At 60.4% G+C, this 56827-nt stretch carries 59 protein-coding genes (2 of these 59 cut by a window edge); 7 read left to right on the forward strand and 52 right to left on the reverse strand.

What is annotated here, in order from left to right; translation table 11 throughout:
- The 5 genes from AC1RR7_RS25790 to AC1RR7_RS25810 all read right to left on the reverse strand — a co-directional run.
- On the reverse strand, positions 1 to 660 hold the 5' portion of the coding sequence (locus tag AC1RR7_RS25790; RefSeq protein ID WP_249482814.1) for an OmpA family protein. 153 nt of this gene lie to the left of the window's left edge; the window shows 660 of its 813 coding nt (coding positions 1-660); it begins with the start codon at positions 658 to 660; the stop codon falls past the left edge of the window.
- Positions 657 to 1013, reverse strand: coding sequence for a DUF4398 domain-containing protein (locus AC1RR7_RS25795; protein WP_096820990.1), 357 nt, complete (start codon positions 1011 to 1013; stop codon positions 657 to 659). Before AC1RR7_RS25795 ends, AC1RR7_RS25790 begins: the two co-directional genes overlap by 4 nt.
- Before the next feature lie 9 nt (positions 1014 to 1022).
- Positions 1023 to 1859, reverse strand: a complete 837-nt coding sequence (locus AC1RR7_RS25800; protein ID WP_192558681.1) for a substrate-binding periplasmic protein — start codon at positions 1857 to 1859, stop codon at positions 1023 to 1025.
- Between the two features lie 80 nt (positions 1860 to 1939).
- The gene (locus AC1RR7_RS25805; protein ID WP_085710904.1) at positions 1940 to 2869 is read right to left on the reverse strand and encodes an electron transfer flavoprotein subunit alpha/FixB family protein; all 930 of its coding nucleotides are present in this window, start codon (positions 2867 to 2869) and stop codon (positions 1940 to 1942) included.
- Positions 2870 to 3619: an electron transfer flavoprotein subunit beta/FixA family protein gene (locus tag AC1RR7_RS25810; RefSeq protein WP_003226982.1), complete on the reverse strand. Its 750-nt coding sequence runs from the start codon at positions 3617 to 3619 to the stop codon at positions 2870 to 2872.
- Between the two features lie 525 nt (positions 3620 to 4144).
- Here AC1RR7_RS25810 and AC1RR7_RS25815 point away from each other — a divergent pair.
- Entirely contained in the window at positions 4145 to 5809 is a 1665-nt protein-coding gene (locus AC1RR7_RS25815) for an electron transfer flavoprotein-ubiquinone oxidoreductase (RefSeq protein WP_096820988.1), read from the forward strand.
- A gap of 66 nt (positions 5810 to 5875) precedes the next feature.
- Here the strand turns inward: AC1RR7_RS25815 and AC1RR7_RS25820 are convergent, their stop codons facing one another.
- Positions 5876 to 6766, reverse strand: coding sequence for an AraC family transcriptional regulator (locus AC1RR7_RS25820; protein WP_102620507.1), 891 nt, complete (start codon positions 6764 to 6766; stop codon positions 5876 to 5878).
- 191 nt (positions 6767 to 6957) lie between these two features.
- Between AC1RR7_RS25820 and AC1RR7_RS25825 the strand changes: the two genes are divergently transcribed.
- Positions 6958 to 8010: an NAD(P)-dependent alcohol dehydrogenase gene (locus tag AC1RR7_RS25825; protein WP_493066365.1), complete on the forward strand. Its 1053-nt coding sequence runs from the start codon at positions 6958 to 6960 to the stop codon at positions 8008 to 8010.
- Positions 8011 to 8014: 4 nt separating this feature from the next.
- Here AC1RR7_RS25825 and AC1RR7_RS25830 read toward each other — a convergent pair whose 3' ends face one another.
- From AC1RR7_RS25830 to AC1RR7_RS25875, 10 genes are all read right to left on the reverse strand, one after another.
- Positions 8015 to 8818 (reverse strand): IclR family transcriptional regulator, encoded by an 804-nt coding sequence (locus AC1RR7_RS25830; protein ID WP_493158692.1) that lies wholly within the window; start codon positions 8816 to 8818, stop codon positions 8015 to 8017.
- 60 nt (positions 8819 to 8878) lie between these two features.
- On the reverse strand, positions 8879 to 10189 hold the full coding sequence (locus tag AC1RR7_RS25835; protein WP_096820984.1) for an MFS transporter: 1311 nt from the start codon (positions 10187 to 10189) through the stop codon (positions 8879 to 8881).
- A gap of 97 nt (positions 10190 to 10286) precedes the next feature.
- Positions 10287 to 11435: a galactonate dehydratase gene (gene dgoD, locus AC1RR7_RS25840; protein WP_007950849.1), complete on the reverse strand. Its 1149-nt coding sequence runs from the start codon at positions 11433 to 11435 to the stop codon at positions 10287 to 10289.
- 46 nt (positions 11436 to 11481) lie between these two features.
- Positions 11482 to 12102 (reverse strand): 2-dehydro-3-deoxy-6-phosphogalactonate aldolase, encoded by a 621-nt coding sequence (locus tag AC1RR7_RS25845; protein ID WP_102620509.1) that lies wholly within the window; start codon positions 12100 to 12102, stop codon positions 11482 to 11484.
- A 19-nt stretch (positions 12103 to 12121) separates the two neighbouring features.
- The gene (locus tag AC1RR7_RS25850; protein WP_493158693.1) at positions 12122 to 13111 is read right to left on the reverse strand and encodes a 2-dehydro-3-deoxygalactonokinase; all 990 of its coding nucleotides are present in this window, start codon (positions 13109 to 13111) and stop codon (positions 12122 to 12124) included.
- Between the two features lie 77 nt (positions 13112 to 13188).
- Positions 13189 to 14127: a hypothetical protein gene (locus AC1RR7_RS25855; protein ID WP_493158694.1), complete on the reverse strand. Its 939-nt coding sequence runs from the start codon at positions 14125 to 14127 to the stop codon at positions 13189 to 13191.
- Entirely contained in the window at positions 14124 to 14654 is a 531-nt protein-coding gene (locus AC1RR7_RS25860; RefSeq protein WP_493158695.1) for a hypothetical protein, read from the reverse strand. The genes AC1RR7_RS25855 and AC1RR7_RS25860 overlap by 4 nt, the downstream gene beginning before the upstream one ends.
- 22 nt (positions 14655 to 14676) lie before the next feature.
- Positions 14677 to 15171, reverse strand: a complete 495-nt coding sequence (locus tag AC1RR7_RS25865) for a hypothetical protein (RefSeq protein ID WP_493158696.1) — start codon at positions 15169 to 15171, stop codon at positions 14677 to 14679.
- Positions 15172 to 15310: 139 nt separating this feature from the next.
- Positions 15311 to 15925: a hypothetical protein gene (locus AC1RR7_RS25870; RefSeq protein WP_493158697.1), complete on the reverse strand. Its 615-nt coding sequence runs from the start codon at positions 15923 to 15925 to the stop codon at positions 15311 to 15313.
- A gap of 313 nt (positions 15926 to 16238) precedes the next feature.
- Positions 16239 to 16718, reverse strand: a complete 480-nt coding sequence (locus tag AC1RR7_RS25875) for a GNAT family N-acetyltransferase (protein ID WP_085607298.1) — start codon at positions 16716 to 16718, stop codon at positions 16239 to 16241.
- A gap of 111 nt (positions 16719 to 16829) precedes the next feature.
- Between AC1RR7_RS25875 and AC1RR7_RS25880 the strand changes: the two genes are divergently transcribed.
- The 3 genes from AC1RR7_RS25880 (at position 16830) to AC1RR7_RS25890 (ending at position 19203) form a co-directional block, all read left to right on the forward strand.
- The gene (locus AC1RR7_RS25880) at positions 16830 to 17483 is read left to right on the forward strand and encodes an HD domain-containing protein (RefSeq protein ID WP_493158698.1); all 654 of its coding nucleotides are present in this window, start codon (positions 16830 to 16832) and stop codon (positions 17481 to 17483) included.
- A gap of 111 nt (positions 17484 to 17594) precedes the next feature.
- Positions 17595 to 18791, forward strand: a complete 1197-nt coding sequence (locus AC1RR7_RS25885; RefSeq protein ID WP_493158699.1) for an MFS transporter — start codon at positions 17595 to 17597, stop codon at positions 18789 to 18791.
- A gap of 82 nt (positions 18792 to 18873) precedes the next feature.
- The gene (locus AC1RR7_RS25890; RefSeq protein WP_096820975.1) at positions 18874 to 19203 is read left to right on the forward strand and encodes a hypothetical protein; all 330 of its coding nucleotides are present in this window, start codon (positions 18874 to 18876) and stop codon (positions 19201 to 19203) included.
- Here the strand turns inward: AC1RR7_RS25890 and AC1RR7_RS25895 are convergent.
- From AC1RR7_RS25895 to AC1RR7_RS26025, 27 genes are all read right to left on the reverse strand, one after another.
- Complete coding sequence (locus AC1RR7_RS25895) at positions 19197 to 20126, reverse strand: PfkB family carbohydrate kinase (protein ID WP_493073068.1); 930 nt, start codon at positions 20124 to 20126, stop codon at positions 19197 to 19199. The two genes, AC1RR7_RS25890 and AC1RR7_RS25895, sit on opposite strands and share 7 nt — an antisense overlap.
- Positions 20119 to 21585, reverse strand: coding sequence for a purine-cytosine permease family protein (locus AC1RR7_RS25900; protein ID WP_096820973.1), 1467 nt, complete (start codon positions 21583 to 21585; stop codon positions 20119 to 20121). The genes AC1RR7_RS25895 and AC1RR7_RS25900 overlap by 8 nt, the downstream gene beginning before the upstream one ends.
- A gap of 70 nt (positions 21586 to 21655) precedes the next feature.
- Entirely contained in the window at positions 21656 to 22654 is a 999-nt protein-coding gene (locus AC1RR7_RS25905) for an ADP-ribosylglycohydrolase family protein (protein ID WP_493073066.1), read from the reverse strand.
- On the reverse strand, positions 22651 to 23364 hold the full coding sequence (locus AC1RR7_RS25910; RefSeq protein WP_096820971.1) for a GntR family transcriptional regulator: 714 nt from the start codon (positions 23362 to 23364) through the stop codon (positions 22651 to 22653). The genes AC1RR7_RS25905 and AC1RR7_RS25910 overlap by 4 nt, the downstream gene beginning before the upstream one ends.
- 284 nt (positions 23365 to 23648) lie before the next feature.
- Positions 23649 to 24617, reverse strand: coding sequence for an L-arabinose ABC transporter permease AraH (gene araH, locus AC1RR7_RS25915; protein WP_085697229.1), 969 nt, complete (start codon positions 24615 to 24617; stop codon positions 23649 to 23651).
- A 12-nt stretch (positions 24618 to 24629) separates the two neighbouring features.
- On the reverse strand, positions 24630 to 26171 hold the full coding sequence (gene araG / locus AC1RR7_RS25920; RefSeq protein WP_493158700.1) for an L-arabinose ABC transporter ATP-binding protein AraG: 1542 nt from the start codon (positions 26169 to 26171) through the stop codon (positions 24630 to 24632).
- 54 nt (positions 26172 to 26225) lie between these two features.
- Complete coding sequence (locus tag AC1RR7_RS25925; protein ID WP_493158701.1) at positions 26226 to 27230, reverse strand: substrate-binding domain-containing protein; 1005 nt, start codon at positions 27228 to 27230, stop codon at positions 26226 to 26228.
- Positions 27231 to 27374: 144 nt separating this feature from the next.
- Positions 27375 to 28193: an SDR family oxidoreductase gene (locus AC1RR7_RS25930; RefSeq protein ID WP_102622546.1), complete on the reverse strand. Its 819-nt coding sequence runs from the start codon at positions 28191 to 28193 to the stop codon at positions 27375 to 27377.
- A gap of 270 nt (positions 28194 to 28463) precedes the next feature.
- The gene (locus tag AC1RR7_RS25935; protein ID WP_493158702.1) at positions 28464 to 29339 is read right to left on the reverse strand and encodes an SMP-30/gluconolactonase/LRE family protein; all 876 of its coding nucleotides are present in this window, start codon (positions 29337 to 29339) and stop codon (positions 28464 to 28466) included.
- 25 nt (positions 29340 to 29364) lie between these two features.
- Positions 29365 to 30081, reverse strand: a complete 717-nt coding sequence (locus AC1RR7_RS25940; RefSeq protein ID WP_102622544.1) for a FadR/GntR family transcriptional regulator — start codon at positions 30079 to 30081, stop codon at positions 29365 to 29367.
- A 101-nt stretch (positions 30082 to 30182) separates the two neighbouring features.
- Entirely contained in the window at positions 30183 to 30743 is a 561-nt protein-coding gene (locus tag AC1RR7_RS25945) for a DUF1285 domain-containing protein (RefSeq protein ID WP_096820965.1), read from the reverse strand.
- 15 nt (positions 30744 to 30758) lie between these two features.
- Positions 30759 to 31364, reverse strand: a complete 606-nt coding sequence (locus AC1RR7_RS25950; RefSeq protein WP_007950810.1) for a DUF4823 domain-containing protein — start codon at positions 31362 to 31364, stop codon at positions 30759 to 30761.
- A gap of 120 nt (positions 31365 to 31484) precedes the next feature.
- On the reverse strand, positions 31485 to 32453 hold the full coding sequence (locus AC1RR7_RS25955; RefSeq protein WP_096820964.1) for a GTP 3',8-cyclase MoaA: 969 nt from the start codon (positions 32451 to 32453) through the stop codon (positions 31485 to 31487).
- Between the two features lie 138 nt (positions 32454 to 32591).
- On the reverse strand, positions 32592 to 33230 hold the full coding sequence (locus AC1RR7_RS25960; RefSeq protein ID WP_007950805.1) for a TetR/AcrR family transcriptional regulator: 639 nt from the start codon (positions 33228 to 33230) through the stop codon (positions 32592 to 32594).
- A 341-nt stretch (positions 33231 to 33571) separates the two neighbouring features.
- Positions 33572 to 34357, reverse strand: a complete 786-nt coding sequence (locus AC1RR7_RS25965) for a TatD family hydrolase (protein ID WP_085730469.1) — start codon at positions 34355 to 34357, stop codon at positions 33572 to 33574.
- A gap of 15 nt (positions 34358 to 34372) precedes the next feature.
- Positions 34373 to 34729 (reverse strand): PilZ domain-containing protein, encoded by a 357-nt coding sequence (locus AC1RR7_RS25970; RefSeq protein WP_085704734.1) that lies wholly within the window; start codon positions 34727 to 34729, stop codon positions 34373 to 34375.
- A 42-nt stretch (positions 34730 to 34771) separates the two neighbouring features.
- Positions 34772 to 35755 carry a DNA polymerase III subunit delta' gene (locus AC1RR7_RS25975; protein ID WP_096820963.1) on the reverse strand — a complete coding sequence of 328 codons (984 nt, stop codon included), beginning with the start codon at positions 35753 to 35755 and terminating at the stop codon, positions 34772 to 34774.
- The gene (gene tmk / locus AC1RR7_RS25980; protein ID WP_493158703.1) at positions 35748 to 36380 is read right to left on the reverse strand and encodes a dTMP kinase; all 633 of its coding nucleotides are present in this window, start codon (positions 36378 to 36380) and stop codon (positions 35748 to 35750) included. Before tmk ends, AC1RR7_RS25975 begins: the two co-directional genes overlap by 8 nt.
- A gap of 19 nt (positions 36381 to 36399) precedes the next feature.
- Complete coding sequence (gene mltG, locus AC1RR7_RS25985) at positions 36400 to 37581, reverse strand: endolytic transglycosylase MltG (RefSeq protein WP_493158704.1); 1182 nt, start codon at positions 37579 to 37581, stop codon at positions 36400 to 36402.
- Between the two features lie 3 nt (positions 37582 to 37584).
- Positions 37585 to 38400: an aminodeoxychorismate lyase gene (gene pabC / locus AC1RR7_RS25990; RefSeq protein WP_493158705.1), complete on the reverse strand. Its 816-nt coding sequence runs from the start codon at positions 38398 to 38400 to the stop codon at positions 37585 to 37587.
- The gene (fabF, locus tag AC1RR7_RS25995; protein WP_007908259.1) at positions 38400 to 39644 is read right to left on the reverse strand and encodes a beta-ketoacyl-ACP synthase II; all 1245 of its coding nucleotides are present in this window, start codon (positions 39642 to 39644) and stop codon (positions 38400 to 38402) included. Before fabF ends, pabC begins: the two co-directional genes overlap by 1 nt.
- Positions 39645 to 39752: 108 nt before the next feature.
- The gene (gene acpP / locus AC1RR7_RS26000; protein WP_003175607.1) at positions 39753 to 39989 is read right to left on the reverse strand and encodes an acyl carrier protein; all 237 of its coding nucleotides are present in this window, start codon (positions 39987 to 39989) and stop codon (positions 39753 to 39755) included.
- Between the two features lie 196 nt (positions 39990 to 40185).
- On the reverse strand, positions 40186 to 40929 hold the full coding sequence (gene fabG / locus AC1RR7_RS26005) for a 3-oxoacyl-ACP reductase FabG (RefSeq protein ID WP_007950790.1): 744 nt from the start codon (positions 40927 to 40929) through the stop codon (positions 40186 to 40188).
- Positions 40930 to 40945: 16 nt separating this feature from the next.
- The gene (gene fabD / locus AC1RR7_RS26010) at positions 40946 to 41884 is read right to left on the reverse strand and encodes an ACP S-malonyltransferase (RefSeq protein ID WP_096820958.1); all 939 of its coding nucleotides are present in this window, start codon (positions 41882 to 41884) and stop codon (positions 40946 to 40948) included.
- A 125-nt stretch (positions 41885 to 42009) separates the two neighbouring features.
- On the reverse strand, positions 42010 to 43020 hold the full coding sequence (gene plsX, locus AC1RR7_RS26015; RefSeq protein ID WP_074688106.1) for a phosphate acyltransferase PlsX: 1011 nt from the start codon (positions 43018 to 43020) through the stop codon (positions 42010 to 42012).
- A 4-nt stretch (positions 43021 to 43024) separates the two neighbouring features.
- Positions 43025 to 43207 carry a 50S ribosomal protein L32 gene (rpmF, locus tag AC1RR7_RS26020; RefSeq protein WP_003179396.1) on the reverse strand — a complete coding sequence of 61 codons (183 nt, stop codon included), beginning with the start codon at positions 43205 to 43207 and terminating at the stop codon, positions 43025 to 43027.
- Positions 43208 to 43220: 13 nt separating this feature from the next.
- Positions 43221 to 43748, reverse strand: coding sequence for a YceD family protein (locus AC1RR7_RS26025; protein WP_003204262.1), 528 nt, complete (start codon positions 43746 to 43748; stop codon positions 43221 to 43223).
- Positions 43749 to 43854: 106 nt separating this feature from the next.
- Here AC1RR7_RS26025 and AC1RR7_RS26030 point away from each other — a divergent pair, with 106 nt between their 5' ends.
- Positions 43855 to 44433, forward strand: coding sequence for a Maf family protein (locus AC1RR7_RS26030; RefSeq protein WP_493073062.1), 579 nt, complete (start codon positions 43855 to 43857; stop codon positions 44431 to 44433).
- 49 nt (positions 44434 to 44482) lie between these two features.
- Here the strand turns inward: AC1RR7_RS26030 and sppA are convergent, their stop codons facing one another.
- From sppA to rluC, 3 genes are read right to left on the reverse strand one after another with little or no spacing between them, the layout of a single operon-like run.
- Positions 44483 to 45472 carry a signal peptide peptidase SppA gene (gene sppA / locus AC1RR7_RS26035; RefSeq protein WP_102622535.1) on the reverse strand — a complete coding sequence of 330 codons (990 nt, stop codon included), beginning with the start codon at positions 45470 to 45472 and terminating at the stop codon, positions 44483 to 44485.
- Between the two features lie 24 nt (positions 45473 to 45496).
- Positions 45497 to 46159: an HAD-IA family hydrolase gene (locus AC1RR7_RS26040; RefSeq protein ID WP_273541418.1), complete on the reverse strand. Its 663-nt coding sequence runs from the start codon at positions 46157 to 46159 to the stop codon at positions 45497 to 45499.
- On the reverse strand, positions 46146 to 47108 hold the full coding sequence (gene rluC / locus AC1RR7_RS26045; protein ID WP_025113008.1) for a 23S rRNA pseudouridine(955/2504/2580) synthase RluC: 963 nt from the start codon (positions 47106 to 47108) through the stop codon (positions 46146 to 46148). Before rluC ends, AC1RR7_RS26040 begins: the two co-directional genes overlap by 14 nt.
- 697 nt (positions 47109 to 47805) lie before the next feature.
- On the opposite strand from rluC, the gene rne reads away from it, so the two are divergent.
- Complete coding sequence (gene rne, locus AC1RR7_RS26050) at positions 47806 to 51045, forward strand: ribonuclease E (RefSeq protein WP_493158706.1); 3240 nt, start codon at positions 47806 to 47808, stop codon at positions 51043 to 51045.
- Positions 51046 to 51113: 68 nt separating this feature from the next.
- Here the strand turns inward: rne and AC1RR7_RS26055 are convergent, their stop codons facing one another.
- The 6 genes from AC1RR7_RS26055 to AC1RR7_RS26080 form a co-directional block, all read right to left on the reverse strand.
- Positions 51114 to 51710: a nucleotidyltransferase family protein gene (locus AC1RR7_RS26055; protein ID WP_096820952.1), complete on the reverse strand. Its 597-nt coding sequence runs from the start codon at positions 51708 to 51710 to the stop codon at positions 51114 to 51116.
- Positions 51707 to 52684, reverse strand: a complete 978-nt coding sequence (locus AC1RR7_RS26060) for an XdhC family protein (protein WP_493158707.1) — start codon at positions 52682 to 52684, stop codon at positions 51707 to 51709. The genes AC1RR7_RS26055 and AC1RR7_RS26060 overlap by 4 nt, the downstream gene beginning before the upstream one ends.
- Positions 52684 to 55005: a xanthine dehydrogenase family protein molybdopterin-binding subunit gene (locus AC1RR7_RS26065; protein WP_493158708.1), complete on the reverse strand. Its 2322-nt coding sequence runs from the start codon at positions 55003 to 55005 to the stop codon at positions 52684 to 52686. The genes AC1RR7_RS26060 and AC1RR7_RS26065 overlap by 1 nt, the downstream gene beginning before the upstream one ends.
- Complete coding sequence (locus tag AC1RR7_RS26070; protein WP_493158709.1) at positions 55002 to 55472, reverse strand: (2Fe-2S)-binding protein; 471 nt, start codon at positions 55470 to 55472, stop codon at positions 55002 to 55004. The genes AC1RR7_RS26065 and AC1RR7_RS26070 overlap by 4 nt, the downstream gene beginning before the upstream one ends.
- Positions 55473 to 55718: 246 nt before the next feature.
- Positions 55719 to 56738 (reverse strand): UDP-N-acetylmuramate dehydrogenase, encoded by a 1020-nt coding sequence (murB, locus tag AC1RR7_RS26075; protein ID WP_493158710.1) that lies wholly within the window; start codon positions 56736 to 56738, stop codon positions 55719 to 55721.
- A protein-coding gene (locus tag AC1RR7_RS26080) for a low molecular weight protein-tyrosine-phosphatase (protein WP_102622528.1) crosses the window boundary here: on the reverse strand, positions 56735 to 56827 show its final stretch. The gene runs 372 nt beyond the window's last position; the window shows 93 of its 465 coding nt (coding positions 373-465); its start codon lies beyond the right edge, outside the window; its stop codon occupies positions 56735 to 56737. The genes murB and AC1RR7_RS26080 overlap by 4 nt, the downstream gene beginning before the upstream one ends.

Below are 56827 nucleotides of genomic sequence, written 5' to 3' on the forward strand. Positions count from 1 at the left end.
CGTCAGCACATCGGCAACCGACTGTGCGCGGTCGCGGGACAGTTTGAGGTTCTCTTGTTTGCCGCCAGTGCTGTCGGTGTAACCCTCGATACGCACCACGCGTTTCGGATTGAGTTGCAGGAACTGCACGATCTTCAAGACCACGCGATTCGCCGAATTCTTCAGCTCGGCTTCGCCGGTGTCGAACAGCACGTCACCCAGGGTCATCACCAGACCACGGTCGGTCTGGGTGGTGGCGAGAGCAACGATCTGCTCTTCCAGCCATTTGCCCTGCTGCTGCACGCTCAACAGTTTGGACTCGCGCAGTGCCAGTTGCAGGCGTTGGCGCTCCAGCTCCAGCTTCGCCGCGCGCTCTTCGTTGAGCACCAGATTGGTGTGCTCGCGGGCGATCTGGCTGTAACGCTGACTCAGATAGGAGTAATGCGCCACGTCCGAGCCACTTCCCCAGTAAGTGGAGAGACGATCGGCGCGGGCCAGGGATTCACCGGCACGAATCACGTCTTTCGGCGCGATACGCAGCACATTGGAATCTTCCTTGACCTTCTGGAAGTCAGCGCTGGCTTCCTGCAAGGCGGTTTCGCTGTGTTGGCCGGCGCAGCCATAAAGGCTGGCGCAACCCACGAGGATCAGAGTGCCGAAGGCTTTTGAAGTCAGGCTCATTGGGCATCCCCCAGTTGCTTGCGCAGACGGACAATGCGGGTATTGAGCACGTTCAGTTGCTCTTCGCTCTTCTGGGTCAGCACCTTGGCTTCGGCCAGGCGTGCATCCAGTTCGGCCTGTTCGGCGCGCATCCGCGCGTTCTTGAAGGATTCGCCGGCCATGCTGCCTTTAGCCCGGTTGAACTTGTCTTCCGCCAGTTTCATTTCCGGCACTTCGTCGGCGGTGGCGCCGACGGCCTTGGCCTGCTCCAGCGCCTGTTCGGTCAGGCGCATTTGTTCATTGGGTGCCGGATCGCTGGCGCAACCGGCCAGGGCCAGAACGGCCAGGGCCGTGAAAAGAACTCGATTACTCACTAAGAATCCCTACTGTTTTGGGGCGCTGACAGGTGGTTGCGGCGGCTGTTGCTGCTGCGCCTTCCAGCGCTCGATGTTGCGTTGCAGCGCGGCTTCCGTCAGGCCGGACGCGGGCAATTCTGTCATCTTTTTGGCCAGCTGTCCGCGCAACCACGGATCGTTGCAAGCCGAGTTGTGGGAAAGCGCAAGGAACAGACCGGGCCGGTCAATCGGTTGCTCGAAAGCCAACAGATCATTGGCCATGCCCAGGGCCTGCGCGGCGGCCATCCCCGAGTAGCGGCCGGCGAGTACATATTCCACTTCGCCCAGCAGCAGTTTCTGCAGGGCCTGAGTGAGGTTTGCCGTACGGGTCAGGGTCAAATGCTGCTCGGCAAAAGTGCCAAATGCCTGGGTCATTCGAGACTTTTCCGACAATCCTCCTTGATGACCCTGGAGATCCTTCGCTTCGCTGTAGACCAGGGTCGAGCCTTTGCGGGTCCACACCAGATAGTCGTTTTCCAGCAGAGGGGGATGGATGTAGTCGAGGTTTTCCAGCTCGTTGAAGGTCATGGGCGCGTCGGCCAGCATGTCCATGCGCCCGCTGCGCACTTCGTCGAGGGCCTGTGAGCGTTTACCGGCATAAAGCAATTCGACCTTGATGCCCAGATCCTTCGCCACTTGCTGCAACAGGTCGGCACTGGCACCGATCAACTGTTTGGGATTCTGCGGATCCTGCCAGAGATACGGCGGTGCATCCGGGCTGCCGGTGACGACCAGTCGCTCGCATTTGCCCGCCGCCATGGACAACCCCGGCAACAGGCTGGAACACAGCAATAACGAGAAACCCAACCGGCGATGCAGATCCATGGCGAAACGCTCCCACTCAAATCCGAGACAAAAAAAAGCCCGACCAACAGGCCGGGCTCTTTATAAGTGAAGCCGCCGGATTAGACCAGCTTCTCCAGCTCAGGTACGGCTTCGAACAGATCCGCCACCAGGCCGTAATCGGCCACCTGGAAGATCGGCGCTTCTTCGTCCTTGTTGATCGCAACGATCACTTTGGAGTCTTTCATGCCGGCCAGGTGCTGGATCGCGCCGGAGATACCGACGGCGATGTACAGCTGAGGCGCAACGATCTTGCCGGTCTGACCGACCTGCATGTCGTTCGGTACGAAACCTGCGTCGACTGCGGCGCGGGAAGCACCAACAGCGGCGCCCAGCTTGTCGGCCAGCGCGTACAGGTGTTTGAAGTTGTCGCCGTTCTGCATGCCGCGGCCGCCGGAAACGACGATCTTGGCAGCGGTCAGCTCAGGACGATCAGATTTCGCAAGCTCTTCGCTGACGAAGCTGGAAGTACCGGCGTTGTGAGCAGCGGCAACCGCTTCAACGGCAGCCGAACCACCTTCAGCAGCAACCGGGTCGAAACCGGTGGCACGCACGGTGATCACTTTGATCGCAGCGGTCGATTGCACGGTAGCGATGGCGTTACCGGCGTAGATCGGACGCTTGAAGGTGTCAGCGCTTTCTACCGAGATGATCTCGGAGATCTGGTCAACGTCCAGCTGGGCGGCAACGCGCGGCAGGATGTTTTTACCGTTGGAGGTGGCGGCAGCCAGGATGTGGCTGTAGCCCTTGCCCAGTTCGGCGACCAGCGGAGCAACGTTTTCCGGCAGCTGATGCGCGTAGGCAGCATTGTCAGCGTTCAGGACTTTGCTCACGCCTGCGATTTTCGCGGCGGCTTCAGCCACGGCGCCAGCGCCCTGGCCTGCGACCAAAACGTGGATGTCGCCACCGATTTTGGCAGCGGCAGCAACGGTGTTCAGTGTGGCCGGGGCCAGCACTTTGTTGTCGTGTTCAGCAATAACCAAGATAGTCATTTAGATTACCTTCGCTTCGTTTTTCAGTTTCTCGACCAGTTCAGCCACCGACTTGACCTTGATGCCAGCGCTGCGTGCAGCCGGCGCTTCGACTTTCAGGGTCTTGTTGGTGGAGGCGGTGGAAACGCCCAAAGCGTCCGGAGTCAGCACTTCGAGAGGCTTCTTCTTGGCTTTCATGATGTTTGGCAGGGACGCGTAGCGCGGCTCGTTCAAACGCAGGTCGGTGGTGACGATCGCTGGCAGTTTCAGGGAAACGGTCTGCGCGCCGCCGTCGATTTCGCGGGTCACGGCAACGCTGTCGCCGGAAACTTCGACTTTCGAGGCAAAAGTGCCCTGACCGTAGCCGCTCAGTGCTGCGAGCATCTGGCCGGTCTGGTTGTTGTCGCTGTCGATGGCCTGTTTGCCCAGGATCACCAGCTGAGGCTGTTCCTTGTCGACCACGGCCTTGAGCAGCTTGGCCACGGCCAGGGAAGTCAGGTCTTCAGCGGATTCGACGAGGATGGCGCGGTCGGCACCCAGAGCCAGTGCGGTACGCAGCTGTTCCTGAGCGGTGGACGGGCCGATGGAGACGACGACGATTTCAGTCGCAACGCCTTTCTCTTTCAGGCGTACGGCTTCTTCCACTGCGATTTCGCAGAATGGGTTCATCGACATCTTGACGTTGGCGAGGTCTACGCCGGAATTGTCCGCCTTGACGCGAACCTTGACGTTGTAATCCACAACGCGTTTGACAGCTACAAGAACCTTCATGGATTCCTCGTTACTCTCCGGTGAAAAGAAAGTCGCCTAGGCGAACCTGGCGGTTGATGCTCATCGGGCACAAGGGCACCTCTAAAAACGCCGGCTGAGCGGGATGACCGTTCGTCAGTCGTGACCGACGAGTCATGCCGCTTCGCGGTGTGTAAACTGCGCGCCGAACCTGCGCTGCGCATCACCGGTTACCGCCTACGCCCTGTCTTTAGAGGTGCTCTTGAAACCACCATTCAGCCTACGGCGAGCGCAAAACCGCCCGTATCTTGACCGGAACGCCCATTCTGGTCAATACGCCAAAATGCCCTGTCATAAGCCGCGCTTCTTTGATTTCTCTGGGCTGGAGCCGATTCAAACAAACGTTTGTATTGGACGCTAAGAGTGGTGTAGATATAATGCGCCGCCTAGAGAGAAAGGTGGTTTGCCCATTATTAGCCTTGACGTTAACGTAAAGGCAATAACGGATACGACACCGAACCTCCAAATTAGAAAAAAAACTGTTGAGCCTTGAGTAGGAGATAGCCTGTGGAACGCGAATACATGGAATTCGACGTGGTCATCGTCGGTGCCGGCCCCGCTGGCCTGTCCGCCGCCTGCCGTCTGAAGCAGAAGGCCGCCGAAGCCGGTAAGGAAATCAGCGTCTGCGTGGTCGAAAAAGGCTCCGAAGTCGGCGCACACATCCTTTCCGGTGCCGTATTCGAACCACGGGCCCTGAACGAACTGTTCCCGGACTGGAAAGAGCTCGGCGCCCCGCTGAACACGCCAGTCACCCGCGATGACATTTTCGTGCTGAAAAACGCCGAAAGCGCGCAGAAAATCCCTGACTTCTTTGTGCCCAAGACCATGCACAACGAAGGCAACTACATTATTTCCCTCGGCAATCTGTGCCGCTGGCTCGCTCAGCAGGCCGAGAACCTGGGCGTGGAAATCTACCCGGGCTTCGCCGCTCAGGAAGCACTGATCGATGAAAACGGCATCGTGCGCGGGATCATCACCGGTGACCTCGGCGTCGACCGCGAAGGCCATCCGAAAGAAGGCCTGTACACCCCGGGCATGGAACTGCGTGGCAAATACACGCTGTTCGCCGAAGGCTGCCGTGGCCACATCGGCAAGCAACTGATCAAGCGTTACAACCTCGACAGCGATGCCGATGCCCAGCACTACGGCATCGGCTTGAAGGAAATCTGGGAAATCGACCCGGCCAAACACCAGCCAGGCCTGGTGGTGCACACCGCCGGTTGGCCGATGGACATCATGGGCACCGAGAACACCGGCGGCTCCTTCCTCTATCACCTGGAAAACAACCAGGTGGTGGTCGGCCTGATCGTCGATCTGTCCTACAGCAACACCTACCTGTCGCCGTTCGACGAATTCCAGCGCCTCAAGCATCACCCGGTGCTCAAGCAGTACCTGGAAGGCGGCAAGCGCATCAGCTACGGCGCCCGCGCCATCTGCAAGGGCGGCCTGAACTCGCTGCCGAAAATGGTCTTCAAGGGCGGCGCGCTGATCGGTTGCGACCTCGGCACCCTGAACTTCGCCAAGATCAAGGGCAGCCACACCGCGATGAAGTCCGGCATGCTCGCCGCTGAATCCGTGGCCGACGCACTGTTCGCTGACAAGGACGGCACCGAAGAGCTGACCACCTACGTCGACGCCTTCAAGAAGAGCTGGCTCTACGAAGAACTGTTCGCCAGCCGCAACTTCGGCCCGGCGATCCACAAGTTCGGCGCCATCGTCGGCGGTGGTTTCAACTGGCTGGACCAGAACATCTTCGGCGGCAAACTGCCGTTCACCCTGCACGACACCAAGCCGGACTACGCCTGCCTCAAGCTCGCGGCCGACTGCAAGAAGATCGACTACCCGAAACCCGACGGCAAGATCAGCTTCGACAAGCTGAGCTCGGTGTTCATCTCCGGTACCAACCATGAAGAAGAACAGCCGTGCCACCTTAAACTGACCGACCCGACCATCCCGTTGAGCCGCAACCTGCCGATGTACGACGAACCGGCGCAGCGTTACTGCCCGGCCGGCGTGTATGAAGTGATCACCAAGGAAGACGGCGAGAAGCGCTTCCAGATCAACGCCCAGAACTGCGTGCACTGCAAGACCTGTGACATCAAGGACCCTTCGCAGAACATCACCTGGGTGACGCCGGAAGGCGCTGGCGGCCCGACTTACCCGAACATGTAAGTCGATCTGCAGAACATCAAGGCTCCCTATATGGGGGCCTTTTTGTTGCCTGCGATTTGTAAAAGATCAAGCCGCGCGCTCATCCCCCGGGCTGCGTTCGAAATAGCGTTTGTACTCGCGACTGAACTGCGACGTGCTCTGATACCCCACCCGATGCGCCACCTGCGCGACACCCAGCCCCTCGGCGATCAACAACGTCTGCGCCTTCAACAAACGCAAACGCTTCAGATACTGCACCGGTGACAGCAACGTGCTGCGTTTGAAGTGTTCGTGAAAGGTCGAAACGCTCATGTTCGCGCAACTGGCCAATGTCTCGACGTTCAACGGTTCGGTGTAGTGCGAATGCAAATGGCTGATCGAAGCCGCCACCCGGGCAAACTGCCCCTGCTGCTCCACCAGCGCCCGCAATACATCAGCCTGTGGACCGCGCAACGCGACGAACAACAACTCCCGCACCCGCGCAGGCCCGAGAATCTGGCACTCCAGCGGATCGTGCAGACAGCGCAGCAAGCGTTCGACGCAACCGCGCATGTCATCGTCGAGCACCACCGAGGTCATCGACTCCGGTGTCTGCGCCGGAATATGCCGCCCCGGCGCCAGGCCCATGGCCAGCACCAGCTCACCGAGCAACACCCGGTCGATCGCCACCGATACGCCGAGCAACGGCGCGTCCGGCAACGCATAGGTTTCGCACTCGAACGGCACCGGCAACGCCTGGATCAAGTAATGCCCGGCACCGTATTCCATGGTGCGCGGCCCCAGATACGCCAGTTTGCTGCCCTGGGCGATGATCATCAGGCTCGGTTCATAAATGTGCGGGCCACGGGCAACGTCGCAACTGGCGCGCAATACCTGCACACCCGGCAGCCCGGTCTGGCTGTAACCATCGCGCAGCGCCAGCGGTTCGATCAGCGAAACCAGCATGGCATTGGCATCAAGGTGACGGGTCAATTGCATCGGGTGGCTCTTCAGAAAAAATCACGGAAAAAGGGATAAAAGCATCATCGCAGATCCTTTTGCCAATGCGACCGATCAACCCCGCATGCCGGAGGATTAGGCATGACACCCGGAGGAATCGCCATGGCCGGACGACCGGACGGCGCCCAGAATGCGCCGCCTCACTTGTCACTGCTTTTGCGAGGTTTCACATGTACACCGCCATCGGCTATGCCGCTCAAACGGCCACCACCCCCCTCGCCCCGATGAAATTCGAACGCCGCAGCCCTCGGGCCGACGATGTCGCCATCGAGATTCTGTACTGCGGCGTCTGCCACTCCGACATCCACCAGGCGCGCAACGAATGGGGTATTGCCGTTTACCCGTTGATGCCCGGTCACGAGATCGTCGGAAAAGTCACCGCTGTCGGTGCGAACGTCACCAAACACAAAGCAGGAGATTTGGTCGGTGTCGGCTGCATGGTCGATTCCTGCCGCACCTGCGAAGCCTGCCAGTCGAACCTCGAGCAATACTGCCTCGAAGGCCCGACCATGACCTATGCCACACCCGACCGGGTCGATGGCAGCAACACCATGGGCGGTTATTCGGACAGCATCGTGGTCAGCGAGCACTTCGTGGTGCGCATCCCCGAGAAGCTGGATCTGGCAGCGGCTGCTCCGATTCTCTGCGCCGGCATCACCACTTACTCGCCACTCAAGCACTACGGCGTGAAGGCCGGCGATAAGGTCGGGATTCTCGGCATGGGCGGCCTCGGCCACATGGGCATCAAGTTCGCCAAGGCCATGGGCGCTGAAGTGACGCTGTTCACCCGCTCGGCGAGCAAGGCCGAGGAAGGTCGTCGTCAGGGCGCCGATCATGTGATCGTGTCCACCGACGAAGAGCAGATGAAAGCCGCCGCCGGTCGATTCGATTTCCTGCTGGACACCATTCCAGTGCAGCACGATCTCAACCCGTACCTCGACACCCTGCGCTTCGACGGCGTGCACATTCTGGTGGGCCTGATCGAACCGATCGACCCGCCGGTCCACGCCGCGAAACTGGTATTGGGCCGTCGCGTATTGGCCGGCTCGCTCATCGGTGGCGTCGCCGAAACCCAGGAAGTGCTGGATTTCTGTGCCGAGCACAACATCACTTGCGACATCGAAATGCTCGACATCCGCCAGATCAACGAAGCCTACGCGCGGATGATCGCCGGCGATGTGAAGTACCGTTTCGTGATCGACATGGCGACCTTGAAACTCTGATTCCTCAGACCTTCAAGCCAAGCTCCGCCGAAAGCCGGGTTGTGACCCCTTTGATCAGGGGAATCAGCTCGGCCATTTTCTCCAGCGGCATATACGGCACGGTGCTGGCGATGCTGATCGCCGCGACGATGCGCTTGCTCGCGTCGCGGATCGGCGCCGCCACGCAACGGATCGACGGTTCGTTGTCTTCCAGATCGAACGCGTAGCCGCCGGCCACGTACTCGGTCATCCGCTGCTCAAGCTGCTCCCACGACTGCTGGGGATGCTGCGGCCAGAACTGACTTTTCCCACCCGCCGGCAGGCTGATGTCGTACAGACGCTGCCAATCCTGCGGCGCGTCATCCAGCATCAAGGCCTTGCCGATCCCGGTCCGCGCCAGCGGCATGCGATGGCCGACCCGCGAGCGCATTTCCGGGCCGTTGCGCCCCGGATTCTTCAACAGGTACAACACTTCGTCGCCTTCACGAATCCCCAGGTGAACGGTATCGCCAGTCAGCGCCGACAACTCGTCCAGATAAGGCCCGGCCAGGGTCACCAGCGGCAACTCTTCACGCGCCTGGAAACCCAGTTCGATCAGCTTCGGCCCCAGCAGATAACCGACTTGCGGCACGACGCGCAGGTAACGCTCGTCCACCAGGCAACTGGCCAGACGATGGGTGGTGCTGCGCGTGGTACCGATCAGGCGGGCAATCTCTTTGAGATCGCGGGCGCCACTGGCGACGGCCTGCACCACACCCAACCCGCGAAGCAGGGTCTGGGTGCCGGTCGGCGCGGCGTCCTTGGCGTTTTTCGGGGCGTCTTCCTGCATATCCAGCCTTTAGCGTTGAGCGAGGGAACGGGCGGCATTATGGTCGCCCGACAGGGACGACTACAACTCGATGCGCTCGACCTTGCCCACCAGCAGCACGTAGGACAAAGCACCAATCAATGCCAGAACCGCGATGTAGGTGATCGCCGGAGCGAACGAATCGCCGCTGGCCAGAAAGCCGATGACAATCGGCGTGGCAATCGCCGACAGATTGCCGATGAAATTGAACACCCCACCGGTCAAGCCCAGCAGCCGCGCCGGCGCCAGTGTCGACACCAGCGACCAGGTGATCGACGCCAGCCCATTGCCGAAAAACGCCAGGGCCAGGAAAGCAATCACCAGCGGCGTCGATTCGACGAAGTTGGCGCCGATGATCGAGGTGGAAATCAGCAGGCCACCAATGATCGGCAATTTGCGCGCAAACCCGACGGTACAGCCACGGCGAATCAGGAAGTCGGAAAAGAACCCGGAGCACAGCACGCCGATGAACGCAGCGAGAAACGGCAGAGACGCCAGCAGTCCGGACTTGATGAAGTCCATGCCGCGATATTTCACCAGATAGGTCGGGAACCATGTCAGGAAAAACCACAGCGTCGAGTTCAGGCAGAACTGGCCGAGGTAAATTCCCCACAACTTGCGTTTGCTGAGGACGATGCCGAGATCGGTCCAACTGAATTTCGCTTTCACTTTGGCGGCTTCGGCGGCGATGTCCACCAGCCCTCCGCCCTCACGGATCAGGTCGATTTCGCCTTCGTTGGCGCCTTTGAAATCACGCGGTTCGCGATACACCGCATACCAGATCGCGGCCCAGACAATGCCCACCGCCCCCGTCACGACAAACACCATGTGCCAGCCAAACTCATGTTGCAGCCAGGCCAGTACCGGGGTCAGAAACGCCAGCCCGACAAACTGCCCGGAGGTGTAGAAACCGATCGCCGTGGCACGTTCGCGCTCGGGAAACCAGGTCGTCACCACGCGGCTGTTGATCGGATACGCCGGCGCTTCCAGCGCACCGACCGCCATGCGCAGCACGAACAGGGCGATGAAACTGGCGGCGAAACCGAGCATCACCGTGGCCAGCGACCACAACAGCAGCGCGACGCTGTACAGGATGCGCGGTGGCACCCGATCCACCAGCCAGCCGCCGGGAATCTGCATGGCGGCGTAGGTCCAGCCGAACGCGGAGAAGATCAGTCCGACATGCACCGGGTCGATGCCCAGCTCGGTGGTGAGCGCCGGGGCGGCAATCGACAGATTGCTGCGGTCGAGGTAGTTGATGACCACGGTGATGAACAGCAACACCATGATAAAAAAACGCTTGCGGCTGGGCGTGACTAACGTCGCTTGCCCGGTGAGGGTTTGCGGTTGCATGGGGAGAACCTCTTCTTATGTTTATTGAGGTTGGCCTGAGGCCTTGAGTCGTTCCCGCGCTCGGCACGGGAACGATCAGATGTGCTGAGTCAGCCACTCACCACTCGGCAAAACTGCCATCGGCATGGCGCCAGATCGGGTTGCGCCAGCGATGGCCGACCGCCGCGCGTTCGATCACGTATTCCTCGTTGATCTCGATCCCCAGGCCCGGGCCGTTGGGGATTTTCACGAAGCCTTTGTCGTAATCGAACACCCTTGGATCCTTCACATAATCGAGCAGGTCATTGCTCTCGTTGTAATGGATGCCCAGGCTCTGTTCCTGGATAAACGCGTTGTAACAAGCGGCGTCCAGTTGCAGACACGCCGCCAGTGCGATCGGCCCCAGCGGGCAGTGCAGTGCCAGCGCCACGTCGTAGGCTTCGGCCATGTTGGCGATCTTGCGGGTTTCGGTGATACCGCCGGCGTGGGAGGCATCCGGCTGGATGATGTCGACGTAACCTTCGCTCAACACCCGTTTAAAGTCCCAGCGCGAAAACAGCCGCTCACCGAGGGCAATCGGCGTGCTGGTCAGCGGAGCCAGTTCTTTCAGCGCTTCGTAGTTTTCGCTGAGCACCGGCTCTTCGATGAACATCAATTTGTACGGGTCGAGTTCCTTCATCAGCACCTTGGCCATGGGCTTGTGCACCCGGCCATGGAAGTCGACGCCGATGCCGACGTTGGGCCCGACCGCATCGCGCACTGCCGCGACATTGGCCAGCGCCAGATCGACTTTCTCGAAGGTATCGAGGAATTGCAGTTCCTCGGTGCCGTTCATTTTCACCGCGGTAAAACCACGGCCCACCGCCTCTTTCGCGGCCCGCGCGGTGTCTGCCGGACGATCGCCGCCGATCCACGAATAAACACGGATCTTGTCCCGCACCTGACCACCAAGCAGATCACTCACCGACACACCAAGCGCCTTGCCCTTGATGTCCCACAACGCCTGGTCGATGCCGGCCAGTGCGCTCATGTGGATCGCCCCACCCCGATAGAAGCCGCCGCGATACAACACGGTCCAGATGTCTTCGATGTTGCGTGGGTCTTTGCCGATCAGGTAGTCGGACAATTCCTCGACCGCTGCCGCGACGGTGTGGGCGCGGCCCTCGACCACGGGCTCGCCCCAACCGGTCACGCCCTCGTCGGTTTCGACTTTCAGGAAGCACCAGCGCGGCGGGACGATGAAGGTGGTCAGTTTGGTGATTTTCATCTTTTTGTCTCTCTTATAGATGCAGCGCACGCAGCGCCAAAAAGTCTTAGCGAAGGGCTTTCCAGGCCGCCACGTAGGCCTTGGCATTGGCCGCCACTTGCTCGGTCGTCATGCCCGGTTTGAACAACCCGGAACCGAGGCCGAAGCCTTTGACGCCGGCATCGATGAACGCCTGCATGTTGTCCGGGGTAATGCCGCCGACCGGCGCCAGAATCGTCCCGACGGGCAACACCGCCAGCCACGCTTTCACCACTGCCGGCCCCATCTGCTCGGCCGGGAACAGCTTGAGAATGTCCGCGCCCTCCTCCAGCGCCGCAAAGGCTTCGGTCGGCGTGGCAACACCCGGCGACAGGTACAGCCCCGCCGCTTTCGCTGCCCGCAACACCTTGGCATCGCTGTGGGGCATGACGATGACCTGGCCGCCTGCTTCCTTCACTAAATCCACCTGTTCCGGCGTCAGCACCGTGCCGGCACCGATCAGGCAATCGGCGGGCAGGGTCTTGCGCAGGATGCGAATGCTTTCGTACGGCGCGGGGGAATTGAGCGGTACTTCGATGACGCGAAATCCGGCCGCATACAGGACTTCTCCGACAGCAGCGGCTTCCTGCGGATGCAGGCCGCGCAGGATCGCGATCAGACCGTTTTGCGCCAGTGCTTGCTTGAGCATGTCAGGCCTCCAGTCAGGGTTAACGGGATGAGGAATCGATCAGTCCGGCGGCAAGCACCAATTGCCACAGCCCACGCTCGGTGGCCTGCTCGGCCAGGGTCACCCGGGCGAAACCACAGGCGTCGAGCGCACGGCTGTAGCGGGCGCACAACTGCGCGTTGCCGATGAGGATGATCGAAGGAAGCTGTGCACTGTTGCGACGGCGCCGTTGCACGGTGGCCAACGCTGTCAGCTCGTGGCCGATCAGCAGGCCGGACAGATAGTCCGGTTGCGCAGTGGCGCTGAGTTCGCCGGTCAGGCCCAGGCTGCGGGCGCTGAACAGGGTCGACAGCACGCCGATTTCGCCCTCGGCCGACAACGTCACCTGCACGCCGCGATCAAACGCCTCGGCATCGAACGTCGCGCTGTGCTGTTGGGTACGGCCGAGAATGCTGTGTTCACTGAGCACGGCGAACACTTCGCCGGTCATGAAGGTGTCGAAACGGGTGATGCAGCCGTCGGCCACTTCCACCCATTTCGAATGACTGCCCGGCAGGCCGATCAACAGATCATTGCCCGCCTCGACCGGCAGATTCTGCAGGACGCCGAGTACCTGGGTTTCTTCGCCGCGCATCACGTTCGGCAGCGTCGAGCGCTGAATCACACCCGGCACGATGTGCACATCGACACCGCGAAGACTGCGAACGGTTTGCAGGGATTTTCCGAGATCGGCGACGTTGGCCGGCGTATCGCGGTAGGACGCTTCGCGCCAGCCCTGAGCGCTGCCGACCATGCCGCAGGCAATCACCGGCAAGTCGGGTTGCGCATCGAGCCAGTCGCCGCACGCCTCATCGAATGCCAACTCAAAACCGTCGGCGCATTCACGACCGTTGATGACCCGCGGCGTCTTCGGCAACTGCATGATCCCGAACGACAGCGACCGCTGCGCCAGCACCTGCCCGCCCGCCGCGAGTTTGTAAGCACGTAGGGAGGTCGTCCCCCAATCGAGCGCGATCAATTGCGCCAGCATCGCTTCACCTGTTTTGTTATTGGCAGTGAGTGAGCTGGACTATAGACCTCTCAAGCGCGAAATCTCAATATGTAATTTTACATCCCATATTTTGGGACGTCTTCAATCCAAGGCGTCCATCGCTCGACAGGATCCAGGTGCTTGTTGAGGATGACGCTCAAAGATTCATGCTCACTCGCTCCCACCTCATGTGTACGCCCCTCCTCGTCGGCTATGCCTGGCTCCTGACGCCCGTCTCCTCGAATGATGATGTACGCCGCCTGGGGTGCAGGCGTTCCCTCTGCTCCTGCAACAATCCTCAATTTCGTATTGTTCGGCGCAAAGGAGGCCAACATTCCGGCATAGGGCACATCACTGCATAGCCCGAGACTGTCGATCCGGTCATATCCTGCTGCCAACTCATAGCGCCAACGCACGATGCACACCGACGCAAGTGGCAGCAATGAACGCGGCTGGTCAGAGGGTTTAAGCGAGACACGCGACGGTGCCAAACGTGGATTTTCCAACTGGGCAATGAATCGCGACGTGGGGATGTACATGACTCTTGAGTAGTAGGCGACATACGGAAACGCGGTGATCACCACCTTGCACGGAATGTATTCCTGCGGCTTGAGGATCTGCACCAACTCAACGGGTCTGACCCACTCCCGGCCGTCGTTGAGGGCGTGATTCTTCAGGTTGATCCTTGCAAACATCTCATACCGGCGGTCGCCTTCGATCAAACGCATTTCACTGACCGTCCCCGAAGCTTCCAGAGCGATCTGATGTTCGACGGAAAAATTCAGGTCACCATTCAGCGAGCAATTAATCGAGGTTCCAATCTGGCCTCTCTGTCCATGCACTTCATACAAATCGATGAGGTTTCGGTCAGAGGTGAAACGCAGATCGTACAAGGAAGAAAATGCGTGATTGATCGAGACAAATTCAAGCCTGGCAGGTGGAACGTCGAGATGCAGGCAGGACGAACACATCAAGAAACTGCTCAACAGCAACCATTTGCAAATACGAAAGTTCAACGTTCCTCCTCCTTGGTCAGAACGCGAACAAAATCGGAGGCTGGAACACCCATTGGTCTTGAGTAGTAAACTCCATAGCCATAAGCGGAGGCATAAAACCGGCATGCCAAAGCATTGCGAGCATTCAACAACGCCAAAAGATCTTTCGAAGAAATGAACGTATTCGAGCCGGTCTCATGGTCGGTATGAATCGCATTCAGTTCCGCCGAGTACTGATGCCTGGTCTGTGAGTCCGTACGATCAACTTCAACCATCAAGCCATCCAGATAGTCTGACTCACCCTGCCTTTCAAAGAGTTCCACTTTCGCACCCAGATAGCACGCCAACCCTTCATAGGTTTGGTTTCTACCTGCATGGGTATCGAAGAATTTCAGCAAATCCTTATCCGAAGAAAACCGGACATCAAAGCGTGCGTAATCAGGCACATAGCTTACAGACTCAAACTGTATATCAATGGGCGGCACCGGTGGATTTTGCTTGCAAGCACCGCACAAAAATAACAAACCTACAACTATATATTTCTTCAAGGGAGAATCCTGTTAATTACAATCAGTACTCAGCGTTAGCTTTCAGCAATTCCTTGCTAGGCACTTTCATCACGTTAGAGAAGTAAGTCGTGTACGTCGTGGAGTGAACTCGAAACAAACAAACGATAGAGTCTTTTTTCATCAAGAAAGGGGCCAAAGTATCTCCTTGCAGATATCGCTCACCACCACTGCTTTTTTTAGACTCACTAAAAATGACGTCAGCCCTGTAAAGCCCCGGCTCGGCCGATACTTCCTCAACCAGACCAAATCCCGATTGCTTTATATGATGTGCTTGAGAAAAATCCAGATCATCGCTCAGCGAGCAAATCAGGCCTTGACCAATGGACGACTTGAACAAACCGAGAAGATCGATATCCGACGCAAAGTAAATCTGATAAATCCCGGTATTGCGGAGTTGCTCAACCTTTGAAATTTGCAGAGTTGCAATAGGTCGACCATGATTCAGGGAGCAGGCTGAAAGCACTAACATCAAAGCGAGAAAACATACCCATCTCATAAAAATTCAACCTTTTTGTGCGTTTCTGAATTTGCGTGCAACAGGCGCTTGATGGGCTACTCCGTGGTCACCGGAAAACGACAGAGGCGCGAGAAAGTGACTGAGGCATTGCGCGGGAATACTCAGCCAGCAAGGTTTTTTAATGTGCATCAATCGCTTGCACTAGATCGGAAGCTGGAACATGCATGACGTTAGAAACATACGCTCTATTGCCGGTAGTGTTAACTCTAAAAGCACATACTATAAATTCCCTCTTGACCAATACATCACGCAACGCCTTGCCCCCCAGAATATTTTCCTGCCCTTGCAACTCTCCTGCCTCGCGAAAAATAACCTTTGATTCGTAATGCCCTCCCGTAGTGTCATCGATAAATCTCACACTACCGCGTCCGGAACGCTTCAAATAATGCCCAATTGAAAAATCCTGATCATCTTCCAGCGCACATACGAGACCTTCCCCAATGGCGGGACCGAACAAGGCCAAAAGATCGATATCGCTGGTAAAAGTCATCAGAAAGCCGAAGCCACTCGGCGTTATCTCAACAGTTCCAAAATGCAGCGTGGCGGTGGGTCGCCCATGATTGGTGGAACATGAAACAGAAAAAATCGTTGCAAATAAAATGACAAAAAACGCTTCATTGCTCCCCCATGCACACAATAAAGTCAGAAAAATTACGATCCTTGACCTTCCAATAATCACCTTCCCCGACCCACCGGCCACGACATTGCCGTGTCCGCCGGTGCTGTCGAGCATCGCGACATCGAGGCACGAGACAAACGCACGGATGGCTTTGCCACCGAGGGGGTGATGGTGCAGAGAATGTCCACCGGTGGGCGGTGCGGGTTATCGGAGGAACCGAGGTTTCTGACCAGACCGAACAGGCGGATCGACGCCCGTAGTCCGCTCAACGCCGGTCACTCGTTGACGCAGCGAGGGCTCCACAGGCGTGGAGAAAGAGTGCCAGAGGCATTGCAGGTGTCGTCCGTGAGCGCGCAAAAATGGCGCGTAGAATGCCGGACTAGAGCGGTGATAACAATCGAATCAGCATCGGATTGCCATCACTCCCTCAGCCCTCGGCAAATTCGCGCAATACCTTGCCATCCATGCGATAGCGCACCCACTCCTCCTGTGGCTGGGCGCCGAGGGATTTGTAGAACTCGATGGCCGGAGTGTTCCAGTCCAGCACGCTCCATTCGAAGCGGCCGCAGTCGTTGGCGCAGGCGATTTTTGCGAGATGGCGCAGCAACGTTTTACCGGCGCCGCCGCCCCGTTGTTCCGGGGTGATGTAGAGGTCTTCGAGGTACAGGCAGTTGCTGCCCAGCCAGGTCGAATAGCTGAAGAAGAACACCGCGAAACCGATCGGCACACCGTCGCGCAGGCAGATCAGGCCGTGGGCGGTGGCGCCTTCGCTGAACAGGCTGCGCTCGATGTCGGCGACGCTGGCGATGACTTCGTGACGGGCCTTTTCGAAGTCTGCAAGTTCAGTGATGAACGCGAGGATTTGCGGTGCATCGCTGGGGGTCGCCGGGCGGATTTCGATCGTCATGGACGGGCCTTGTCGGAAAAAGGAAAACGCCATACTAAGGCGGCGCGCGGCGCTCGTCACATGGCAATCCACAGATTAGGCTAGCGCCGCCGAACACTCGAAAGGACGCCCATGAAAAACTTCGCTTTCTCGCCCCTCGCGGAACTCGCCGCCGAACTGCTGCCCCACGCCCTGGAACCGTCGGAGGACGGCGCTCATGACCTGTCGCACCTGCAACGGGTCTGGCATAACGCGCGCACCTTGCAGGCCGAGGAAGGTGGCGACCTTGAGGTGCTGCTCGCGTCGGTGCTGCTGCACGATTGTGTGTCCGTGGAAAAGAACTCGCCACTGCGTTCACAGGCATCGCGCCTGGCGGCGGAAAAAGCATCAACGGTGCTGGCAAACCTGAACTGGCCCGAAGAAAAAATCAGTGCAGTGATCCACGCCATCGAAGCCCACAGCTTTTCCGCCAACATCACCCCGCTAACCCTCGAAGCACGTCTGATGCAGGACGCCGACCGCCTCGACTCCCTCGGTATGCTTGGTGTCGCCCGCACCTTCTACATCGCCGGGCGCATGGGCAGCTCACTGTACGACCCGCACGATCCCGAGGCCCGGGAAAGGGACTACGACGACAAGCGATTCTGCCTCGATCATTTCCAGACCAAACTGCTGCACCTCGCCGACGGTTTCCAGACTACTGCCGGTCAACATCTGGCCCGGATTCGTCATCAACGTCTGAAGGGTTTCATGGAGCAGTTCAAGGAAGAGATCGGCGTCGTCTGAAAGCGTTACTCCGGTCATTCACGATCCTGAGTTCGCCAAGCTCAGACCTAAGCCGCAGGCCTGACGTGTTAGATAGATGACGCTCAATTTTTCCGGTCAAGGAACCGCGTCATGCCTCAAGCAACACCCCAGGTCTCGGGCAAACTGTTCGGCCTGTTCTGCCTCGCCAGTTATCTGTTGTCGCTGTCCTACGGCGCGACATTCTTGCTCTCGCTACTGATCGGTTCACGCGGCGGCAACGAGCACGATGCCGGCAGCGTGATCAGCGCAGCGATGCTCAGCACATTCGTTGCAGTGCTGGTGTCAGGGCATTTGTCCGACTGGCTGGGCGCGGCGCGTTCGATTGCGCTATTCGGGCTGTTGCTGGTGGCGGCGAGCCTGGGGTTTGCGATGACGCCAGGCTTCGGTTATTGGCTGCTGTTTTTCGGTTTGCTGCTGGGGCTGGGCTGGGGCGTTTTCTATACACTGGGGCCGATCATCGTCGCCAGTCTGGTGAGCCCGGCGCAGCGGGCGAAATACTTTGCGCTGCTGTCCGGCAGCATGATGACCGGGATCGGCAGCGGCCCGCTGCTCGGGCGTGCGGCGAGTGCGCTGGGCTTGCCGGTGACGTCGGCGTTCTATCTGGCAGCCGGGGCGAGCCTGATCGGCATGCTGCTGTTTTGGCATCTCGGCGCCCGATTGAAAGGCACGCAGGCAACATCAGTAGCACGAATTTCTTGGCAGGCGACTACTCAGGTGCTCGGCTCTCGCGCGGTGTTTCCGATCATCATGGTCGGCCTCGGCGGTTGCGTATTCGGCGGGCTGTCGAGTTTCCAGACCAGCTATGCCGCCGCCCGTTCGCTGGACTATTCGCTGTTCTTTCTGGGCTTCATGAGCGCTGCGATCAGCAGCCGGATGTTGATCGCAGGCTATGTGGTCAAGCGCGATCCGCTGCGGGCATCGTGTCTGTTATCGGGGTTGATGCTGGGCTCGATCGTGCTGTTCGCGTTCGGTGTACAAAGCGGTTTCAGCTACTTGCTGGCAGCGGTGATGCTCGGTGTCGGTTACGGCCTCACTTACTCGGTGATCAATGGACTGGCGGCCAACGAAGCGCCGGCCGGCACGACATCGCAGGCGTTGCTGCTGTTCAGTCTGGCGTACTTCATCGGTGTATTCGGCTTCCCGCTGCTGGCCGGGAAAATCATTGTCGAGCACGGCATGGCGACGCTGTTGCTGACCGTTCTGGCGGTGGCGGCGTTGAACTGGTCGATCACCCTCGGCCGTTTGCTTTGGCGCCGAATGTCAGTAGAAAGCGCACTGACGAACTGAACCGTTCGTCATTCAATCGGCACCTATGCCACGCGAGGACAGACCAAGATCAGGTAAGGATTCCAATCACTGGAGACACACCATGATCTCGTCAAGGTTGACTGCTTTCGTGTTTGCCACGCTGCTCTGCCCCGTGGCATTCGCCGCGACCGCCACGGGCACCGGCCCCACCGATCCGGTCGAACGCCCGAAGGCCCCGGCCATCCAGAGTGCGCCCGGCATGAACACCGATGGCTCGGGCGTCGAGAACGCCCTGCCGCCCGCCACCGGCACCGACCCACGCACCCAGGGCAATGATCCGGGACGTCAGGGCGGCACTCAGGGCAATCCCGTTCCGCCGGACAATTCCGGCTCCGGTATGGGCTCGAAAACCACTACCGGTGGTTCGGGTTCAGAAGGTGCCGGTCAGTAGGCGGAAGATTCGCGGATCAGCGCATCGACTTCGGCTGTGCCCGGTGCAGTCGCCGGCCCCCAACGGGTCACGGCCAACGCCGCTGCAGCATTGGCGCGCCTCGCGGCTTCATCAGCCGCCAGCCCTTGCGCCAGGCCGGCAACGAACACGCCGGCATGGGCATCGCCCGCGCCGTTACTGTCCACCGCCTGCACCTTGAAACCCGGCACATGCCGGCGTTCGCCGTGCTGATGAATCCAGCAACCCTGCGGCCCGTCGCGCACCACCATCAGCACACCCTGCGGCAGGTGCACGGCCAACCGGTCCAGCGCGGTTTCGATGTCCGTCGCGCCAGTGAAACGCAAGGCTTCGACACTGTTGCTGGTCCACACATCGATGCGCGGCAGCAACGCCTGCATCATCGGTGAGTCCGGCGATTCCACCAGCGGGCCCGGATCGAACACCACGTTGATCGTCTTCGGCAACGCCAGCGTCCAGTCCAGCAACGCCTGGGCCTTGCCGCTGTGCAGAAGGCTGTAGCCGCTGACGTAGACATAGTCGCCCGCCTCGGCTGCAACGCTGTTCAGCTCCGCCGCCGTCACTTCACCTTCGGCGCCGATGTAGGAAATGAAACTGCGCTCGGCCGACGCATCGGTCAGCGCCACGCAGATGCCGGTGTCGCGCTCTGCAGGCTGCTCGATGCCGACGCGGATACCTTCGGCGTGCATCGCCTGCCGCGCCAGATCACCGAAACGACCATTGCCGTGGCGACCGAGATAGACCACCGGCAAGCCGTTGCGCGCAGCGGCGGCCATCACATTGAAGCCGCCGCCGGCTTCGAAACTGGCGGACTGCGCCAGCACGTCGCCGCCGATTTGCGGCAGCGCCTCCACGGCCATGACCAGGTCGATGATGACCTGGCCGGTGTGCAACATCTTAGGCATGAGCATTCTCGACTTGCGCGGCGCGGCGGTCTTTCGCCCCGCCGAGTACGAAGTACAGGCCACCGGCGACCACAAACGTCACGATCCAGCCGAGGCCGTTGTGGCCCAGCCATGAGTCGGACAGGAAGCCCTTGAACCAGACATTCTCGGCGGTCGTACCGATGGTGGTGAAACTGAAGCCCAGCACGATGGCAATCGCCCACGCACCGAATGCGCGCCACTCGATGCCGCCGCTGTACCAGTAGGCGCTGCTCGGGCTGACGTCGAGCAGGTCTTTCGGGCTGTAGTAGTGACGGTGAATCAGGTCGACCACGAAGATCCCGACCCACGCGGTGATCGGCACCGCCAGCAGGGAAATAAAGGTAATGAACGGGCCGTAGAAACTGTCGGCGATCAGCATGAAGTAGATAGAACCGGCGAAGATCGCGACGATATCGACCACCACCGCGTAAACGCGTTTGACCTTCAGGCCGAGGGTCAGCGTGGTCAGACCGGCGGAGTACACCGAGAGGTTGTTCGATAACAGCAAGCCACCGAATGCGGTGATCAGGTACGGCACGGCCATCCAGGTCGGCAGCATGTCGCGGATCGCCACGATCGGGTCGGTCGCCGATGCCAGATCGTTGTTGCCCACCGACAGCAGGCCACCGAGGGTGATCAGCAACACCAGCGGAATCCCCGCACCGAACGCCGCCGAAGCCACCAGTCGCACGGCTTTGACGCTGCGATGCTGATAGCGCGACATGTCGGCACCGGCGTTGGCCCAGCCGATCCCGGTGCCGGCCGCCATGGTGCCGATACCGATGATCATCGCGCTCATCGGTGCTGGCGTGGCGTTGAACACCGCGCTCCAGTCGATGGTCGCGCAGAGGAAGCCGCCGACCAGAATGTTCAGCGCGCCGAACACGTAGGTCGCCCACTTCTGGATCACCAGCAACGTGGCGTGGCCGAGTCCGGACACCGACAAGGTCAGCAACACGAAAATCGCGATGAAGACCAGGGTCAACACCGGCGCGCTTTTGGCTTCTACCGGCGAGCCGAACAGGATCGAGCACAACGACAACAGCACGAACGCAGCGGTAGTGGTGTTGACGGTTTCCCAGCCCAGGCGCGACATCAGCGACACCAGCGTCGGGCCGATATTGCCGCGCACACCGAAGATCGCCCGGGACAGGGTCAGGCTCGGCGCACGACCGCGACGGCCGGCAATCGAGATGATCCCCACCACCGCGAACGAACCGGCAGCGCCGAGAATCGCAACGATGATCGCCTGCCAGATCGCCAGGCCGCGAAACGCAACCAGCGTGGCGCCCAGCGGCAGGCCGAGGATGGAAATGTTGGCCGCAAACCAGACCCAGAACAGTTGCAGCGGATGACCGTTGCACTCGCCTTCCGGCACCGGCTCGATGCCACGGGTTTCCAGTTGCCCGGCGCTTTGCCCGGCGTTCGATGAACTCATGAGAGATGCTCCTGTTGCCATTGTTGTGGTTGTCGGCAAGACAGATGGTTGACGTGTGGCGGGCGGCGTTTCAGCGCAGCGCGAGGAGTCCTTTCACCAACGGTTCCAGCTCCAGATCATTGACGGTTTTGACGATTTCAATCATCGCCGCCGGCCAGCTCTGAAGACCCAGGCAGGCCCCGAGCATGGCGCCGAGAATCGCGGCGATGGTATCGGTGTCGCCACCCAGGCTGGCGGCCATGCACAGCGCGTCGAACGGCGTCATTTCACCGACCGCGACTTGCTGCGCGAGGGCGAACGACACCACCACCGATTCCTGCGAGGCCACCGATGTACCGATCACGTCGTACAGCAGATCCGCGAGCAGCACCGGGTCGCTTTCAACGCTGATGCTGCGCGCCCAACTGATCCGCGACGCGATGCGCCCACCGGCCACCCAGTGCCCATGCGCTTCCGCTTGCTGGGCAATCTGCTGGCCGAGGTTCAGCGCCTCGCCCAGATCCAGACCGTTGATGCCGGCCGAGACCACCGCCGCCACCGCTGCCGCGCTGGAAATCCCCAGCGTGGTGTTGTGAGTGACCTGACACGCCTGCACCACCGCCGCGATAAAACGCTCGGAGTCGGCGACATCGGCGGCGATCCCCACCGGGGTGATGCGCATCGCCGCGCCGTTGGTGGTGCCGTAGCGCCCGGCCTCTTCAGGCGAATGGCCGGCGAGGATCATTTCGATTGCACGTTTGGTCGACGGGCCGAGCAAGTCCTGCGAGCCCTTGGCCTGCATCTCGGCTTCCCATTCGATCAGCCGTTGCGCGAGTACCGCCGGCTCGATCCGGCCCTTGCCTTCGACCAGCAACTCGCCCACCAGAATCGCCTGTTCGGTGTCATCGGTGATCGAGCCTTTGGGCATGTTCGCGGCAATCGGTTGCAAGGGGCCGGCGTCTTGCAGGTCGGTGATCTGGCCGAAGCGCTGCCTGATCGTTTCGCGGTTCAGGGATTGCGTCGGCATGCCCAGCGCATCGCCGAGGGCCAGGCCATAAAACGCGCCCAGGGCACGGTCGAGGGCGGTCATTTCGATTCTCCAAATTGCAGGTGCAGACGGAAATGCACCGGATCAAGCAGGCTTTCGACCAGTTCCATGAAGCGGTTCTGCCGGTCGTAGGTGGTGCGCAGTGCCTTGAGGAACACCGTGCCTTCAGGACGGCCGAGCAGCTCAGCATCGACAGCGTTGAGCGGTTCGGCGCCGATCCACTGATCGCCGCGCTCGCCGATGTAGCCGTAGGCCGCCAGGGTGACGGTCAGCGAATTGTCGATCAGGCCGACACGCGGCAGGCTTTCCAGGCCTCCGGTGGCGGGCATCAATGAGCGTTCGAGCGACACCAGCGTGCCATCGTTGGAACGGCGACGACGATCGAGAGTGATGAATTGGTCGGTGCCGAAGCGCGGCAGCAGATCGGGCCGGGTCACGGCTTCCAGGCGCAGCACTTCGGTGTTGATGAACGCCCCGCTGTCGGCCAGAGCCTGAGCCCAGCCGCTGCGCTGATCGAGCACCACACCGTCAAACGTGACGATGGAGCCGACCCCGCTTTGCGTGGCGATGTAATTGCGCCGCTTCAGTTCGGCCAGCGCTTCGCGCAACGTGCCACGGCTGACGTTGAATTCCTGAGCCAACTGATGCTCGCCGGGCAACAGAAAGCCGTCCTCCATGAGGCCGCTTTCGATGCGCCGGACGAGCTCGTCGACCACCCGTTGTTTCTTGTCAAATCGTACCTGTCTAATCATGTACAAAGTGATAACTGAAACGGGGTTGGGTGGGCAAGGGAAATTTTGGGTGGGGTGACGGAAGGCGGGAGATCAAAAGCTTTCCCTCACCCTAGCCCTCTCCCGGAGGGAGAGGGAACTGAATGGGGGATATTCGGGAGGTACGTCGACCTGAAAAGGCTTTGCCGAATCCATAATCGACCGGATGTTTCAGGTCGATGTACAGCGCAAGACACCTCGGTCAGCTCCCTCTCCCTCCGGGAGAGGGCTGGGCGGGCGGCGTTCCGATGAGGGAGCTCTTGATCTTAGCGTTGCTTGAGACGATCGATAACCACAGCCAACAGCAGAATCGAACCCCGAATCACATACTGATAAAACGTGTCGATATTCTTCAGGTTCATCGCATTCTCGATAATCGCCAGAATCAAGACCCCGGCAATCACATGCCGGATCATCCCGATCCCGCCACTCAGCGACACCCCGCCCAGCACGCAAGCCGAAATAACCGTCAGCTCAAACCCCTGCCCGATCATCGGCTGACCCGAAGTCATCCGCGAAGCCAGAATCACCCCCGCCAGCGCACCAATCACCCCATGCACCGCGAAGATGATGATCTTCGTGCGATCAACATTCACGCCTGCCAGCAACGCCGCTTCCTGGTTGCCCCCGATGGCCATGGTGTTGCGCCCATAGGTCGTGTAATTCAGCAACCAGCCGAAGAACAGGAAGCAGACGATAGTGATCAGGATCGGCACCGGCACACCAAACAACTGGCCGTTGCCAAACACGAAGAACGACTCCTGCGATACGCCCACCGCTTTGCCGTTGGCAAAAATGTAGGCCAGGCCACGGACGATCTGCATGGTCGCCAGCGTCGTGATCAACGCGTTGACCCGCAACTTGGCGATCACGATGCCGTTGATCAAACCGACGATCAGCCCCATCACCAGCGCGGCGCTGACGCCGAGAAACACGCTGTTGGTATCGCGCATCACCACCGCCGCAACCACCCCGGCGCAGGCAATCACCGAACCCACCGACAAATCGAAATGCCCCGACGCCAGGCAATACAACATGGTGCACGCGGCGATACCGGTGGTGGAAATCGCCAGGCCCAGGCCACGCATGTTCAGCGGCGAGAGGAAGTTGTCGATCAGCAAGGTGCAGGCGAGGAAGATCCCGACCGCCGCCAGCAACATTACCCAGTCATCGAGGAAGCGCCGCATATCCAGCGGTTTGCGCGCGGTCGGCAGGGTTTCGTTTTGGGTTGTCATCATAGTCACCTCTCAGTTCGCCACGCCGTCAGCGCGGTGGCGCGGCAAAGCCAGTTGCAGCAAGTTGGATTCGTTGGCCTGGTCGCGGCTGACTTCGCCACGCAGGGCGCCCTCGCACAGCACCAGAATGCGGTCGGAAATACCCATCACTTCCATCAGATCACTGGACACCACGATCACCGAAATGCCGTCGGCGGCCAGGTTATGGATGATCTGGTAGATCTCGGCCTTGGCGCCGATGTCGATGCCCCGGGTCGGCTCGTCGAGCAGCAGGACTTTCATCGGCATCGACAGCCAGCGGCCGAGAATCGCCTTCTGCTGGTTGCCGCCGGAGAGGAACTTGATCTGTTGCCCGGCGTGGGGCGTTTTCACTTTCAGGGCCTTGATCTGTTTGTCGGCGTTGCCCTTTTCCCAGATCCCGCGCAGCAGGCAACCGAGCCCTGAGTTCGCGCCGCGCGCACTGATGTTAATGTTCTCGGCGACGCTGGCGAGCGGGATGATGCCTTCCTTCTTGCGGTCCTCCGGGCACAGCAGAATCCCGGCGGCAATCGCATCGCGGGGCGAACGCAGCTTCAGTTCATGGCCGCGCAATTCCAGGCGCCCGGCGGTGTTGCGTTCCAGGCCGCTGAGCAACCGGAACAGCTCGGTGCGCCCTGCCCCGACCAGTCCGAACAGGCCAAGGATTTCGCCTTTGTGCGCATCGAAACTGATTGGCTCGCGCAGGCCCGGGCCGAGCAATCCGTCGACTCTCAGCGCCACCGCACCGCGCGGGCGACCGCGATAATCGTAGATGTCCTGAATGTCGCGCCCGACCATGCAAGTCACCAGTTGATCGTGGGTCAACTGGGTCATGTCGTCGAAAGTGCGCACGTAGCGACCGTCCTTGAACACCGTCACCGCGTCGCAGATGCGGAACACTTCTTCCATGCGATGGGAGACGTAGAGCACCACTTTGCCCTCGTCGCGCAGCCGGCCGATGATCGCCATCAACCGGTCGATTTCCCGTGCCGAGAGGCTGCTGGTCGGTTCGTCGAAGGCAATCACATGGGCGCCACGGGACAACGCCTTGGCGATTTCCACCAGTTGCCGCTGGCCGAGGGACAGGCGCCCGACCTTGGTCTGCGGATCGATTTCATCGGCCAGACCTTTGAGACAAGCCAAGGCTTGTTGACGCAGCGCACCGCGATTGATCAGACCGAAACTGGCCGGCAGGTGGCCGAGGAACAGGTTCTCGGCCACGGTCATTTCCGGCACCAGATGCAGCTCCTGGTGAATCACAGCCACGCCGCTGCCGATGCTGTCGGCGGTGGACTTGAAGGCCATCGTCCGTTCGCCGATCTGCAGCTGGCCGCTGCTGGGAATGTAGGCGCCACCGAGGATTTTCAGCAGCGTCGATTTGCCGGCGCCGTTCTCGCCCATCAAGGCGTGCACCTGCCCGGGATGGGCGACGAAGCTGATGCCGTCCAGCGCCTTCACCCCGGGGAAGGTCTTGCCGATCCCGTTGAAGCGCAGACTGCCGGCACTGTGTTGTTGTGTTTGTACTTGCGCGTGCATTTAAGCCACCTCTTCACACCGATGACAGCCCGGTTGCCCGGGCCGCCGCTGCCGTCAGTTCCACAGGCCGATCTTTTCCAGCTCTTGCTTGAAGTTCTCGCGGGTGATCAGGGTGACGTCGTCCATCGCGGTGTACTTCGGCGGTTCTTTGCCGGTGGTGACCCACTCGTACATCATGCTGGCGGTGTTGTAGCCCTCGATGTGCGGGCTCGGCAGCATCGAACCGTAGAAGCCGCTGTTGGGCTTTTTCAGCTCGCCGATCGCGTCGGTGCCGTTGATGCCGATGCCGATCACGTTGGCGGCGGCAAACCCGGCGGCTTCGGTGGCGCGCACGCCGCCGAGCACGGTGTTGTCGTTCATGCCGCCGATGATCAGGTTCTTCGCCGCGCCCGGCAGCTTGACCAGCGCCGAGTTGGTGGCGTCCATGCTGCCCGGTACGTCGAGGGTTTTCAGGGCGGCGGTCAGGATGTGAGCTTTCGGCAGGCCGGCATCTTCAAGCGCTTTCATCGAGCCGTCGGTGCGCTTCTTGCCGGTGTCGAGTTCGTTGTAGGTGTTCACAACGGCGTAGGTGTCTTTCCAGTCCCAGTTACGCTTTTTCGCTTCGGCGGCCATGGCGGCGCCCTGCTTCTGGCCGACTTCGAACGCGGCCATGCCGAGGTACGGCACCTCTTCCATGAACTTGCCGTTGGCGTCGACGAAACGGTCGTCCACGGCAATCACTTTCAGGTCATTGAGTTTGGCCTTGGCCATGATCGCAGGGCCGAGGGATACGTCCGGCGGGCAGATCACAAAGCCCTTGGCACCGTTGGCCGCGAGGCTGTCGATGGCCGAGAGGGTTTTCTCGCCGTCCGGCACGGCGATCTTGATCAGCTCGAAGCCTTTGTCCTTGGCCGCTTTTTCTGCGAAGGCCCATTCAGTCTGGAACCACGGCTCTTCGGCCTGCTTGACCAGAAAACCGATCTTCACCGGATCGGCGGCCAGCAGCGAACCGCTCAGGCTGAACGCAGTGGCCGCCAGCGCGGCACTGCACAGGGTACGAATCCCGAAACGACGTTTCATAAGCAGACTCCTTGTTATTTTTCTTGAGCGTTATTTGAAAAGCGTTGAAGCGGTCGAAGCATGTTTCTGTCAATCATCAGGACAATAGTCATATCGTATGATGATTGGATTTCAGGCGGACCTTGCCACCTGGAATCCGGTTCTTCAGTCGTGGTACATCACCGAGCGACCACCATCGATGGTGATGCACGAGGCGTTGATGAACGGCGCTTCGTCGCTGGCCAGGAACACGGCCGTCATCGCCACTTCGATCGGTTGGCCGATGCGTTTGGGCGGATGCAGGTCAAAGGCGCGCTGGCGTTCAGCGTGCGGGTCGGCGAAGCCGTTCCAGTAATCGACGTTGAGCTGGGTTTCGATGTAGCCCGGGGCGATGGCGTTGACGCGAATACCCTTCGGCGCGTACTCGATGCCCAGCGCGCGGGTCAGCCCGAGCAGGCCATGTTTGGCCACCGGGTACGGGAAGCAGCCGGGAATGATGTTCGTGGAATGGGTCGAGGCAATGTTGATAATGCTGCCGATGCCTTGCTCGATCATCTGCGGCAACACGGCCTTGCAGCCATACCAGGCGCCGTCGAGGTCGATGGCAAAGCAGCGGCGCCAGTCTTCTTCGGTCATTTCCAGCGGATCGCGGAACACGTTGACGCCGGCGCAATTGACCAGCACGTCGATACGACCGTGCAGCTCGATGGCCAGTTTGGCCATGGCGTGCAGATCCTGCTGACGCGAGACGTCGGCCTTGATCGCTTGCACATCGGCGCCCTGCTCGCGCCAGTGCGCAGCGACCTTCTCGACCTTTTCAGCCTGGATATCGCTGATCACCAGCTTTGCCTGCTGGGAGGCGAAGGTCGCGACGATGGCTTCGCCGATGCCTTGAGCGGCGCCGGTCAGCAACACAACCTTGTTTTTCAGACGCTCGCCTTTGGGTGGCTCGGGCACTGGCGGCAAGGAAAGGGGTTCAGCCATGAATCAGGACTCCTGTTCGAAAGCATAAAAAAACCGGGCATCTGACGATGTCCGGTCTGGAAGGCTTCTGGAACGCAACAGGCGAGCGCCGCTGACGGCATCGGGCCGTTGCGGGACGCTGACTCCGCTGGGGAGTGCGATAGAGATTCGCTGCATCACTTCACCTGTTTTGTTCTTTTTAAGTGTGAGTGCGTGTTACTGCTGGAGCCGACTATAAACCCGACCGCCAAATAATCTCAATATATAATTTTGCATCCCATATTTTGGGATTTAACTGGCGAATCGCGTACAGAGCTTTCCTGCGACGTCCACTCGTAGCGACAGCACGGCGCCATCCAGCGGGTGGTTCAGCAGACTTTTGGCGCTGGTGATGTACAGGGTTTTCAGATCGGCGCCCCCGAATACGCAACTGGTCGGGCGGCTGATCGGCAGGTCGATCTTGCGGTCGATCTGGCCATCCGGTGTCAGGCGCAGCAGGCAGCTGCCGTCCCAGCGGGCGTTCCAGATATAGCCTTCGGCGTCCATCGCCGAACCGTCCGGGCCACCGTTCTGATCGGCGCTGTACCAAGACCGGGCCGTGTCGAGGTTGCCGTCGGTGTGGATGAAATAGCGATACAAGGTGCTGTCGAGGCTATCGCCGAACAACAGCGTGGTGCCGTCGTCACTCCAGAGCAGCGTGTTGGGAATCCCCAGGCCACGCAGCAATGGCGTGACTCGTTTATCCGGATCAATCCGGAACAACCCACCGGAACGACGGGTGATCGGCAGATCTTCGCCCTGCTCGCCGATGTTGTTTTGCATGGTGCCGAGCCACAAGCGGCCCTGGCCATCGCAACGCGCTTCGTTGGCGCGGTTACCCGGTTGCGGGTCGGCGACGCAGAACAGCGTCAGCCGCGGCTCAAGTCCGGGGGAATCCAGGTCGATTCGGTAGACGCCGCTGCTCAGGGTCACCAGCGCGTCGCCGCTGGCGCAGGGGATGAACGCCGAGACGTGTTCCGGCATCTGCCAGATCTGCACGTTCTGCCCGATCAGGCGCAGCGCCTGCTTGCCGGCGATGTCGACCCAGTACAGCGCCTGGGTCGGTGCGTCCCAGAACGGGCCTTCGCCCAGTTGCGCCCGATGCTCTGTCACCGCAGTCCACGTCATGCAACCTCCTGTCTTGTTGTTTTTGTCAGCTGGCTTTTTTGTCGGCCATCACCTGCGGGTAGAACCGCTTGATGGCCAGGTCGGCATTGTCGATCAGGGTCATGCAGGCCCACACCCCGCGCGCGGCATCCCGGGCGGCGATGGCGTCGGCCATGTCTTTGTGGATGGGCAAGGTGCGGCGCAATTCGTCGGGGTCGGCCGCGGACACTTCGAAGGACACCGCGAGCAGCGCGCCGAGGGCCGGCACCATTTGCTCGATGAATTGATTGTGGCTGGCGGCCAGAATGCACTCGTGGAAGAACTGGTCGGCACGGTTGTAATCGATCCCGCTGTCCACCGCCTTCTCCAGGGCGTTGTAGGCCTGCTGCACGGCTTGCACCTGTTCGACGGTCGCCCGCTCGCAGGCCCAGCGCACCGCCATCGGTTCGATGGTGCGGCGCAGGTCGAGCAGGTCATCGACGAAGTTTTCCGGCAGGCCGCTGCGCGACAGCCAACCCACGACTTGCGGGTCGAACAGGTTCCAGCGCTTGATCGGCAAGACCCGCGTGCCGACTTTGGGCCCGACTTCGAGCATGCCTTTGGCGACGAGGGTCTTGATCGCTTCGCGGATCACGGTGCGGCTGACACCGAGCTGTTCGCCCAGATCGGCCTCGACTTTGATCGCCTGCCCCGGTTTTACCTGGCCGGCGGCAATCCAGGCGCCCAGCCAGTCAACCGTTGATGCGTGAAAACTGCTCGACATGGATACCCCGAAGCCGTTCGCTGTGGTTGCCCAAGCTAATCATCATACGATTGAGAGTCAACGACAAAAAACCGCAGCCTGCTTTCACAGACTGCGGTTTCTTAGGGTTCGAGGCCGATGCGGAAGAACTCGCCGCCACTCCAGACGCCGAGCCAGCGCTGGCCATCGATTTCACGGCTGACAGCCAGCTCCACCAATTGGTAGAACACGTTGCGGTGGATCAGCGCTTCGAGATTGGTGCGTACATGCACGTAGGGCGCAGGTTCTTGCGTCGTCGGATCGATCTCGACCCGGATCGGATGCTCCGGGCCGGCCTCGGTGGTTTCATCGACGTTAGTGGTAAAGCGCAGCAGTTGCGCCTCACCCTCGCCTTCCACCTCGACGGCAATCGCCACGAATGGCGCGTCATCGACCTTGATCCCGACTTTCTCGACCGGAGTAATCAGGAAATAGTCATCACCATCGCGGCGGATGATCGTGGAGAACAACTTGACCATCGGCTTGCGCCCGATCGGCGTACCCAGGTAATACCAGGTGCCATCACGGGCGATGCGCATGTCGATGTCGCCGCAGAAATCCGGGTTCCACAAGTGCACCGGCGGCAAGCCTTTGGTTTTGGGGATTTGCCCCAGCAGGTCATTGGCTTTTTGCGGGCCACTCATGGCGTACTCCTTGAATTACTGGTCCCCGACGCCCAGCAAGCTGCGCGCGTATTGCGCCAGCGGTGGGCCGATCAGGTCTTCGGGCTTGTTGTCGTGGAACGTCAGTAAACCGCCACGACTCTTGATCCGTGCAGTATCAATCAAATACTGGGTGCTGGTCTCGATCAACATGATCTGAATCACGCCGCCGTCGATACCGAGGCGATCCACGGCTTCCTGATCCAGCCATTCATCGGAGTTGCCGATGCGGTCGTCAGCCTTGGCGAAACGGGTGTACAGCAGGTAGTGAGCACCGGCATCACGGGCCTCGCCCATCGCCTGGTCGAGGCCTTCCGGCGCACGGGCGCGGCGGACCATCGGGAAGTATTCGACGAAGCCTTTGAAGGCCTCTTCAGCGACTACGTTGGGACGCGGGTAAGAACCACCCGGCGGCGCGAACGAACCCTGCGCGATGTAGATGAACGAATCCGGCTGAATGCGGAAATTGTTTACGCGGCGGCTGTCGCTGTGATCCAGCAGACCTGCGTCGCTCATCTGGTAGCGAGTCCCTTCGGCCATGTCACTGACAGTCATACAGCCGCCCAGCGCCAAAACGGCCAGCAGCAAAACCAGGCTACGCATCCTAATCCTCCAGAAGCCGGTGACGGAAAACCGGCGAATGGCCGTAGGATGCAGCTTTTGCGCCAGTCCTTGGAAATGTGCAGGTATCCGGTTTGAAATAGATTTTTGGTGGCGAGAGATTTAGCCGCCAATGATCTTCATGACGGTGGCGCCGCCGGAGAACGCGACTTCCTGCTTGTCGCCCAAGGCTTTGACCAGCAATCGTTGCAACGCTGGCAGCGCCTCGTGGCGCGGCTTGTCGAGCAGGTCACCGACGTAGTGACGGTTGCTCGATGACAGGCAACCATGCAGCCATCCGGTGGATGACAAGCGCAGTCGCGAGCAGGTTCGGCAGAACGGTACGCTTTCGTTGGCGATCACACCAAAGTTGCCGAGACCGGGAATTGCATAGCGAACAGCGGTGGCGTCCACCGGCGCGTCGGTTTGCGCGTACTCGTAATGTTCGCCGATCAGGCTCAGCAACTGTTGCAGGCTGACGAACTGTTGCAGGAAGGCATTGGAATCGGTGGCCAGGTGGCCCATGCGCATCAGCTCGATGAAGCGCAGTTCAAAGCCGCGCTCAAGGCAGTAATCGAGCAGCGGCATCACCTGGTCGAGGTTCTGCCCGCGCAACGGCACCATGTTGACCTTGATCTTCATTCCCGCCGCTGCAGCCTGATCCATGCCGTCGAGCACGGTGGCCAGATCGCCGCCACGGGCAATGCTTCGGAACGCGCCGGCGTCCAGGGTATCGAGGGAAACGTTGATCCGTCGCAGGCCGGCATCGACCAGCAGCGGGAGTTTTTTCGCCAGGAGCTGGCCGTTGGTGGTCAGACTGATGTCTTCCAGGCCCATCTTGCCGACGGCGCTCATGAAGGATTCGAGCTTGGGACTGACCAGCGGCTCGCCGCCAGTGATGCGCAGGCGCTCGATGCCGGCGGCTTCGATCAGATAGGCAACGCCGCGTGCCATGGCCTCGGCCGACAGTTCATCCTGCGCAGCCACCAGCCGCTTGCCGTTGGGCACGCAGTAGGTACAGGCGTAATTGCAGGCGGAGGTCAGACTGATCCGCAAATTGCGAAAACGCCTGCCTTGACGGTCAACGATCATGAAGCACTCCGGCGATGGAAAATCGAGCGACTAAAACTTGACTCACAATTCAAGTTTTAGCAAGCCCTATGCCTGAGTATATTCCTGCGGTACTGCGCCATGTAGCGAAAAACACGGCGCATAAGGCGACTGAATGATTCAGCTGCTTGGCGTTTCAGGGTCGCGCTTGCGCTTGTTGCCCATGCGCACGCCGATGTCCATCAGGAACTGGAAGAAACCTTCCTGATCTTCCAGCACGTTGCTCCAGAACGGCGAGTGATACAGCGCCACAGCGCCGTGCACCAGCGCCCAGGATGCGCAGTAATGGAAGTACGGCGGCACGTCTTCGAGCTTGCCTTCGCTGATGCGGCCCTTGATGAGCAGGGTCAGACGTTCGAAGTTCGAGGCACGGATCTTGTGCAGCTCCTCGACCATCTCCGGGACCTGATTGCCCTTGACCACCTTCTCTTCCAGGCGATCGAACAGGCGATAGCGCTGCGGGTCGCGCATGCGGAATTCAAAGTAGGCACGGGACAGGGCTTCCTTGTCCTTGTCGACATCGGCCGAATGCAACAGCTCGTTCAAGTCGCGCTCGTAATCGAGCATCAGGCGCAGATAGATTTCCGCCTTGGACTTGAAGTGCTTGTAGATCGTGCCTTTGCCGATACCCACGGCATCAGCAATCATCTCGACGGTGACACTGTCTTCACCTTGTTCGAGGAACAGCTTGAGCGCGGTATCGAGAATTTCTTGCTCGCGGCGACGAAACTCACGGACCTTACGAGGTTCTTTGTGCATAAGAAAAGGTCTGTAGGGGTCAAAATTCGAAGCCGCGTATTATGCCTAACTTGCGCAAAAATGCACGGATCATCCGACCATATCTGTGTTTCTTGTTCATTTCACGAACGTTTCGGGGGGAATGAGAACATAACCGAAGCGAACGTATTCCAAATTTGTTTAAAAACCCCGACCGGCCAACTGGACTGAACGCCAGACTGATCAATACTTGAACTGTCGGGCGACATCTCCCCCAAGTGTCGCGCCGGTAAAGGTACCAAAGGACCGCGTGCCTTTGTTTTACTCCTAATGGTCTTAACCCGGATTCACCCCCCAGAACCCGGGTTTTTTTTGCCTGCGATTCAGGCTTTTACGTGCGCCAGCGGAAACAGTCGCTTGAAGTTCTCCGTGGTCTGCTCGGCAAAGCGCTCATAGTTCTCGCCCCGCAGCATCGCCAGAAACTCTGCCACTTCCCGCACGTATTGCGGCAGGTTCGGCTTGCCGCGATAAGGGATCGGCGCCAGGTACGGCGAATCGGTTTCCACCAGCAGGCGATCCGCCGGGACCTTGCTTGCCACATCGCGCAGCGCATCGGCATTGCGGAAGGTGACGATGCCCGACAGGGAAATGTAATAACCCATGTCCAGCGCCGCCTTGGCCATGTCCCAGTCTTCGGTGAAGCAATGCAGCACACCGGCCTGGGGCAGCGCAGCTTCGCGCAACAATTCAAGCGTGTCGGCGCGGGCGCCACGGGTGTGGATGATCACCGGTTTGCCGGTCTGCTGTGCGGCTTGCAGGTGCAGACGGAAAGACTCCTGCTGCAATTCGGCGGCTTCCGGCTCGTAGTGGTAGTCCAGACCGGTTTCGCCGATCGCCACCACTTTCGGGTGATTCAGTTCATGCAGCAGCCAATCCAGCGCCGGCGCCGCGCCCGGCTGCACATCCAGCGGATGCACGCCGACCGAACAATCGACGTCGTCGTAACGCTCAGCCAGGGCTTTGACGTCGGCGGCGTTATCGGCGCTGACGCCAATGCACAGGAAATGCCCGACGCCGCGCTGGCGGGCTGCATCCAGCGCGGCATCCAGGGAACCGTCGTGAACGGCGAGGTCGAGGCGATCAAGGTGACAATGGGAATCTACGAGCATAAAAAGGACTGCAACTTACATCGTATGAGTGGGACGGTCGGACTTCAGGGCTCCGGCCAGATGAGTTTCGATGCGACTGCGCGCGGTGTTGTCGCCATCGTTGAATTGCACGCCGACGCCGGCAGCGCGGTTGCCCTGGGCGCCTTTGGGGGTGATCCAGGCGACTTTGCCGGCCACCGGTATCTTTTCCGCCTCATCCATCAGGTTCAGCAACATGAACACCTCGTCGCCCAACTTGTAGCTCTTGTTGGTCGGGATGAACAAGCCACCGTTCCTGATGAACGGCATGTAAGCGGCGTAAAGGACGGACTTGTCCTTGATGGTCAGGGACAAGATGCCGTTGCGCGGCCCCGGGCTGACGGGTTCATTCATGTTGACCTCCACTGCTGATGTTCAGAGTCTAGGTACACATTCTTATCTTTGGCCAGGCAGACTCGCCCATTGCACCAACAACGCTTCCAGCAGCAACGCGGCATTGAGGTTGGCCTTGCTCAGGACTTTCTGGCGCTGGGCGAGAATCCAGTCCTGGATATCGAGGACTTTACGCTGGGCGCTTTTTTGCGCCAGGTACTGCACGACCTTGCGCATGTCGGTCAGGCCGAGGCCCGCTTCATCCTGGGTCAATTGATAGCGCAAGATCAGGCTCGACCAGTCGCAGAACCAGTCGAACAGGCGCAGCATCGGAATGTTTTTCCACTCTTCGGCCAGTTGAGTCGGCGATTGCTGCTGCTTGAGCAACTTCTTCACACCTTCGACAACCTGCGCGCGCTGTTCACGCACGCCCTGCCCCTGCAACGTGACGGCGGCCAACGGCGAGCCGGCGGCCAGGGTCAACAGCTCGACCCGTTCGTCTTCGGAGCATTCCGGCAATGCCTGAGCCAGCCATTGCAGGCTCATGGCCTCGCTCGGCAGCGGACAGGCCTGTTGCACGCAGCGGCTCTTGATGGTCGGCAATAGACGGCTCGGCTGGTGACTGACCAGCAACAACACCGTATTGCCCGACGGCTCCTCGAGGCTCTTGAGCAAGGCGTTGGCGGCGTTGATGTTCATCGACTCCACCGGCTCGATCAGCACCACCTTGCGACCGCCCAGTTGCGCGGTCTGCACCACGAAACTGACCAGATCACGCACCTGGTCGACCTTGATTGCCTTGTCGGCTTCTTCCGGTTCGAGGATGTAATTGTCCGGGTGGCTGCCGGCCTTGAGCAGCAGGCAGGATTTGCACTCGCCGCAGGCTTCAGGCGTCGGACGCTGGCACAGCAGACTGGCCATCAGCCGCTCGGCCAACGCGCGCTTGCCGATCCCGGCGGGACCGTGCAGCAGATACGCGTGGGCGTGCTGAGTGCGACCGGCCAGTTGCTGCCAGAGACTGTCCTGCCACGGATAGGCCTCAGCCACGGCACAGCTCCAGCAAGTTCGGAATCAGGGTATCCAGCGATTGTTGAACCTTGGCCAACGGCTGACCGGCGTCGATCCGCACGTAACGCGTAGGATCGGCCTCGGCACGCTTGAGGAAAGCACTGCGCACCGCCTCGAAAAACGCCCGGCCTTCCAGTTCGAAGCGATCCAGACGACCCCGGGCGCTGGCCCGGGCCAAACCGATTTCCACCGGCAGATCGAAAATCAGCGTCAGGTCGGGACGCAGGTCGCCCTGCACGAAAGTCTCCAGTGCAGCGATACGCTCCAGCGACAAACCACGACCGCCACCCTGATAGGCGTAAGTCGAATCGGTGAACCGGTCGCACAAGACGACGGCACCACGGGCCAGCGCCGGGCGAATGACTTCAGCCAGATGCTGGGCACGGGCGGCGAACACCAGCAGCAGCTCGGTGTCCGGGTTCATCACTTCGTCGACCGGGGCCAGCAACACCTCACGAATACGCTCGGCCAGCGGCGTACCGCCGGGCTCGCGGGTCAGCACCACTTCGATACCGGCGGCGCGCAGGCGCTCGGCGAGGTATTCGCGGTTGGTGCTCTTGCCGGCGCCTTCCGGGCCTTCCAGGGTAATAAACAAGCCAGTCACAGGCAGTCCTTAATCAAAGTCATTGCGCGGTTTGCGGTGCGGCCGCTTCGGTTTCCGGAGTCGGCGCGGGCTCCTGGGCAGGAACCTGCGGCAACGATTCTGGCGCAGTGTCGGGTGATGCGGCAGGAGCGGCTTCCCCGGTTGTCGGAGCGGCTTCCGGTGTCGAAGCCGGCGCCGGGCTCGAACGGTAATCCGAGCGCCGTTTGAGCTGGAACTCACGCACCGCACTGTTGTGCGCATCGAGGTCGTCGGAGAACACATGGCTGCCATCGCCACGAGCTACAAAGTAGAGGCTGGTGCCTTCCACCGGGTTCAACGCGGCGTGAATCGCCTCGCGGCCAACCATCGCAATCGGCGTCGGCGGCAGCCCCGGAATCACATAAGTGTTGTACGGCGTGGCTTCCTTGAGATGCGCACGAGTCAGCTTGCCGTTGTAGCGATCACCCAGGCCGTAGATCACCGTCGGGTCGGTCTGCAACTGCATACCCAGCGCCATGCGACGTACGAACACGCCGGCAATCTGGCCACGCTCCTGCGGAACGCCGGTTTCCTTCTCCACCAGTGACGCCATGATCAGCGCCTGGTAAGGCTCGGTGTAGGGGGCATCAGTGGAGCGGTTTTCCCATTCCTTGGCCAGTACTTCGTCGAGGCGGTCGAACGCCTTTTTCAGCAGCTCGGTATCGGAGACCCCGCGCACGAATCGGTAGGTATCAGGGAAGAACCGACCTTCGGGAAACAAGCCCTTGTGGCCGATTTTGGCCATCACATCGCTGTCGCTCAGACCGGTCAGGGTCTGCTCGATCTTTTCGTCTTTCGACAAAGCGGCGCGCACCTGATGGAAGTTCCAGCCTTCGACGAGGGTCAGGCTGTACTGAACCACTTCGCCACGCTTCCACAGATCGATCAGACCCTTGACGGTCATGCCCGGCTGCATGCGGTACTCGCCCGTGTGAATCGGGGTGCCCGTCAGATTGAAACGCCAATATATGCGTAGCCAGAAAGCGTCCTTGATCACGCCATCGGCTTCAAGTCCGAGAAGGGTGCGGGTCGGCGTGGAACCCTTGGGCACATCCAGCAGTTCTTCCTGCGTGATATTCAGAGGCTGTTCCAGTGCCGAATGAATCTTCCAGGCGCTGGCGCCCAGCAGCAGCCCTGCCAGAACCAGTCCGGTTTCCAGCAGCAGCAAAAGTTTACGTCTCACGAATCAGGCATCCAGTAGCGTGCGGGCAATGGTTTGCAGTTTACGGGTGAGCGGCCCAACCGGCCAGCTCAGTGCAGCGTACGCGCGTACCGGCCAGACGCCATACACGCTGTTGCAGACAAAGACTTCATCAGCCCATTGCAGCTGATCAAGGCTGATATCGGTGATTTGCACGGGGATACCCGATGACGCTGCCTGAAACAATAGTTCGGCGCGCATCACACCGGCCACCCCGCAGCGTTTCAGATCCGCCGTGACCAGCACGCCATCGCGCACCAGAAACAGGTTGCTGAACACGCCCTCGATCACACGACCCGCCTGGTCGAGCATCAAGCCTTCGGCGTGCTCGCTGTCTTGCCATTCGGCGCGAGCGAGGACTTGTTCCAGACGATTGAGGTGCTTGAGACCTGCCAGCAAGGGCTGGACAGATAAACGCGTCGTACACGGAAACAGGCGAACGCCTTGCTCGCCATGGACGGCAGGATAAGCAGCAGGAGGATTGCCTTGCAGAATGCGTCGGCCCGGCGCCGAAGGATCCGGCGCATAACCGCGCAAACCGTCGCCACGGGTGAGGATGAGCTTGAGCACACCCTCGCCCATGGCCGCCGCATAGGCTTGCAGCTCGCTACGGATCAGCTCGATGTCGGCCGCGATGGCCAGGCGTGAACAGCCTTCGGCCAGTCGCGCCACGTGACGCTCCAGCAGCAAAGGCTGGCCGTTACGCACGGCGATGGTCTCGAACAGACCGTCGCCGTAAGCCAGGCCGCGATCTTTCAGCGACAGAGTGTCAGCCGGTTGACCGTCGACCCAGCAGTCCATCAGCCGGCGAACCGACGGAACGCCAACGTGCCGTTGGTGCCGCCAAACCCGAACGAGTTGGACAACACGACATCGATGTCCATGTTGCGCGCAGTGTGCGGCACGAAGTCGAGATCGCAGCCTTCATCCGGCTCATCGAGGTTGATGGTCGGCGGCGCCACCTGGCTGTTGATCGCCAGCACGCTGAAGATCGCCTCAACCGCGCCCGCAGCACCCAACAGGTGGCCGGTCATGGACTTGGTGGAGCTGACCGCCAGTTTGTAGGCGTGATCACCGAACACCGACTTGATCGCGTTGGCTTCGGCGAGGTCGCCGGCCGGCGTCGAAGTACCGTGAGCGTTGATGTATTGCACTTGATCGACGTTGATCTTCGCGTCACGCAGCGCATTGGTGATGCAACGCGCAGCACCGGCGCCATCGGCAGGTGGCGACGTCATGTGGAACGCATCGCCACTGGTGCCGAAACCGATCAGCTCGGCGTAGATGGTCGCGCCACGGGCCTTGGCGTGCTCGAGTTCTTCGAGCACCAGGGCGCCGGCGCCGTCGGACAGGACGAAGCCATCACGGCCCTTGTCCCACGGACGGCTGGCACGGGTCGGTTCGTCGTTGCGGGTCGACAGTGCACGGGAGGCGCCAAAGCCGCCCATGCCCAGACCGCACGCGGCCATCTCGGCACCGCCGGCAATCATCACGTCGGCTTCGTCGTACATGATGTTGCGGGCCGCCATGCCGATGCAGTGCGTACCGGTGGTACACGCTGTGGCGATGGCGTAGTTAGGCCCCTGTGCACCCAGGTGGATGGACAGGAAACCGGAAATCATATTGATGATCGAGCCAGGCACAAAGAACGGAGAAATCCGGCGCGGGCCGGTTTCGTGCAGGGTGCGACTGGTTTCTTCGATGTTGGTCAGACCGCCGATACCCGAACCCATGGCCACGCCAATGCGTTCACGGTTGGCATCGGTGACTTCCAGGCCAGCATTGCGTACGGCTTGAAAGCCGGCCGCCAGACCGTACTGAATGAACAGGTCGAGCTTGCGCGCTTCCTTGACCGACAGGTATTCCTCGACATTGAAGCCCTTTACCGAGCCGCCAAAGCGGGTGGAATAGGCAGAAAGGTCGGTGTGTTCGATCAGACCAATGCCACTGCGGCCAGCCAGAATGCCCTGCCAACTGCTCGGCACATCCGTGCCCAGTGGCGACAACATACCCATACCGGTGACTACGACGCGTCTACGCGACACAGCACTCTCCTTTTTCAAATGACGACTTTGCATCAGGCCTAAAGAAAAAACCGCACGCCATGATGGCAGTGCGGTTTTTCCATGACAGCAAGCAACGATTACAAACTATTACGCCTGGTGGCTAGTAACGTAGTCGATTGCAGCTTGTACAGTAGTGATCTTCTCAGCTTCTTCGTCAGGGATTTCGGTCTCGAATTCCTCTTCCAGAGCCATCACCAGCTCAACGGTGTCAAGGGAGTCGGCACCCAGGTCTTCTACGAAGGAAGCGGTGTTTACCACTTCTTCTTCTTTAACACCCAGTTGCTCGGCAACGATTTTCTTGACGCGCTCTTCGATGGTGCTCATACCTTGTTTTCACTCCTAATGGACAAATTCAGGCAGCTGGCCAGTGGGTAAGTGTATAGAAAGACTTTTCAGCTTTTCAACTGAAAGCTTCACTCCTCAAACCCTGCGACCCTCTGCCTATAAATAGATTGCAGCTTTATAACGGATTTTAGACAGCTCGTATGACATTTTTTTGAAGCAATCCGTCACATTTGAATTACATGTACATCCCGCCGTTAACCGGGATTGTAGCCCCGGTCACGTATGCCGCACCGTCGGATGCAAGAAAAGCGACCACGGACGCGATCTCTTGAGCTTGTCCCAGACGGCCCAGCGGAATCTGCGTCTGCAAGGCTTCACGCTGTGCTTCAGGCAGCTCGCGGGTCATATCGGTGTCGATGAACCCTGGGGTCACCGAGTTGACCGTAATCGAACGCGAACCGACTTCACGCGCCATGGCACGGCTGAAACCTTCCAGACCGGCCTTGGCGGCTGCATAGTTTACTTGGCCTGCGTTGCCCATGGCACCCACCACCGAGCCAATACTGATAATTCGACCCCAACGCGCCTTGGTCATGCCGCGCAGAACGCCCTTGGACAGGCGATACAGACTGTTCAGGTTGGTATCGATCACGTCGTACCACTCGTCGTCTTTCATGCGCATCATCAGGTTATCGCGGGTGATGCCGGCATTGTTGACCAGGATCGCGACCGGAGCACCGAACTGCTCCTGGATGCTTGCAAGCACCTTGGTGACCGATTCGTCACTGGTGACGTTCAGTTCGAAACCTGCGCCCTGAATGCCGTTTTCCTTCAGGGTCGCAGCAATGCGCTCGGCGCCGGAAGCGGAAGTCGCGGTGCCAACAACGATGGCGCCCTGACGACCCAGTTCCAGTGCGATAGCCTGGCCGATACCACGGCTTGCGCCGGTGACCAGTGCAACTTTACCTTGCAGACTCATGCAAGTTTCTCCTGATTCAGACAATCGCTGCACGAGCGGCAGCGAAAGCGTCTGGGGTATTGAGGTTGGAAGTCGAAACGCCTTCGGCGCAACGTTTGTTCAGACCGGCAAGCACTTTGCCAGGGCCGCACTCGACCAGATTGGTCGCGCCTTTCGCTGCCAGAGTCTGTACGGACTCGACCCAGCGAACCGGCTTGTAGAGTTGTTCCAGCAGATCACGTTTGAGGGTTTCCAGATCCGCCGGCACCTGAGCGCTGACGTTCTGCACCACAGGGATCTGCGGCGCCTGCCAGTCGATGGCAGCGATGGATTCGGCAAAGCGCTCGGCAGCCGGACGCATCAGTTCGCAGTGCGATGGCACGCTGACCGGCAGCGGCATGGCACGCTTGGCGCCACGGGCCTTGCAGCCTTCGATGGCGCGCTCGACGGCAGCCTTGGCACCGGCGATCACCACCTGGCCCGGGGAGTTGAAGTTCACCGCGCTGACCACGTCGCCTTGCGCCGCTTCGGCACAGGCTGCCAGCACGTCGGCGTCTTCCAGACCGAGGATGGCAGCCATGCCGCCCTGCCCGGCCGGAACGGCTTCCTGCATCAGCTGGCCACGGCGCTCGACGAGCTTCACCGCGTCCGCCAGGCTCAGGCTGCCCGCAGCGACCAGCGCGCTGTACTCACCCAGGCTGTGACCGGCAACAAACGCCGGGCGCGCACCGCCTTCCGCCAGCCACAGACGCCACAGGGCGATCGAAGCGGTCAGAATGGCCGGTTGGGTTTTGTCGGTTTGATTGAGCAGCTCTTCCGGACCCTGCTGGGTCAGCGCCCACAGGTCGTAGCCCAGAGCATCGGATGCTTCTTTGAAAGTTTCGAGGATCAGCGGATGTTGCGCGCCCAGCTCGGCCAGCATGCCGAGGGACTGCGAACCCTGTCCTGGAAAGACGAATGCGAGGGAAGCAGACATGTAACAAGCCCCTAATGATCTTGTCGTCGGAAAAATGGCATCCCGCTAGAGGGACGCAAGAAACTGACAGTTGGATGGCCCTTTGAACCGGGCGGTCACATTTAAGCATTGTCCGACGAAAACGCCTAAGACAACAAATCCTCCAGACGGCCGTGCAGGCGCTCGGGAAGATTCTCCTGAATCTCGATCAACGCCCGCTGAATGGCGCTCTGAAACCCCTGAACCCCGGCGGAACCGTGACTTTTCACCACAATCCCCTGCAGGCCAAGGAAGCTTGCACCGTTATGCCGCGCAGGCGCCAGATCAGCCTGCAGACGCTTCATCAAGGGCAGCGCCAGAGCGCCGACAGCGCGGGAGGCGAGGTTTTTCTTGAACAAGGCCTCGATGCGCGCCGCGATCATCGTCGCCAGGCCTTCGCTGGACTTGAGCAGAATGTTGCCGACAAAACCGTCGCAAACCACCACATCCGCCTCGCCGCGATACAAGCCGTCGCCTTCGATGAAACCGATGTAGTTAATGCCCCGGGCCGCCTGCAACAACGTCGCAGCCAGCTTGACCTGCTGATTACCCTTGATGTCCTCGGTGCCAATGTTCAGCAACGCGACACGCGGGCGGGCAATGCCCAGCGTTTGCGCGGCCACAGACCCCATCACAGCGAACTGCAACAGATGCTCGGCGCTGCAATCGACGTTGGCGCCCAGATCGAGCAACTGGCAATAGCCCTTCTGCGTAGGGATCGCCGCGACCATGGCCGGACGATCAATCCCCGGCAGTGTCTTGAGCACAAATCGCGACAGCGCCATCAGCGCACCGGTATTGCCGGCACTGACACAGGCCTGAACCTTGCCATCACGCAGCAATTCGAGGGCGACACGCATCGACGAGTCCGGCTTGCCACGCAGAGCCTGGGCAGGTTTTTCGTCCATGGTGATGACTTCGGACGCCGGAACAATCGTCAGGCGCGCGCGATCGGCAGCCGATTGGCCGGTGATCAATTCTTCAAGAAGGGAGGGTTGACCGACGAGGGTCAGGTGCAGCGAGGGTGTAGCAGAAAGGCAAGCAAGGCTGGCCTGAACAATGCTGCGGGGACCGAAGTCCCCGCCCATTGCGTCAATCGCGATGACTTGAGCGGACAAGTGATTACTCGTCAGCGCCCTTGTCGATCACTTTACGGCCACGGTATACGCCTTCTGGCGATACGTGGTGACGCAGGTGAACTTCACCAGTGGTTTTTTCTACAGACAGGGTGCTAGCCTCGAGAGCGTCGTGCGAACGGCGCATGTCACGGGCAGAGCGGGATTTTTTGTTCTGCTGAACAGCCATAATTGATTAACTCCTAAACGTTTGGGTCACGCTTTAACTGCGCCAATACACTGAACGGGTTGGACCGCGTTACCTCGTCCTCGCTCGGTTCGGGCTCATCTGCTCCCGCCGGCTGCTGGCATTCTTCCGGATGATGAGCAGGCACAATGGGCAAGGCGAGCAGAAGCTCCTCCTCGATCAGTGACTGCAGATCCAATGGATCTTCGCCCAGTTCCAGCACGTCATAACCTTTCGGTAACGACTGGGTATTCGCACCCTCCTTCACTACAGCGTAACTGCATTCGCTGTGGATCGGCAGGGTGACCAGCTCAAGACAACGCTGGCAAACCATTTTGACTTCGGTGTCGATAAAACTGTGGATCACCACAGATTTACGTTCATCTCGTTCAAAAACGAATTTAGCCTGCACCGTACCGACATCGTCGGAAAGCGGGTCGCAGAGTCTCTTCAAATCGGCCAGCAGCAGTTCACCTTGAAGGGTGGTGCCACGGTCAGCCAATTTGCGCGGGTCAACGTGAGGTGGAATCGGGTCATTCAACATAGGCGCAGCATTATAGGGATGCACCCGCCCATGTCAAAGGAAATTGCGCCCTGTCCGTCACTTACGCGGCTCCGCTAGAATCTGCCACCTGCCTCTGGAGATGCGAATGCTGCCTTTATTACTCGCTTCAAGCTCGACCTATCGTCGGGAATTGCTCAATCGCCTGCGCTTACCGTTCGTCTGCAGCTCACCGGATATCGACGAAAGCCATCGCCCGGACGAGTCGGCAATCGACCTGGTCAAACGCCTCGCCGAACAGAAAGCCCGGGCACTGGCCGACAGCCACCCTGCCCATTTGATCATCGGCTCCGACCAGGTTGCCGTACTCGGCGAACGCATCATCGGCAAACCACACACCTTTGAAAACGCCCGCGAACAACTGATGGCCGCCAGCGGCGCCAGCGTGACCTTCCTCACCGGCCTGGCCCTGCTCAACAGCCAGACAGGCCACTGCCAGGTCGACTGCGTGCCTTTCACCGTGCACATGCGCGTACTGGATCAGGCCCGCGTCGAGCGCTACCTGCACGCTGAGCAACCCTACGACTGCGCCGGCAGCTTCAAGGCCGAAGGACTGGGCGTGAGCCTGTTCCAGTCCACCGAAGGCCCCGACGCCACCAGCCTGATCGGCCTGCCGCTGATTCGCCTGATCGACATGCTGCTGGCGGAAGGCGTACAAATTCCCTGACCCATAAAAAACCGGCCACGAAGGCCGGTTTTTTTTATGCATCAAGCGATCAACGCAACGATGGCCCGTGGAAACCCATCCACATTGCCAACTGCTCGGCCACACTGGCGCCCAGCTTTTTCGAGAAACGATCGAACGGCGATTCCTGAACGGTGAAATCCACCAGCTCCTTTTCGCCAATCACGTCACGCGCCACCGAACTGGCATTGCCCAGACCATCGATCAACCCCAGCGGCAACGCCTGCTCGCCAGACCAGACCAGCCCGGAGAACAGCTCCGGATGCTCCTTGTCTTTCAGGCGATCACCACGCCCCTGCTTCACGCTGTTGATGAACTGCTTGTGCGTGGTATCCAGCACACTTTGCCAGAACGCCGTCTCTTCCGGCTTCTGCGGCTGGAACGGGTCGAGGAACGACTTGTGCTCGCCAGAGGTGTAGGTGCGACGCTCGACGCCCAGCTTCTCCATGGTGCCGACAAAGCCATAACCGGCCGCAGTCACACCGATAGAGCCCACCAGACTCGCCTTGTCGGCGTAGATCTGATCCGCAGCGCTGGCGATGTAATAGGCCCCGGAGGCACCAAGATCGGAAATCACCGCATACAACTTGGTATCCGGATGCAGACCACGCAGGCGCTTGATCTCGTCATACACATAACCCGACTGCACCGGACTGCCGCCAGGGCTGTTGATGCGCAGGATCACACCCTTGACCTTCTTGTCCTCGAACGCTGCCCGCAGACTGCCGACGATATTATCGGCACTGGCCGGCTCTTTGTCGGCAATCATGCCGGTGACGTCGATCAGCGCGGTGTAGTTCGGACCGCGCGTGGCGCTTTTTTCCATGTCCATCAATGGCGTGAACAGGATCAGCGCAACAAACAGGTAAACAAACGTCAGCAGCTTGAAGAAGATCCCCCAACGCCTGGAACGACGCTGCTCTTGCACACCGGCCAGCAGGGTCTTTTCCAGCAGCTTCCAGCTTTTCGCGTCACCGTCGTCGGCAGTTGCCTTGGCCGGTGCTTTCCATTCGTCGGTCATGCCATCCACCCCAGCAAAAACGTATTAAGCCTGCTGCGCGAGCCAGGCATGCAATTCACAAAATCGGTCAATCGACAGACGCGGCTCGAACTGCTGCAGCGATTCGATCGATTGCGCGCCATAACTGACCGCCACCGAATCCATCCCCGCATTGCGCGCCATCAACAGATCGAAGGACGAATCACCGACCATCAGCGCTTGCTCGGCACGCACACCGCAATGCGCAAGGATCTGCTCCAGCATCAGCGGATGCGGCTTGCTCGCCGTTTCATCGGCGGCACGGGTGATATCGAAATAATCTTCCCAGCCATTGGCCTTGAGCACCCGATCCAGCCCGCGACGATTCTTGCCGGTCGCGACTGCCAGGTGATAGCCCTGCTCGCGAAAGGACGCCATCGACTCGACTACGCCCTCGAACAACGGCGAAGGCACGGCCTCCGCGGCGATGTAGTGATCCGCGTAATACTCGCGAAACAAGATCATTTCGGCATCGCTGATGTCCGGATACAAGGTGCGGATCGCCTCGGGCAAGCCCAGACCGATGATGCCTTTGACGGCAAAATCATCACGCAACTCGAAACCTGAACGCCCGGATGCCGAGTGCATTGCCTCGACAATCCGATGAATGGAATCGGCCAGCGTACCGTCCCAATCAAAAATCAGCAGCTTGTAATCAGATGGGCGCACTCAATCGCTCCACAGTCTTGGCCCACATTTCATCGACCGGTGCCTGCAACTTGAGCTCACCGCCATCGGGCAGCGGCACGGTCAGCATGTAGGCGTGCAGGAACAGGCGCTTGCCGCCCAGATCACGGATTTCCTTGCTGAAACTGTCATCGCCGTATTTGGTGTCACCCGCAATGCAGTGCCCGGCGTGCAATGTGTGGACGCGGATCTGGTGCGTACGACCAGTGATCGGCTTGGCTTCGATCAGAGTGGCAAAATCGCCAAAGCGACGCAGGACCTTGAACACGGTCACAGACTCCTTGCCCTCCTCCTCGTCGACCTCGACCATGCGCTCACCGGAGCGCAGATTGCTCTTGCCGAGCGCCGCACGGACTTGCTTGATCGAGGTCGCCCAATTGCCGCGAACCAGTGCCATGTAGCGCTTGTCGACACCGTCACCGCGCAACGCGGCATGCAAGTGACGCAACATGCTGCGCTTCTTGGCGATCATCAGCAGGCCGGAGGTATCACGATCGAGACGGTGAACCAGCTCGAGCTCCTTGGCATCGGGGCGCAACTGACGAAAGGCTTCGATAACGCCGTAATTCAAGCCGCTGCCACCGTGAACCGCAATGCCGGCGGGCTTGTTGATCACGATCAGGGCTTTGTCTTCGTAGACAATCGAGGCTTCCAGGCGCTGCAACAGACCTTGGGCCAAAGGCACCGGTTCGTCACGCTCAGGCACGCGAACCGGCGGCACGCGCACGATATCACCGGCCTGCAGCTTGTATTCGGGCTTGATCCGACCTTTGTTAACCCGCACTTCGCCTTTGCGCAAAATGCGGTAAATCAAGGTCTTGGGCACGCCTTTGAGCCGGGCGAGGAGGAAATTGTCGATTCGTTGGCCGGCATATTCCGGCGAGACCTCAAGCAATTGAACGCCTGGAGTCGAAGGGGCAGTAGTCGTCATGGCGCGGATGATAACAATTTTTATGGAATTGAAGCACTTAATCATTGCTGCTATAGTCGCGAACGCCGCCAAAAGCGGCCTGGACAGCGGAACCACGGTCAAAAACCGGCCCTGACCAACGCAATTCACCAGGACGCGAGGCCGTCCTACGGGGCTTTCGCTACGTAACGGTGGAGTTTGCAGCTGTAACAAGCGCAGGTGACATGAGGCCTGAATCACGCCGCAAAGCAGAGTTTTGACTCGCCACGCGAGCCATATTCACGGCCAGTTCACAAAGTGCAGTCAGCCGCGGATGACCCCGAGCGAAAGCGCCGGAAACACCGCCTGAATTAGCCATGATGCGTGACCTCCCCTTTCGGAGCTCACGGTAAATGCCAACCCGCTGCGGATTCTGCGCGCGGCAGCACCCGAATTATCAGGGATACGTGTAGGGTGGAGATGCACAACCGCTGGACTGTGTAGCAACAGGCTTTATCAAGACGCTTCATCTCGTCCACAGCCGCGGTTGATTCCTCCTCCTGACTGAGTGCTTAAGTAGCCACAGCAAGCAGGACGCGTACGTCGCGATAACGGCCCAATTGGCCGGACATCGCTGGACACGGGAATGGCCAACCACTCCCGACGCACCTGACACCGACCGTGAGAAGTCGTGTGTGCCGAACGCCGTTTCCGGCAGCCCGGAAACCGACGGTACTACATGAAAAGAATGCTGATTAACGCAACTCAACCCGAAGAGTTGCGTGTTGCACTGGTAGATGGCCAGCGCCTCTACGACCTGGACATCGAATCCGGTGCACGCGAGCAGAAAAAGGCCAACATCTATAAAGGCCGTATCACTCGCATCGAACCAAGCCTTGAGGCTGCCTTTGTCGATTTCGGCTCCGAGCGCCACGGCTTCCTGCCCCTCAAAGAAATCTCCCGCGAATACTTCAAGAAAGCCCCCGAAGGCCGCGTCAACATCAAGGACGTCCTGAGCGAAGGCCAGGAAGTCATCGTTCAGGTCGAAAAAGAAGAACGTGGCAACAAGGGCGCAGCCCTGACCACCTTCATCAGCCTGGCCGGTCGTTACCTCGTTCTGATGCCGAACAACCCGCGTGCCGGCGGCATCTCCCGTCGCATCGAAGGCGAAGAGCGCAACGAGCTGCGTGAAGCGCTGAACGGCCTGGTTGCTCCAGCCGACATGGGTCTGATCGTGCGCACTGCCGGCCTTGGCCGCAGCAGCGAAGAAATGCAGTGGGACCTCGATTACCTGCTGCAACTCTGGACCGCGATCAAGGAAGCGTCGCTGGATCGTTCCGCGCCGTTCCTGATCTACCAGGAAAGCAACGTCATCATCCGCGCCATCCGCGATTACCTGCGCCAGGACATCGGCGAAGTGCTGATCGACAGCGTTGAAGCCCAGGACGAAGCCCTGACCTTCATCCGCCAGGTGATGCCGCAGTACGCCAGCAAGATCAAGCTGTACGAAGACAGCGTTCCGCTGTTCAACCGTTTCCAGATCGAAAGCCAGATCGAAACCGCTTTCCAGCGCGTCGTCGAACTGCCTTCCGGCGGCTCCATCGTCATCGATCCGACCGAAGCCCTGGTGTCCATCGACATCAACTCGGCGCGCGCCACCAAAGGCAGCGACATCGAAGAAACCGCCCTGCAGACCAACCTTGAAGCGGCTGAAGAAATCGCCCGTCAGTTGCGCCTGCGCGACATCGGCGGCCTGATCGTCATCGACTTCATCGACATGACCCCTGCCAAGAACCAGCGCGCCGTGGAAGAGAAAGTCCGCGAATGCCTGGAAGCCGACCGCGCCCGTGTGCAGATCGGCCGCATCTCGCGCTTCGGCCTGCTGGAAATGTCCCGTCAGCGCCTGCGTCCTTCGCTCGGCGAAAGCAGCGGCATCGTCTGCCCGCGCTGCAGCGGCACCGGCATCATCCGTGACGTCGAATCGCTGTCCCTGGCGATCCTGCGCCTGATCGAAGAAGAAGCCCTGAAAGACCGCACCGCTGAAGTTCGCGCTCAAGTGCCGATCCCGGTGGCTGCGTTCCTGCTCAACGAAAAACGCAACTCGATCACCAAGATCGAACTGCGCACCCGCGCTCGCATCGTCATCCTGCCGAACGATCACCTCGAAACCCCGCATTTCGAAGTTCAGCGTCTGCGTGACGACAGCCCGGAAGCCGCGACCAACCAGTCCAGCTACGAAATCGCTGCCGCTGCCGCCGACGTCGAAGACGTTCAGCCAGCCGCCGCGACCCGCACCCTGGTTCGCCAGGAAGCTGCGGTCAAGACCGCTCCGGCCCGCGCCAACGCTCCGGTTCCGACCGAAGTCGCCGCTCCGGCTCCAGCCCCTGCTCCGGTTGCCGCACCAGAGCCAAGCCTGTTCAAAGGCCTGGTGAAATCGCTGGTCAGCCTGTTCGCTACCAAAGAAGAGCCAGTTGCTCCGGTCGTGGTTGAAAAACCTGCCGCCGAGCGTCCGGCCCGCAATGAAGAGCGTCGCAACGGTCGTCAGCAGAGCCGCAACCGTAACGGTCGCCGCGATGAAGAACGCAAGCCGCGCGAAGAACGTGCCCCACGTGAAGAGCGCGCACCGCGCGAGCCGCGTGAAGAGCGTCAGCCTCGTGAAGCCCGTGAAGTCCGCGAGCCACGCGAGCCCCGTGACGAAGCACCGGTAGCCCGTGAAGAACGCGCACCACGCGCCCCTCGCGAAGAACGTGCACCACGTGCTCCGCGCGAAGATCGCAAGCCGCGTGGCGAGCGTGAAGAGCGCGTACGCGAACTGCGTGAACCTCTGGATGCCGCACCAGCCGCTGCTGCCGCTGTTGCTGTAGCCGCCACTGAAGAGCGCCCGACTCGTCAGCCGCGTGAAGAGCGTGCACCACGTCCACCGCGTGAAGAGCGTCAACCGCGTGCCGAACAAGCCGCTGCTGCCGTAGCTGAAGAAGAAATCACCACCAACGAAGAGCAACTGCCGGAAGACGGTTCGGAGAACGCCGAAGGCGATCGTCCACGTCGCCGCTCCCGTGGTCAGCGTCGTCGCAGCAACCGTCGCGAGCGTCAGCGTGATGCCAACGGCAACGTGATCGAAGGTTCGGAAGAATCCGAAACCGGCGAAAACGCCGAAGCACCAAGCACTGCCGACCTGGCTGCTGGCCTGGCTGTGACTGCCGCTGTTGCCAGCACCGTGATCAGCGCTCCGGCCGAAGCTCAGGCCCACGAGCAAGCTGAACGCGCCACCGCTGCAACGCTGGAAACCGCTCCAGTAGAAGCGCCGGTTGTTGAAGCAACCACTCCAGTAGAAGCGGCTGCTGCTCCGGAAGTCGAAGTGGCTCCGGTTCGCGAAGCTCAGCCACAGGTTGAAGTCGCTGCCGAACCTGCCGTGGCCTTCGAAGCACCGGTCGTTGTTGAAGCATCGGTTGTCGAAACCGTCGCTGAAACCGTGACCGAAACCGTGCGTGAAGTTCGCGAAGAACAGACCGCTTTCAACTGGGTGGCCGAGCCGGTTGTCGCTGAAACACCAGCGCCAGTGGTTGAAGCGCCTGTTGTTGAAGAAGCCAAGGCTGCCGAGCCAGTGGTTGTTGCTGAACCGGCACCGGTCGTTGAAGCTCCGGTCGTAGAAGCGCCAGTCGTAGCCGAAGCACCAGCCCCTGTGGTTGAAGCGGCTCCAGTCAGCGCCCTGACGCCAAGTGGCCGCGCGCCGAACGACCCACGTGAAGTGCGTCGCCGCAAGCGCGAAGAAGAGCGTCTGCAGAAGGAAGCCGAACTGGCTGCCGCTGCCGCCGCTGCTACTCCAGCTGCCGAAGTGGTCGAGGCAGCCCCTGCCCCGGTCGCTGAAGAAGTTGCCGTTGAAGCCGTGATTGCCGAAGCACCACGTTCCGTTCAGGACGCGGTCGAGCATCACGAACAGGCCCAGGAAAAAGAACACGAGCCTAAACCTCTCGTCTGATTCCGACCGCCAATGAAAAGCCCCGCCTGGTGATCCAGGCGGGGCTTTTTTATGCCTTGCGATTTGTATCAGGCCGGCGGAAAAACCAACGCCTGGGGCACATCGATATCCCACAGGACGCCAGGATCATCCACGACTACCTCAACCACCCGCCCCTGCTTGAACAAAGGCCTGGCCCCACGATCACCGGACAACGCCATCAACCCGGACCCAAATGTTCGACCAAATCCAACTGGATGCCCGTATTCACCGTTGAGCACCGGCACACTGACCGCATCGTCGGCAATCGCCGCCACCACCCGCTCAATGCTCGACGGCAGGATGAACGGCATATCGCCCAGCACAATCAGCCAGCCATCCAGATCCGGGCAAGCCGCGACACCCGCCGCAATGCTGTCACCCATCCCCGTGGACTCGATCGAGACAACATCACACCCGTAAGCCTGCGCCATGCGCATCGCCTGCGGCCGCGCTTCGGTCGTCACCAGCACTCGCTTGTCGAGACTCGCCGGCAGGTTCACCAGCGTCTGCTCGATCACCGAACGCACAGCCCCGTCGCGCCCCGTGCAATCGGCCAGAAGCTTGTCTTTGTCGGCACCCGCCACCTCGCGGAAACGGCTGCCCTCGCCTGCCGCCAGCACAATCACTCCGATGGATCGACTCATGCGCACTCTGCCTTCTTATGCTTCAACTCGACACCATTCTTGATCGCGACGATTTCCGCCAGCAACGACAACGCGATTTCCGCCGGGGAATGACTGCCGATCGGCAGACCGATCGGCCCGTGCAATCTTGCAATGGCCGCTGGCGACAAGCCTAGCTCAGCCAGATATTCCCGGCGCTTGAGGCTGTTGACGCGCGAGCCCAGGGCACCAACGTAAAACGCCTTGGAATCCAGCGCCGTGAGCAGCGCCATGTCGTCCAGGCGCGGATCGTGGGTCAGGGCAACGATGGCAGTGCGTTCGTCGGTCTGAATATTCAGCACCGCCTCATCCGGCATGCCCGGGACAAAGCGGCCATGCTGCTCTTCCCAGTCATAAACGAATTCGGTGCGGGGATCGCAGATCAGCACTTCGAAATCCAGCAGCCGCGCCATTTCTGCCACATAGCGCGACAACTGTCCGGCACCGATCAGCAGCAGACGCCAACGCGGGCCGTAGATGGCGCGCAAGGTCTTGCCGTCGAAAGCCAATGCATCCGCTTTGCTCGCCGGCGAAAGAATCACTTCACCGCTTTCAAGATTCAGCTCGCGGGCAACGATTTCGTGAGCCTCACAACGAGCCAACAACTCGGCGACCCATGCCGGATCGCCGACTCGCTCTTCGGTCAGACGCAAGGTGCCGCCACAAGGCAGGCCGAACCGCGCCGCCTCCTCCCGCGTCACGCCATAGGTGATCAACTGCACCGGCGGCCCGTCGGCGGGAATCCGCCCGTCATGCAACCGGGCAATCAGATCGTCCTCGACACAACCGCCAGACACCGAACCGATGACCACGCCATCCTCGCGCAATGCCAGCATCGCGCCGGGCGCCCGGGGCGCAGTGCCCCAGGTCTGCACCACCGAAAACAACACCACCCGCTGCCCGGCGCGGCGCCATTCGAGCACGCTGCGCAGGACATTGAGATCGGCGCTGTCCATCACGCTTGCGCCTTTTGCCAGCCCTGCAACTGGTAACGCACCGGCAGGTTACGGATGCGCTGGCCGGTCGCGGCGAAGATCGCATTGCACAGCGCCGGCGCAATCGGCGGCACGCCCGGCTCACCGACACCGCCCAGCGGCACTTCGCCCGGCGGCGTCACCAGATGCACCGCGACTTCCTTCGGTGCCAGCGACATGCGCGCCACTTCATACATATGGAAGTTGTCTTGCTGCACCTTGCCGTCCTTGAAACTGATTTCACCCCACACGGCATTGCCCAGGCCCATCACACAGGCGCCTTCGAACTGCGATCGGATCCGCTCCGGGTTGATCTGCGGCCCGCAATCCACCGCGATATCAGCCTTGTGCACGATCAGCGTGCCGTCGTCCTTGACCTCGACTTCGATCACCGCTGCCACATAAGTCACGAAGCTGTAATGCACGGCTAATCCGAGACCACGGCCCTTGGGCAATTTCCGCCCCCAACCGGCGGCCTTGGCCGCGGTTTCCAGCACGGTGCGCATACGCCCGGTGTCGATCGGATAACGCTCGGGGGATTCGCCGTAGTTCCATTCTTCACTGAGCGTGCGCGGGTCGATCTGCCGATCCGGGCCGAGCAATTTGATCTGGTACTTGAGCGGATCTTCCTTGGCCTTGTGCGCCAGTTCGTCGACGAAGCTCTGGATCGCGAAGCCATGGGGAATGTTCGACACCGAGCGATACCAACCCACACGCGTATGAACCGTGGCTTCAGGGTTTTCCAGACGTACGTTGGGAATCGCATAAGCCATGTTGGTGAAACCCATGCCCAGCTCGAACGCGGCTTCGTGATTCATGCCCGGTGCGAACAGCGCCGTGATGCTCGGCGCCACCGTGCGGTGCAGCCAGGCGGACGGCAAGCCATCCTTGCCCACGCCGGCCTTGAGGTATTCGGCGGACACAGTGTGGAAATACGAGTTGTGGATGTCGTCTTCCCGAGTCCACTGGACCCGCACTGCCTTGCCGGGGAACTCCTTGGCGAGGACTGCGGCTTCAACAACGAAGTCCGGTTTGGACTTGCGGCCAAAACCACCGCCGAGCAGTGTCACGTTGAAGGTCACGTTATCGAACGGCAGACCGAGGCGTTCGGCGATTCGCTCACGGGTGACCTGCGGCGCCTGACTCGGCGCCCAGGCCTCGCACACGCCCTCTTTATAGCGAGCGATGGCCACCATCGGCTCCATCGGCGCCTGTGCCAGATGTGGCAAGTAGTAAGAAGCTTCCAGGGTGCTGGCAGCGCTGCCGATGGCCTTTTCGATGTCGCCGGTGTTGCGCACTACCTTGCCCGGCTTCAGCGAAGCGGCTTCGATCTCCTTGCGATAGGCAACCGAGTCGTAACTGGCGTTCGGGCCGTCGTCCCATTCGATCTTCAGCGCCTCGCGGCCCTTGAGCGCCGCCCAGGTGTTGCTGGCCACGACGGCCACGCCGCCCAATGGCTGGAATTCCGACGGCAGCGGACGCGGTTCGATCTGAATGACTTTCAGCACACCCGGTACTTTCAGCGCGGCGCTGTCATCCACCGACTTGACCTTGCCGCCGTACACCGCAGGGCGGGCGATCACGGCGTACAGCATGCCGTCGAAATGCACATCGGCTCCGTACACGGCGCGACCGTTGACGATGTCATCGCCATCGATGGCCTTGGTGCCTTCCTTGCCGATGTAGCGGAATTCCGACGGCTGCTTGAGCCGCAGGCTGTCACGGCCCGGAACCGGCAACGCACTGGCCGCTGCAGCCAGCTCGCCGTAGCCCAACTCGCGCCCGGACGGTGTGTGAATGACTTTGTGCAGTTGCGCGCGGCACTCGCTGACCGGCACTTTCCACTGCGCGGCCGCAGCCTGCTCAAGCATGGTCCGGGCAGCGGCGCCGCAACGACGCATCGGTTCGTACCAATGGCGCATGCTGCGCGAGCCGTCGGTGTCCTGGTTGCCGAAACGCACTTCGTCGCCCGGCGCCTGTTGAACCTTGACGTGGGCCCAGTCGGCCTCAAGTTCATCGGCGACCACCATAGTCAGGCTCGTGCGCACGCCCTGGCCCATTTCCGAGCGGTTGCAGACCACGGTCACCGTACCGTCGGCGGCAATGCTGACGTAAACCTTCGGATCGTCGATCCAGCCGTTGGGCATGCCATCGGCACCGAATTTCTTCGGTTTGTCTTCGGCCAGCGCATCCTGCCAGCCCCAACTCGCGGCAAGCACCAGCGCACCCGTGGCACCGACACCCTTGAGGAAGCCCCGACGACTCAGGTTGCTCAGGGCGAAATCGTTCGGTAAGCGGCTCATGCCTTGACCTCCTTCAAGTGAGTGGAAGCCTGGCGGATGGCGGTCTTGATTCGGTTATAGGTGCCGCAGCGGCAGATATTGCCGACCATCGCCTCTTCGATCTGCTCGTCGCTCGGGTTCGGGTTGGTCTTGAGCAACGCGGTGGCAGACATGATCTGCCCACCCTGACAGAAACCGCACTGGGCCACGGCGGTGTCCAGCCAGGCCTGCTGGACGATCTGGCCAATCGAATCGGCGTGCAGGTTGTCGATGGTGGTCACATTCTGCCCGGCCACCGAGCCGATCGGCGTGATGCAACTGCGCGCCGGCGAGCCGTCGATATGAATGGTGCAGGCGCCACACAGGCCCATGCCGCAGCCGAACTTGGTGCCGTTGTAACCGGCGACGTCACGGATCGCCCACAGCAGGGGCATGTCCTCGGTGACATCGAGTGGATGATCTTGACCATTGAGTTTCAGGGTAATCATGGGCACGCCCGCATATTCGTGGAGGTTATGGGGTCGAGCAATCTGCCGCCGGAAAATCAGCGGTGGGTTCACGCAGATCGACTCAGGCTAATGAGGCTCTCTTGTGCCGACAGGAACGTCTGCACCGGGCCTTTGGTGGAGCAAAGGGTTGTATCGTTAGCTCGCTAAGTTAACCCGGGATTAACAAAAAAGCCCTGCACTTTTTAAATAGTGCAGGGCTTTGGATTCAGCCTTGAAAGCGTAGCCTCAATAACGGTTGGGCTCCATTTCCAGCTCGACATTGAAACGTTCTGCAATGTCTTTCTGGATACGTTGCGCCAGATCGAGCAGTTGCAGCCCGGTCGCCGCGCCGTAGTTGACCAGCACCAGCGCCTGCAATTTATGCACGCCGGCATCGGCCTCACGGAAACCTTTCCAGCCCGCCCGCTCGATCAACCAGCCCGCCGCCAGCTTCATCTGCCCGTCCGGTTGCGCGTAGGCCACCAGATCCGGGTGCTGCCCCTTGATCTGCGCGACCACCGCCGCTGACACCAACGGGTTTTTGAAGAAGCTGCCGGCATTGCCGAGCACCGCCGGGTCCGGCAGTTTCTCGCTGCGGATGCTGCAAATGGCGCGGCTGACATCCGTTGGCGTCGGCTGCTCGATGCCCTGCTCGGTCAGGCGCTGACGCACCGGGCCGTATTCCAGGTGCAGATGCGCGACTCGATTCAGTTCGAATCGCACCCGCAGGATCAACCAACGACCCGGCTGCTGCTTGAACACGCTGTCGCGGTAGGCGAAGTTGCACTCTTCCAGACAGAAGTCGCGCAACTCGCCGGTCTGGCGATCCAGCGCTGTCAGGCCGGCGAACACGTCCTTGATCTCGACACCGTAGGCACCAATGTTCTGCATCGGCGCAGCGCCGACGGTGCCGGGGATCAGGCTGAGGTTTTCCAGCCCCGAAAAACCCTGCGCCAGCGTGTGCTGGACAAATGGATGCCACGGCTCGCCAGCCTCGGCCTCAATCACCACGCGGTTGCCGTCATCACTGATGACGCGAATGCCACGGCTGGCCATGCGCAGCACCAGTGCCGGAATGTCCGCCGTCAGCAGCAGATTGCTGCCGCCACCGATGACCAGCAACGGCACATCGTGGGCGGTCGCATAAGCCAGGGCTTCGCGCACATCGGCGTCACTGTGGGCTTCGGCAAACAGTTGCGCGCGAACGTCCACACCAAAGGTGTTGAACGGCTTCATGGAAACCTGAGGGTGTACCTGCAAACTCATAACCGGCCCTTCACTTCGATCAGCAACCGGTCGCAGGCGCGCTCGATCAAATCCAATACCTGCTCGAAACCCTGATCGCCGTCGTAATA

It is taken from the genome of Pseudomonas sp. GW821-FHT11G12, assembly GCF_058808055.1.

Coding starts and splice junctions, on each gene's coding strand:
- AC1RR7_RS25800 (WP_192558681.1), bottom strand. CDS start 1,859: ATGGATCTGCATCGCCGGTTGGGTTTCTCGTTATTGCTGTGTTCCAGC.
- AC1RR7_RS25805 (WP_085710904.1), bottom strand. CDS start 2,869: ATGACTATCTTGGTTATTGCTGAACACGACAACAAAGTGCTGGCCCCG.
- AC1RR7_RS25810 (WP_003226982.1), bottom strand. CDS start 3,619: ATGAAGGTTCTTGTAGCTGTCAAACGCGTTGTGGATTACAACGTCAAG.
- AC1RR7_RS25820 (WP_102620507.1), bottom strand. CDS start 6,766: ATGCAATTGACCCGTCACCTTGATGCCAATGCCATGCTGGTTTCGCTG.
- AC1RR7_RS25825 (WP_493066365.1), top strand. CDS start 6,958: ATGTACACCGCCATCGGCTATGCCGCTCAAACGGCCACCACCCCCCTC.
- AC1RR7_RS25830 (WP_493158692.1), bottom strand. CDS start 8,818: ATGCAGGAAGACGCCCCGAAAAACGCCAAGGACGCCGCGCCGACCGGC.
- AC1RR7_RS25835 (WP_096820984.1), bottom strand. CDS start 10,189: ATGCAACCGCAAACCCTCACCGGGCAAGCGACGTTAGTCACGCCCAGC.
- dgoD (WP_007950849.1), bottom strand. CDS start 11,435: ATGAAAATCACCAAACTGACCACCTTCATCGTCCCGCCGCGCTGGTGC.
- AC1RR7_RS25845 (WP_102620509.1), bottom strand. CDS start 12,102: ATGCTCAAGCAAGCACTGGCGCAAAACGGTCTGATCGCGATCCTGCGC.
- AC1RR7_RS25850 (WP_493158693.1), bottom strand. CDS start 13,111: ATGCTGGCGCAATTGATCGCGCTCGATTGGGGGACGACCTCCCTACGT.
- AC1RR7_RS25865 (WP_493158696.1), bottom strand. CDS start 15,171: ATGAGATGGGTATGTTTTCTCGCTTTGATGTTAGTGCTTTCAGCCTGC.
- AC1RR7_RS25870 (WP_493158697.1), bottom strand. CDS start 15,925: ATGCTCGACAGCACCGGCGGACACGGCAATGTCGTGGCCGGTGGGTCG.
- AC1RR7_RS25875 (WP_085607298.1), bottom strand. CDS start 16,718: ATGACGATCGAAATCCGCCCGGCGACCCCCAGCGATGCACCGCAAATC.
- AC1RR7_RS25880 (WP_493158698.1), top strand. CDS start 16,830: ATGAAAAACTTCGCTTTCTCGCCCCTCGCGGAACTCGCCGCCGAACTG.
- AC1RR7_RS25885 (WP_493158699.1), top strand. CDS start 17,595: ATGCCTCAAGCAACACCCCAGGTCTCGGGCAAACTGTTCGGCCTGTTC.
- AC1RR7_RS25890 (WP_096820975.1), top strand. CDS start 18,874: ATGATCTCGTCAAGGTTGACTGCTTTCGTGTTTGCCACGCTGCTCTGC.
- AC1RR7_RS25895 (WP_493073068.1), bottom strand. CDS start 20,126: ATGCCTAAGATGTTGCACACCGGCCAGGTCATCATCGACCTGGTCATG.
- AC1RR7_RS25900 (WP_096820973.1), bottom strand. CDS start 21,585: ATGAGTTCATCGAACGCCGGGCAAAGCGCCGGGCAACTGGAAACCCGT.
- AC1RR7_RS25905 (WP_493073066.1), bottom strand. CDS start 22,654: ATGACCGCCCTCGACCGTGCCCTGGGCGCGTTTTATGGCCTGGCCCTC.
- AC1RR7_RS25910 (WP_096820971.1), bottom strand. CDS start 23,364: ATGATTAGACAGGTACGATTTGACAAGAAACAACGGGTGGTCGACGAG.
- araH (WP_085697229.1), bottom strand. CDS start 24,617: ATGACAACCCAAAACGAAACCCTGCCGACCGCGCGCAAACCGCTGGAT.
- araG (WP_493158700.1), bottom strand. CDS start 26,171: ATGCACGCGCAAGTACAAACACAACAACACAGTGCCGGCAGTCTGCGC.
- AC1RR7_RS25925 (WP_493158701.1), bottom strand. CDS start 27,230: ATGAAACGTCGTTTCGGGATTCGTACCCTGTGCAGTGCCGCGCTGGCG.
- AC1RR7_RS25930 (WP_102622546.1), bottom strand. CDS start 28,193: ATGGCTGAACCCCTTTCCTTGCCGCCAGTGCCCGAGCCACCCAAAGGC.
- AC1RR7_RS25935 (WP_493158702.1), bottom strand. CDS start 29,339: ATGACGTGGACTGCGGTGACAGAGCATCGGGCGCAACTGGGCGAAGGC.
- AC1RR7_RS25940 (WP_102622544.1), bottom strand. CDS start 30,081: ATGTCGAGCAGTTTTCACGCATCAACGGTTGACTGGCTGGGCGCCTGG.
- AC1RR7_RS25945 (WP_096820965.1), bottom strand. CDS start 30,743: ATGAGTGGCCCGCAAAAAGCCAATGACCTGCTGGGGCAAATCCCCAAA.
- AC1RR7_RS25950 (WP_007950810.1), bottom strand. CDS start 31,364: ATGCGTAGCCTGGTTTTGCTGCTGGCCGTTTTGGCGCTGGGCGGCTGT.
- AC1RR7_RS25955 (WP_096820964.1), bottom strand. CDS start 32,453: ATGATCGTTGACCGTCAAGGCAGGCGTTTTCGCAATTTGCGGATCAGT.
- AC1RR7_RS25960 (WP_007950805.1), bottom strand. CDS start 33,230: ATGCACAAAGAACCTCGTAAGGTCCGTGAGTTTCGTCGCCGCGAGCAA.
- AC1RR7_RS25965 (WP_085730469.1), bottom strand. CDS start 34,357: ATGCTCGTAGATTCCCATTGTCACCTTGATCGCCTCGACCTCGCCGTT.
- AC1RR7_RS25970 (WP_085704734.1), bottom strand. CDS start 34,729: ATGAATGAACCCGTCAGCCCGGGGCCGCGCAACGGCATCTTGTCCCTG.
- pabC (WP_493158705.1), bottom strand. CDS start 38,400: ATGGACTGCTGGGTCGACGGTCAACCGGCTGACACTCTGTCGCTGAAA.
- acpP (WP_003175607.1), bottom strand. CDS start 39,989: ATGAGCACCATCGAAGAGCGCGTCAAGAAAATCGTTGCCGAGCAACTG.
- fabG (WP_007950790.1), bottom strand. CDS start 40,929: ATGAGTCTGCAAGGTAAAGTTGCACTGGTCACCGGCGCAAGCCGTGGT.
- fabD (WP_096820958.1), bottom strand. CDS start 41,884: ATGTCTGCTTCCCTCGCATTCGTCTTTCCAGGACAGGGTTCGCAGTCC.
- rpmF (WP_003179396.1), bottom strand. CDS start 43,207: ATGGCTGTTCAGCAGAACAAAAAATCCCGCTCTGCCCGTGACATGCGC.
- AC1RR7_RS26025 (WP_003204262.1), bottom strand. CDS start 43,748: ATGTTGAATGACCCGATTCCACCTCACGTTGACCCGCGCAAATTGGCT.
- AC1RR7_RS26030 (WP_493073062.1), top strand. CDS start 43,855: ATGCTGCCTTTATTACTCGCTTCAAGCTCGACCTATCGTCGGGAATTG.
- sppA (WP_102622535.1), bottom strand. CDS start 45,472: ATGACCGACGAATGGAAAGCACCGGCCAAGGCAACTGCCGACGACGGT.
- rluC (WP_025113008.1), bottom strand. CDS start 47,108: ATGACGACTACTGCCCCTTCGACTCCAGGCGTTCAATTGCTTGAGGTC.
- rne (WP_493158706.1), top strand. CDS start 47,806: ATGAAAAGAATGCTGATTAACGCAACTCAACCCGAAGAGTTGCGTGTT.
- AC1RR7_RS26055 (WP_096820952.1), bottom strand. CDS start 51,710: ATGAGTCGATCCATCGGAGTGATTGTGCTGGCGGCAGGCGAGGGCAGC.
- AC1RR7_RS26060 (WP_493158707.1), bottom strand. CDS start 52,684: ATGGACAGCGCCGATCTCAATGTCCTGCGCAGCGTGCTCGAATGGCGC.
- AC1RR7_RS26065 (WP_493158708.1), bottom strand. CDS start 55,005: ATGAGCCGCTTACCGAACGATTTCGCCCTGAGCAACCTGAGTCGTCGG.
- AC1RR7_RS26070 (WP_493158709.1), bottom strand. CDS start 55,472: ATGATTACCCTGAAACTCAATGGTCAAGATCATCCACTCGATGTCACC.
- murB (WP_493158710.1), bottom strand. CDS start 56,738: ATGAGTTTGCAGGTACACCCTCAGGTTTCCATGAAGCCGTTCAACACC.